The 40,511-nt window shown below is 69.8% G+C and carries 35 protein-coding genes and 2 pseudogenes; 19 read left to right on the forward strand and 18 right to left on the reverse strand.

Annotated elements, in window-relative coordinates:
• Nucleotides 1–257 precede the first annotated feature (257 nt).
• On the forward strand, nt 258–2,501 hold the full coding sequence (locus ACFU8W_RS45570) for a serine/threonine-protein kinase (RefSeq protein ID WP_384051197.1): 2,244 nt from the start codon (nt 258–260) through the stop codon (nt 2,499–2,501).
• A 262-nt stretch (nt 2,502–2,763) separates the two neighbouring features.
• Here ACFU8W_RS45570 and ACFU8W_RS45575 read toward each other — a convergent pair whose 3' ends face one another.
• On the reverse strand, nt 2,764–2,937 hold the full coding sequence (locus tag ACFU8W_RS45575) for a hypothetical protein (RefSeq protein ID WP_384051200.1): 174 nt from the start codon (nt 2,935–2,937) through the stop codon (nt 2,764–2,766).
• Between the two features lie 4 nt (nt 2,938–2,941).
• Here ACFU8W_RS45575 and ACFU8W_RS45580 point away from each other — a divergent pair, with 4 nt between their 5' ends.
• Nucleotides 2,942–3,280 (forward strand): hypothetical protein, encoded by a 339-nt coding sequence (locus ACFU8W_RS45580; RefSeq protein ID WP_345511618.1) that lies wholly within the window; start codon nt 2,942–2,944, stop codon nt 3,278–3,280.
• A 119-nt stretch (nt 3,281–3,399) separates the two neighbouring features.
• Here ACFU8W_RS45580 and ACFU8W_RS45585 read toward each other — a convergent pair whose 3' ends face one another.
• Together ACFU8W_RS45585 and ACFU8W_RS45590 are read right to left on the reverse strand one after the other, a co-directional pair.
• Nucleotides 3,400–3,831 (reverse strand): hypothetical protein, encoded by a 432-nt coding sequence (locus ACFU8W_RS45585; RefSeq protein WP_384051203.1) that lies wholly within the window; start codon nt 3,829–3,831, stop codon nt 3,400–3,402.
• Nucleotides 3,828–4,657 (reverse strand): annotated as a pseudogene (locus tag ACFU8W_RS45590) (IS5 family transposase). The gene ACFU8W_RS45585 and the pseudogene ACFU8W_RS45590 overlap by 4 nt, the downstream one beginning before the upstream one ends.
• A 695-nt stretch (nt 4,658–5,352) precedes the next feature.
• Between ACFU8W_RS45590 and ACFU8W_RS45595 the strand changes: the two are divergent.
• On the forward strand, nt 5,353–6,375 hold the full coding sequence (locus tag ACFU8W_RS45595; protein WP_384051206.1) for a glycoside hydrolase family 3 N-terminal domain-containing protein: 1,023 nt from the start codon (nt 5,353–5,355) through the stop codon (nt 6,373–6,375).
• 162 nt (nt 6,376–6,537) lie between these two features.
• Here ACFU8W_RS45595 and ACFU8W_RS45600 read toward each other — a convergent pair whose 3' ends face one another.
• Entirely contained in the window at nt 6,538–7,098 is a 561-nt protein-coding gene (locus tag ACFU8W_RS45600) for a nucleoside-triphosphatase (RefSeq protein ID WP_384051209.1), read from the reverse strand.
• 111 nt (nt 7,099–7,209) lie between these two features.
• Here ACFU8W_RS45600 and ACFU8W_RS45605 point away from each other — a divergent pair, with 111 nt between their 5' ends.
• A complete protein-coding gene (locus ACFU8W_RS45605) occupies nt 7,210–7,662 on the forward strand; it encodes a YbhB/YbcL family Raf kinase inhibitor-like protein (protein ID WP_345511615.1) in 453 nt (150 codons plus the stop codon).
• A 459-nt stretch (nt 7,663–8,121) separates the two neighbouring features.
• On the opposite strand, the gene ACFU8W_RS45610 is transcribed toward ACFU8W_RS45605, so the two are convergent.
• On the reverse strand, nt 8,122–9,219 hold the full coding sequence (locus tag ACFU8W_RS45610; RefSeq protein WP_384051213.1) for a hypothetical protein: 1,098 nt from the start codon (nt 9,217–9,219) through the stop codon (nt 8,122–8,124).
• A 90-nt stretch (nt 9,220–9,309) separates the two neighbouring features.
• Here ACFU8W_RS45610 and ACFU8W_RS45615 point away from each other — a divergent pair, with 90 nt between their 5' ends.
• Entirely contained in the window at nt 9,310–9,465 is a 156-nt protein-coding gene (locus tag ACFU8W_RS45615; RefSeq protein WP_384051216.1) for a hypothetical protein, read from the forward strand.
• Between the two features lie 233 nt (nt 9,466–9,698).
• Here ACFU8W_RS45615 and ACFU8W_RS45620 read toward each other — a convergent pair whose 3' ends face one another.
• Nucleotides 9,699–10,682 (reverse strand): LuxR family transcriptional regulator, encoded by a 984-nt coding sequence (locus ACFU8W_RS45620; protein WP_384051219.1) that lies wholly within the window; start codon nt 10,680–10,682, stop codon nt 9,699–9,701.
• Between the two features lie 241 nt (nt 10,683–10,923).
• On the opposite strand from ACFU8W_RS45620, the gene ACFU8W_RS45625 reads away from it, so the two are divergent.
• Nucleotides 10,924–12,336, forward strand: coding sequence for an aminopeptidase P family protein (locus ACFU8W_RS45625; RefSeq protein ID WP_384051289.1), 1,413 nt, complete (start codon nt 10,924–10,926; stop codon nt 12,334–12,336).
• A gap of 345 nt (nt 12,337–12,681) precedes the next feature.
• On the opposite strand, the gene ACFU8W_RS45630 is transcribed toward ACFU8W_RS45625, so the two are convergent.
• Nucleotides 12,682–13,200, reverse strand: coding sequence for a hypothetical protein (locus ACFU8W_RS45630; protein ID WP_384051222.1), 519 nt, complete (start codon nt 13,198–13,200; stop codon nt 12,682–12,684).
• A gap of 15 nt (nt 13,201–13,215) precedes the next feature.
• Nucleotides 13,216–13,701: pseudogene (locus ACFU8W_RS45635) on the reverse strand (transposase); the annotation flags it as partial.
• 151 nt (nt 13,702–13,852) lie between these two features.
• Between ACFU8W_RS45635 and ACFU8W_RS45640 the strand changes: the two are divergent.
• Both ACFU8W_RS45640 and ACFU8W_RS45645 read left to right on the forward strand, forming a co-directional pair.
• Nucleotides 13,853–17,227 (forward strand): pyruvate carboxylase, encoded by a 3,375-nt coding sequence (locus tag ACFU8W_RS45640; protein WP_384051225.1) that lies wholly within the window; start codon nt 13,853–13,855, stop codon nt 17,225–17,227.
• A 173-nt stretch (nt 17,228–17,400) separates the two neighbouring features.
• Complete coding sequence (locus tag ACFU8W_RS45645) at nt 17,401–17,760, forward strand: hypothetical protein (protein ID WP_384051228.1); 360 nt, start codon at nt 17,401–17,403, stop codon at nt 17,758–17,760.
• An 11-nt stretch (nt 17,761–17,771) separates the two neighbouring features.
• Here the strand turns inward: ACFU8W_RS45645 and ACFU8W_RS45650 are convergent, their stop codons facing one another.
• The gene (locus ACFU8W_RS45650; RefSeq protein ID WP_384051231.1) at nt 17,772–18,992 is read right to left on the reverse strand and encodes a saccharopine dehydrogenase family protein; all 1,221 of its coding nucleotides are present in this window, start codon (nt 18,990–18,992) and stop codon (nt 17,772–17,774) included.
• 133 nt (nt 18,993–19,125) lie between these two features.
• Between ACFU8W_RS45650 and ACFU8W_RS45655 the strand changes: the two genes are divergently transcribed.
• Nucleotides 19,126–19,839: a TetR/AcrR family transcriptional regulator gene (locus tag ACFU8W_RS45655; RefSeq protein ID WP_384051234.1), complete on the forward strand. Its 714-nt coding sequence runs from the start codon at nt 19,126–19,128 to the stop codon at nt 19,837–19,839.
• A gap of 174 nt (nt 19,840–20,013) precedes the next feature.
• Here the strand turns inward: ACFU8W_RS45655 and ACFU8W_RS45660 are convergent, their stop codons facing one another.
• On the reverse strand, nt 20,014–20,436 hold the full coding sequence (locus tag ACFU8W_RS45660; protein WP_384051237.1) for an Hsp20/alpha crystallin family protein: 423 nt from the start codon (nt 20,434–20,436) through the stop codon (nt 20,014–20,016).
• Nucleotides 20,437–20,716: 280 nt separating this feature from the next.
• Between ACFU8W_RS45660 and ACFU8W_RS45665 the strand changes: the two genes are divergently transcribed.
• Nucleotides 20,717–21,565: a universal stress protein gene (locus ACFU8W_RS45665; RefSeq protein ID WP_345511602.1), complete on the forward strand. Its 849-nt coding sequence runs from the start codon at nt 20,717–20,719 to the stop codon at nt 21,563–21,565.
• A 193-nt stretch (nt 21,566–21,758) separates the two neighbouring features.
• Here the strand turns inward: ACFU8W_RS45665 and ACFU8W_RS45670 are convergent, their stop codons facing one another.
• Nucleotides 21,759–22,034 (reverse strand): hypothetical protein, encoded by a 276-nt coding sequence (locus tag ACFU8W_RS45670; RefSeq protein ID WP_384051240.1) that lies wholly within the window; start codon nt 22,032–22,034, stop codon nt 21,759–21,761.
• 613 nt (nt 22,035–22,647) lie between these two features.
• Here ACFU8W_RS45670 and ACFU8W_RS45675 point away from each other — a divergent pair.
• Nucleotides 22,648–23,694: a M4 family metallopeptidase gene (locus tag ACFU8W_RS45675; protein WP_384051243.1), complete on the forward strand. Its 1,047-nt coding sequence runs from the start codon at nt 22,648–22,650 to the stop codon at nt 23,692–23,694.
• Nucleotides 23,695–23,848: 154 nt separating this feature from the next.
• On the opposite strand, the gene ACFU8W_RS45680 is transcribed toward ACFU8W_RS45675, so the two are convergent.
• Complete coding sequence (locus ACFU8W_RS45680; RefSeq protein ID WP_384051246.1) at nt 23,849–25,375, reverse strand: hypothetical protein; 1,527 nt, start codon at nt 25,373–25,375, stop codon at nt 23,849–23,851.
• A gap of 605 nt (nt 25,376–25,980) precedes the next feature.
• On the opposite strand from ACFU8W_RS45680, the gene ACFU8W_RS45685 reads away from it, so the two are divergent.
• Nucleotides 25,981–26,475 carry a lamin tail domain-containing protein gene (locus ACFU8W_RS45685; protein ID WP_345511597.1) on the forward strand — a complete coding sequence of 165 codons (495 nt, stop codon included), beginning with the start codon at nt 25,981–25,983 and terminating at the stop codon, nt 26,473–26,475.
• A gap of 206 nt (nt 26,476–26,681) precedes the next feature.
• On the opposite strand, the gene ACFU8W_RS45690 is transcribed toward ACFU8W_RS45685, so the two are convergent.
• The gene (locus ACFU8W_RS45690) at nt 26,682–27,515 is read right to left on the reverse strand and encodes a pentapeptide repeat-containing protein (protein WP_384051249.1); all 834 of its coding nucleotides are present in this window, start codon (nt 27,513–27,515) and stop codon (nt 26,682–26,684) included.
• A 296-nt stretch (nt 27,516–27,811) separates the two neighbouring features.
• Between ACFU8W_RS45690 and ACFU8W_RS45695 the strand changes: the two genes are divergently transcribed.
• The 5 genes from ACFU8W_RS45695 to ACFU8W_RS45715 all read left to right on the forward strand — a co-directional run bounded on the left by ACFU8W_RS45695 (nt 27,812) and on the right by ACFU8W_RS45715 (nt 32,441).
• Nucleotides 27,812–29,068: a sensor histidine kinase gene (locus ACFU8W_RS45695; protein ID WP_384051252.1), complete on the forward strand. Its 1,257-nt coding sequence runs from the start codon at nt 27,812–27,814 to the stop codon at nt 29,066–29,068.
• Nucleotides 29,040–29,735, forward strand: a complete 696-nt coding sequence (locus tag ACFU8W_RS45700) for a response regulator (RefSeq protein WP_384051255.1) — start codon at nt 29,040–29,042, stop codon at nt 29,733–29,735. The genes ACFU8W_RS45695 and ACFU8W_RS45700 overlap by 29 nt, the downstream gene beginning before the upstream one ends.
• A 149-nt stretch (nt 29,736–29,884) precedes the next feature.
• Nucleotides 29,885–30,823 (forward strand): ATP-binding cassette domain-containing protein, encoded by a 939-nt coding sequence (locus ACFU8W_RS45705; protein ID WP_384051258.1) that lies wholly within the window; start codon nt 29,885–29,887, stop codon nt 30,821–30,823.
• Entirely contained in the window at nt 30,820–31,632 is an 813-nt protein-coding gene (locus ACFU8W_RS45710; RefSeq protein WP_384051261.1) for an ABC transporter permease, read from the forward strand. Before ACFU8W_RS45705 ends, ACFU8W_RS45710 begins: the two co-directional genes overlap by 4 nt.
• A 338-nt stretch (nt 31,633–31,970) precedes the next feature.
• Nucleotides 31,971–32,441, forward strand: a complete 471-nt coding sequence (locus ACFU8W_RS45715; protein WP_384051264.1) for a zf-HC2 domain-containing protein — start codon at nt 31,971–31,973, stop codon at nt 32,439–32,441.
• 150 nt (nt 32,442–32,591) lie between these two features.
• Here the strand turns inward: ACFU8W_RS45715 and ACFU8W_RS45720 are convergent, their stop codons facing one another.
• Nucleotides 32,592–33,110, reverse strand: coding sequence for a SixA phosphatase family protein (locus tag ACFU8W_RS45720; RefSeq protein WP_384051267.1), 519 nt, complete (start codon nt 33,108–33,110; stop codon nt 32,592–32,594).
• A gap of 854 nt (nt 33,111–33,964) precedes the next feature.
• Here ACFU8W_RS45720 and ACFU8W_RS45725 point away from each other — a divergent pair.
• The gene (locus ACFU8W_RS45725; protein ID WP_384051270.1) at nt 33,965–35,071 is read left to right on the forward strand and encodes an AI-2E family transporter; all 1,107 of its coding nucleotides are present in this window, start codon (nt 33,965–33,967) and stop codon (nt 35,069–35,071) included.
• A 159-nt stretch (nt 35,072–35,230) separates the two neighbouring features.
• Here ACFU8W_RS45725 and ACFU8W_RS45730 read toward each other — a convergent pair whose 3' ends face one another.
• On the reverse strand, nt 35,231–36,169 hold the full coding sequence (locus tag ACFU8W_RS45730) for an oxidoreductase (protein ID WP_384051274.1): 939 nt from the start codon (nt 36,167–36,169) through the stop codon (nt 35,231–35,233).
• 80 nt (nt 36,170–36,249) lie between these two features.
• On the opposite strand from ACFU8W_RS45730, the gene ACFU8W_RS45735 reads away from it, so the two are divergent.
• A complete protein-coding gene (locus ACFU8W_RS45735; protein WP_384051277.1) occupies nt 36,250–36,894 on the forward strand; it encodes a TetR family transcriptional regulator in 645 nt (214 codons plus the stop codon).
• Between the two features lie 439 nt (nt 36,895–37,333).
• Here ACFU8W_RS45735 and ACFU8W_RS45740 read toward each other — a convergent pair whose 3' ends face one another.
• The 3 genes from ACFU8W_RS45740 to ACFU8W_RS45750 form a co-directional block, all read right to left on the reverse strand.
• Entirely contained in the window at nt 37,334–38,356 is a 1,023-nt protein-coding gene (locus tag ACFU8W_RS45740) for an aldo/keto reductase (protein ID WP_384051280.1), read from the reverse strand.
• Entirely contained in the window at nt 38,356–39,246 is an 891-nt protein-coding gene (locus ACFU8W_RS45745; RefSeq protein WP_384051283.1) for an alpha/beta hydrolase, read from the reverse strand. The genes ACFU8W_RS45740 and ACFU8W_RS45745 overlap by 1 nt, the downstream gene beginning before the upstream one ends.
• Nucleotides 39,247–39,341: 95 nt before the next feature.
• Nucleotides 39,342–40,187, reverse strand: a complete 846-nt coding sequence (locus tag ACFU8W_RS45750) for a helix-turn-helix domain-containing protein (RefSeq protein ID WP_384051286.1) — start codon at nt 40,185–40,187, stop codon at nt 39,342–39,344.
• Nucleotides 40,188–40,511 lie beyond the last annotated feature (324 nt).

A 40,511-nucleotide genomic window follows, 5' to 3' on the forward strand; every position in this document is an offset into this window, starting at 1 on the left:
AACGCTCGGCTGGGAATCCCCAGCCGAGCGCTTCACAGAGCTACTGACGAACGACCCCAACACTCCTCGTGTTGCGACGATTTGTTGAATCCGCCGCTCTTGGCGGGGCTTCGTCCTGTGCGGCACGCGAGCAGCCCTGGGCTCCCTGTTCGTCACCCGCTTTGCTCTGCCGTACTGCCCTGCGGCTAGTTTGTGTGCAGGACAGGTACGCAGGCCCGTGGCGGCAGAGGTGCACGGGGAACGGGAGGTCGGGAAGAGTGTCGCTGCGAGCAGGTGATCCAGCCGAGATCGGCGGCTATCCGCTTGAGGCGCGGCTTGGCTCGGGTGGCATGGGCACGGTCTTTCTGGCCCGTACGAGTTCGGGGCGACCTGTCGCGATCAAACTGATCCACCAGCAGTTCGCGGGGGACGACGAGTTCCGCATCCGTTTCCGGCAGGAGGTGGCGGCGGCGAGGCGGGTGAGCGGCGCGTTCACCGCCGCCGTGGTCGACGCTGCCCCTGAGGCCGAGCAGCCGTGGATGGCGACGACCTATATCGAGGGGCACACGCTCGCCCAGCACATCGCCACGAAGGGCCCGCTGAACGGAGCGGAGCTGAGGAGGCTCGCCATCGGGCTGGCGGAGGCGCTGCGCGACATCCACCGCGTGGGGGTCGTCCACCGTGACCTGAAGCCCTCGAACGTCGTGCTCTCGCCCGAGGGCCCGCGCGTCATCGACTTCGGCATTTCGCGCGCCATGGACCAGCAGACGCTGACGATGACAGGGCGGGTCATCGGTACGCCGCCCTTCATGTCGCCGGAGCAGTTGCAGGCGCCGCGTGGTGTGGGGCCGCGGTCCGATGTCTTCTCGCTGGGGACGCTGCTGGTGTACTCAGCGACGGGCCACGGGCCCTTCGACGCGGACAGCCCATACATGACGGCGTATCAGGTGGTGCACGAGGAGCCGTCGCTGGGTGCCGTGCCGGTGGCTCTGCGCGCGGTCGTCGAGTCGTGCCTGGACAAGGAGCCCAAGGGGCGCCCCTCGGCGGACGAACTCCTCGTGATGCTGCGGGACCTGCCGGCCGACCTCGGTGGGACCGACGCGAACGGGGTTGGCGCGGGCTGCACCCGCGACATGATCACCCAGCATCACTTCGCGACGCGGGACACCCCGGCGCCGACTGCCCCGACCACCGCCCCGGCCGGGCCCGATACAGGGAGCACTGGCACCCCCATCGGCCGCCGTCTGCGTCGCCGATGGCGTCCTGTGCTCGCGGCCGCGGTCGCGGTGGCAGCGATCGGCGGGGGAGCCGCCGCACTGAAGGCGGGCGGCTCTGGGGGGAACAGCGGCGGCGACAAGGGCAACAGCGTTGCGGTGCCGGGTGCCGCACTTCCGGACGGCTTCGAGCCGTGGCGCAAGACTGTGCAGGGCGGTCGCAAGGACATCCCCGACGAGCTGCGTTGCGTCGCGCGCCGCGACGCGCTGTTCTGCGGGGGCGGCGGTGTTGTCGCGACCCGTATCAGGACCCTGGACGGCTCGCGGGTGTGGACGGCGAAGAGCCCGGGCGTCCCCGTCCAGGGCATGCACCTGGTGGGCGCCACCGACGACACGGTGCTCGGTTACCGCTTTGCCGCCCAGGACGCCCCGCAGGACCCTCCCAGCGAGGTGGTGGCCATCGATGCGGACAACGGCCGGGAGCTGTGGTCCGTGCCGTCCGGCGCCCAGTCGACGGCCGTCACGGGTCGGACTCAGGACGCCATTGTGGTCGGCTCCGCCGTCGTGACGGTCGACGCTTCCAACTCCCGCTTCGAGGCCCGGGACGCACACAGCGGTGAGGTCACCTGGACGACGTCGTTCCCCGCGGGTATGCAGTGCGCTCCCGTCCCGGTGGGCCAACAGCTCTTCGCGATGTGCGCGACGGATGTGGAGGTGGATGCCTCAGAGGTGCGCCACCCCACCCTGTACACGGTCGACCGCGCCTCGGGGACACTGGGCAGACCCATCGCGGTTGACGGCCCCGCGGTGCCGATGGGCGTCGCCAACGGCAGGCTCGTACTCCTTCAGGGACACATGGAGGGTACGGCGCTGGCCGGCTACGACGGGGTGGCGCGGGTCGACCCGGTCTCGCGGAAGGTCACTTACTCCCGACTGGCCAAGACATACGCGGGGACGCCCGGCATGGCGGACGGCACCGTCTACGTGAGCGGGCAGACCGGTCTCGTCACAGCGCTCGACCCCGTGACCGGCCGGAAGAAGTGGTCGCGGCAGACAAGCGTGGAGGGTGCGTCGGGTCCCGTTGCGGGAGGCGGCGCGCTGTATTTCAGCTCGGCCACCGGCCGGGTGGTCGCGCTGTCGCCGTACGATGGCAAACCCCTGTGGACAACAGACCCGCAGGCCGATGGTTTGACGGGCGAGCAGGGCGCAAGCCCGCGCGTGACCGTTGCGGGGCGTGCGGTGATCGTGGCCGCGGCCAAGAACACTCTCTTCGCCTTCGACGCGCAGAAGCCGCCGAAGTCGGGCTGACCGGGGCGACACCGGACGCCGGCCGCTTTCCTTGCCGTGCGGACACCTCAGCGGCTCACTCGGTCGCCTGTGCAGCCGGCGACGAGGTGCCCTTTCACCTTCCACAGGCCCACCTGGATGAGGCCGGTGTCGAGTGGAAATCGAGGTCGTCGGCGGCGTGGGTGCCTCCGTCGACGACGTTGAAGTGCGACACCGGCAAGAGGGGTTGTGAGCTGCTGTCGGTTTGCACACAGGTCGCGAGTTGGCAGGGACGGTCTCTTGTCTACGACGATCGCCAGGTGGCGGGGGTGCCCGGGTAGGGCCGGTCGGATTTGCCCGGGGAGTGGTCACCGTCGAGATCGTCGGCCAGGGCGGTGGCGGTCGCGAGGGTGAGAAGGTCATGGTCGAGTTCCGTGTAAAAGATCGTCAATTTGTTCTGACCCTGTGGAACGATCACCGGCATGGAGATCCTTCGGTATGTGTTCCTTGTCTTCCACCTCTTCGGGTTCGCAGCGATCATGGGTGGCCTGTTCTTCCAGTTGCGCGGGAAGGACCCGGTGACCGGCAGTTACATGGTCAGCAGCACGGTCGTCCAACTGGTCACGGGCGCGGGACTCATCTGGACCCGCATATCCCTGGACCTGCCGGTGGACACCGCAAAGATGTGGGTGAAGCTGGGCTTGGACGTCCTGATTGCGGCGACAGCGGTGACGGGCATGCGCAACAAGCAACCGTGGGCCTTCTACGGCGTGGGGACGTTTACGGCCGCCGCAGCCGTAGTGGCCGTCGCCTGGACGTAGTTCCCCAGCGGGCCCGGTTGCGCATTCGGAGCACGAACACGCCCCAGAGGAGGGGTAGGTGACGTACTGCCCGTTTCGGGCCGGCAGCTGGGGCTGCCGGTGGTGGCCTCTCCGGGCGGCTATGGTCGCGGCTGGGTGAACAATCCCTGCTCGGGCTCGAGGGGGATTCCGCGGTCGACCAGTCGCTTGAGCTTCAGCCGGACGTTGTTGACGTTGCTGGGCGTGATCTCCAGGTCCATTGCCTCGCAGACCGCTCGCGCCCGCAGCGGGGTGTGGGTCGCGGCGAACACCGCCATGATCTGCTGGTAGGCCGGGTGGTCCGGCAGCGTCGCGGCCGGCGGCGTCGGTGGAGACTGCGGGGATGGGTCGGGCAGTGCCAGCAGGGTCTTGCGGGTGATGCGGACCTCCTCGGCGACCTGGTCGAACTCCGCCAGCTGTGCGATGAGTTCCGCGATGCGTCCCCGCGTGGCCTCGGCCTGCGCGGCGATCTCGCGTTCTTGTTCCTCCAGGTGCGCCAGCACCGCTCCCAAGGTCAGCTCGCTGCTGCTCATGCGCCGCGCCAGGTGGGGGTGGAGGTCGCGGTCAGCATCCTGCGCATGCGGTCGCTTATGGCCCAGTACACCCGCGACTCGGCGGAGGCGGGCCGGTGCTCGTAGTCCCGTACCAGTCTGCGGTGCAGCATGATGATGCCGTTCACCTGCTCCACCACCCATCTCTTGGACTGCGGGACGAACCCGCTGGTCGCAGGGTTGCGCTCGACGACTTCGACGTCGATGCCGACCTTCTGTCCGTGCTCGACGGCGGCGGTCTTGAAGCCCTGGTCCACCAGGGCCTTTTGGACCGTGTCGGTGTCGGCGGTGACCTTGTTGAGCAGGGCGATGCCGGCGGCGTTGTCGTGCGCGGAGGCGGCCAGCACCACCACCGCGATCGCCAGCCCAAGAACATCAACTGCGAGGCCGCGCTTGCGGCCTGGAACTTTTTTGCCGCGTCCCTTCCGGTGGTGTCGGCGGGCACCCCGGCTGCCGCGTGCAGGCTCTGGGTGTCCAGTACCACCAGGCTCGGGTCGGCCTTGCGTCCCCGGCTCTCGCGGACCTGCCAGCGCAGCAGGTCGTGGATGGTCTGGTCGGTGCCGTCGTCGCGCCACGTGTAGAAGTGGTGCTTCACCGCACCGGCCGGGGGCAGGTCGTGGGGGAGGTAGTCCCACTGGCAGCCGCTACGGGACTGGTAGAGCAGGGCGTTGACGATCTCCCGCATCTCGTAGGCGCCCTGGTGGCCGCTGACGGAGGGATGCTGAGCCTTCCAGGAGGTGATGACGGGCTCGATCAGGGCCCACCGCTCGTCGGACAAGTCGCTCTTGTAGCGCCGGCGGTCGCTCACGAAGCACACTCCAGCATGACGCGGATCCCCGATCAGCCCCGATACGCCTGCGCCACACGTTCCAGCGACAACAAACGCGGCATCACGTCACATACCGCCCTCTCAAGGGCGTGCAGGCGGGCGATGCGCAGCATGCTGTGTACTTCTGGCCGTTCGTTCAGCGGTGGCCTTCGGCAGCGACGGCCTGCGCGGCGACACATAGGCGGCGCGGCCTGATGAGCGGCGTGGAATGCGTCTTCCGCCAGGCTGCCGCGTCGTCACACCGGTCCGCCATAGATCCCTCACACCCACCAAGGGGCGAACAAATGCCCAATAACGTACGGTGTGATGGACGCAGCAAGCCGGGCTCGCCGTGACGGAAGCGGCTGCGCAGCGCGCGGTAGCCCCGGCTCGTCCAGGCCGGGAGAAGAAGCATGACAATACGCGTCCGGCAGCGGCCCAGCCGCCGCTGCACAGCCCTGCGCACCGGGGTCCCGCTGGTCACTCTGGCGCTCGCCGTCACAGGCTGCGGTGCATCGGTCCCGCCCGGGGCAATAGCCGAATCCCCCCGATCCTTCGCTGCCAGCCATGGCACACGAGGCCCGGGTGCCGCCAGTGCACTGCCGAGCCGTACCAGCACTGATGCTGCCCCGGCCACCGCGAGTACCGCCCCGTCGGCACCTGCGGCCACCTGTACCGACCAATACCTGTCCGGCATGACCACTGCTCAACGGGTCGGACAGCTTTTCATGGGGGGAATCTCCGCGGCCCACCCCGATCAAGCTCAGCTGCGCACTCTACGTGACAACCATGTGGGGTCAGTGATGCTGACCGGCCGCAGCACCGCCGGTACGACGGCGACCAGAAAGCTCGTCGACGGTTTCCGAGGCCAAGCGGATCGGATCGCCGGCCGACAGGTCGGCCTCCTCGTCGCGACCGATCAGGAGGGCGGCCGGGTGCAGGTGCTCAACGGCCCCGGCTTCTCGGCCATGCCCAGCGGCCTGACCCAGGGCAGCTGGCCGACCGCGACGCTGCGTACTCAGGCCGCCGGATGGGCCAAGGAGCTCAAGGCTGCCGGGGTCAACCTGAACCTGGCACCGGTCGCCGACGTGGTTCCGGCCGCTCTTGGCACCCGCAACATCCCCATCGGTTCCTTCCAGCGCGAGTACGGCCATACCGCGGACACCGTGACCTCTCACACCGGCGCCTTCGCAGCCGGCTTCGCGCAGTCGGGCGTGATGACCTCGCTCAAGCACTTTCCGGGGCTGGGCCAGGTGATCGGCAACACCGACACCACCGCCAACGTCGTGGACTCGGTGACGACCGTCGGCAGTTCCAGCCTCACGCCGTTCCGGGCCGGGATCCGGGCCGGGTCACCTTTCGTGATGGTCTCGTCGGCCACCTACACCAAGATCGACCCCAAGCACCTGGCAGCCTTCTCACCGACGGTCATCGATCACCTGCTGCGCAGCCAACTCGGCTTCAAGGGAGTGGTCATCTCGGATGACCTCGGAAACGCGGTCGCGGTACGGTCCTTCAGCCCTGCCCAGCGGGCCGTGAACTTCATCGCGGCCGGCGGAGACATGATCCTCACGGTGCGGCCGAGCATCGTACCCGCGATGACACAGGCCATCCAGACCCGGATGCGGCAGGACGCTTCGTTCCGGGCCAAGGTCAACGACAGCGTGCGGCGGATACTCGATGCCAAGCGCAACGCGGGCCTGCTCGACTGCCGTTGAGGCCTTGAAGCAACAGCACGGTGCGAAGCGCTGTGTGCATCGACCCGAGAGCAATGGCCACGCCCACCGTGCGTTCCATGGGGGCGAAGGATTCGGCGCACAGGGTCCCATGCGGCTGTCGCCCCGACTCTGCTTTCGGCAGGTCGGAGGTGGGCCGGACTCTCATCCGTGAGAGGAGGGCCTTCCGTGCGGCCGGTGTTGCTGCAGCCGGGCCGCGAGCTCCCCCGGCAGGACGTCCCGGTTTGCCGGAGTGAGCTGGACGACCTCGATGTCGGCGCGCCGCTTGAGGGCGTCGGTGAACGGATCGCGGTGCGTGTGGACCGTGGCGACGACGTCGACCTCTGCGTCGAACAGCGCGTCGACCGCGTGCCGGAACGCCGTGCACGCCAGTTCCATCCGCCCCAGCTCGTCGATGAGGACCAGCCTCCCTGTAGCTTCCTCGGCTGCTTCCGTCCGAAGCGACGGCAGCGCCAGTCGCTCCATGACGCCCAGGTCGACGCCGTATTTCCCTACCCGTGGCGGACCGGGCAGGTCGACATGGGCGAGTACCTCCCGCCGGCCTGCCAGAGTCTCCAGGGCGAATCCGACGCGGGCGCCGGATTGCCGGATCTCCTCGGTAGTGAAGCCGGTGGCCGCGTGGGCGGGCAGCAGCGCGGCCAGCCGACGGATGGCGGTCGTCTTGCCCGCGCCAGGGCGGCTCTCGAGCAGGATCCTTGTCGGCACACTGCCATCTTCACCCCCGCTTCCGGTGGCGGCCCGGGTGGGCTCGGCCGAACGGGGGATTTGAGGGTGCGGACCGGTGCTGGTGCCTCCGTTGCGGGTATGGCGGCGCGCATGAGCGGAATTGAACTCAGCAGCACCGCGTTCGACGACAAAACGGTGATCCCCCGTCGGTACAGCGGGGAGGGTGAGAACATCTCACCGCCCCTGACCTGGTCGGGGGTGCCCCACGAGGCCACGGAGCTGGTGCTCCTGTGCGAGGACCCGGACGCGCCGGGGACGACCTTCCTGCACTGGCTGGTGACCGGCATCGATCCGGGGACCACCGGGGCGGCGGAGGGCCATAAGCCCCTGGGGGGCCTGCCGTGGCCCAACGGCTTCGGCCGCGTGGGCTGGGGAGGGCCGATGCCTCCACCGGGGCACGGGCCGCACCGCTACTTCTTCCGCCTGTACGCCCTGTCCGAGCCGCTGCCGCTGCACGACCACCCGGGTGCCGAGGACGTGCACCGTGCCCTGAAGGGCAGGGAGCTGGCCTCCGGCACCCTGGTCGGGACCTATCAGCGCTGAGCGCGTCACCGCTGGTCGTAGCCATGGGCGCCGTACAGTCGTACAGCCGGACGAACCGGGCCGCGGTGACCGCCCTGCGTTGCACCAGGCCGCGGGCCGTCGCTCGTACTTCCTCGTTGCGGTGCCGGTGAGCGGGGTCCGGTTCCGGCCAGGCGCAGCCCGGGCAGTCGAAGCCCTTGGTCCGGTTGACGTTGGGCAGCGTCAGCGCCGTACGGCGGACCGTCGTCTGTTCCAGGGAGTACCGCAGCGGGTTGGCCACCGGCGGCATGCCCACCGCCCAGGTCTTGGGCCGGGTGATCGAGACGTCCGTCTCCTCCGCACCGTTCCTGCTCCTGTCCATGTGTTCCATCCGTCGCGCTGCCGCTCCAGCCCGGTGTCGGCACGTTCCGCGCGCGGCGCGATCCGGGGCGGCCGCGCGCAAGGGGTGACCCGTGATCCGGGTCGCGCAGCGCGCCGGCGTCAGGACGGGGTCCCCTGGTCGGTGTACCGCAGCAGGGCGCCCACGCCCTCGTACAGCCTCAGCTCGCTCTCCGGTACGACGACCAGCTCGGCACCGGTGCCGACGAGGGCCCGGACAAGGGCCTCGTCGGCGCGTTCCTCGCGCGGGGCCCGCACGCCGAAGGAGAGCAGCTCCGCCTCGGTCAGGGCGAGCTGAGTGGGCTGGGAGCCGGTCCAGAGCCGCAGCGAAGACCCCGGCGGCCGGTTCAGCAGCAGCGCCGCGACCTGGCCGCGCTGGAGTGCGGCGACGGTGGCGGCCAGCCCCTCCGTCATGGGTCCGTCCAGGGCGCGCCGGCCGATGAAGATGTCCACGAGTTCCCGGTCGTGCGCGGCCATGCGGCCGCGGAAGACGCCATCGAGCTGCGGCTCCAACAGGGCACGTCCGGTGTCGGTGGGGGTCCGTCCGCCCACGCGTACGACCTTGTCCCGCAGGGTGTGCGGCAGGCGGCGAATCAGTACGTTGCACGCCCACTCGTCCCCGCCCACGACGACGGCGTCGGCATGGGCGCGCCGCGCCCGTTCGTCCAGCCGGTGGCCGAGCCGGAGGGAGGCGCGGTGCCAGGTCGCCACCGCGACCCTGTGGTGCAGCCGCTCACCCGGGGTGACGGTGGACGCGGGCCAGATGCCGGTCTCCGCCTCCAGAGTTACCCAGCCGTGGGTCTCGGCGGTCGGAAGGCCGCCGTAGTGGACGACTACGGCCATGTAGGGGATCTCCGGAACGTGCTGGGTGACCAGGGGCATCGCGTCCGGCAGGGTGCTGTAGCGCGCGGAGTCGTGCTCGGGCGGCCTGGGCAGCTCCCCGTCCAGGACGAGCGTGCCGTGGGCGGCGAAGATGGCCTGACCGTGCACCCCCGGCACCTCTGCGTCGGCGCCGACCACCTCCTCCAGTACGTTCAGCAGCGCCCGGTCCGAGCCCTGACGGGAGAGACTCTCGCGCAGCCGCCGCCAGCGCAGCGCGATCGCCCGCTCGGGATGCTCGACGTCTCGGGAGGTGTCCAGGTACACGGAGGCGAACGGGCCCGGCTCCGCGTAGAGAGGATCAAGGAACGACAACCTCATCGCCACTCCTCGTCGATGGTCTCCCCTCCTTTGATGATGCGCGCCCCCGGGGGGCGATGGAGTTCGAGGAGCGCAAAGCAGTACACCCCGGTGGGGGATCGGCTTGCGACGGCGGTGACCGGGGACGTGGCGGCAGCCGTGGACCAGTTGCGCGGGGTCAGGGACGACCGTGCCCGGGTTCTCGGCGAGGAGCACCCCGACACGCTGGCCACGCAGGCGGAACTGGAGGCGCTGCTCGGGGGTTGACCGGACGGATGGCGGGACAACGGAACCGACCGGGTCACCGCTGCCGGCGATGACCCACGTTGAGGTCTGCCGGCGCGCAACGTGCACCGTGATGGCTCCGCCGGCCAGGGTCCCGAGCAATGCGCCCGGACGCCGCGGCGCTCTTCGGCACGATGCCGAACCACCACCGACGAGCAGCGCGACCGATCAGGGGCGACGCGTCGTCCCTGCCGGGGTGGACGGGCATGCTCCGGTCACAGCCATCCGCAACGTTGCGCCTGCAGAGCCATCTGGAACCGGCTCGTGGCACCCAGCCGGGCCATCAGGATCTGTACCCGGCGGAACAGCGTGCGGCGGCTGATTCCGATCTCCCGGGCGATGACCTCGTCGCTCGCACCGCCGGCCAGGAGCCACAGCAGGCGGCGGTCGGCGGGCAGCAGGCCGCCCGGCCGGGCGGTGCGGCCGTGGAAGGGCAGTGCGTTCTGCCATGCCTGCTCGAACAGCGCCACGAGCGCGGAGAGCAGCCCGCACGGCTGCACGACCAGCATGGTGTTGTGCACATCGGCCTCCTTGATCGACAACGACACGAGCGCGTACGCCTCGTCGATGATCACGAGCTTGACCGGCACCGACGGCAATACCCTGGCCTGCTCACCGGCCTCGATGCACGGTTCGATGACTTCCTCCAACTGGCCCGGATGCTCCAACGACTCCCGGGAGTACACGACACGCTGCGTCACACCGCGGGCGAGGGTGGCCAGCGCATCGTCGGTGGCGCCGGCAAGGGGGAAGTACGGCGGTGAGTCGAACTGCCGGATCTGTTCGCGGGCACTGGCCCAGGCTTGGCGCATCCTGGGACCGATGGCTTCCCCGGTGACGACTTCGACGAGATCGTCGTTGTACGCGGCGAGCCGCTGCCGCCGGAACGACTCGAACGCGCCCCCGACGGTGATGCGCGACTCGTCGAGCTCGGCCGCCCGGTGCCGGCCGAGGATCTCCAGCCCTGCGGCGGGCGGAACCGGGGCCACCACATCCCCGCCCTCCACGGCGGCACTGGCCAGGCCTGCGTCGACCAGTTCGCCGTACGCCGCGGCGAGTTCCGCGCCGTCCAAAGCGGCCGCGGCCCCGATCGTGCTCAGCGGAGCGGGCGCCAGGTCCAGCAGAGCCATGTAGACCCGTCCTGCCTCGTGCTCGATCCCCAGAAGCCGAAGAGCCTCGCCGAGTTTTGCATTCGCCATGTGTCGCATTATCGACGGCTCCCGTTGGGTCCGGGCAGGTCGTTCGGATCTCCGATGGCCGATCTGTGCCATTGGCAGTCTTCGGCACCCGGTGGGCGCGGCGCGGGGTACCGTCCGGGAGCCGCCGACGACCGGTGGCAGCGAGGGGGCCTGGGGCCGCACCGGGACGGAGTTCGGCCTGTCCGTACGGGCCTCTCTGCCCCTCGCCCCTGAGGAGCCCGTCCAGAAGAAGGTGTACGAAGTGGCGAAACGTCGAAAGAACGGTCTCTACCAAGGGATCTCCGAGGAGCTTTCCGCCCTGATGCGGACGGGGTGGGCAGACACCGAGCGGCACGGTCTGCAGCTCAGCGAGCAGGCTCCGTACGCGGCCCGCCGTCGCGCCGCGCTCTCCGAGCGCTTTCCCGGCGAACGCCTGGTGATCCCCTCGGGGAACCTCAAGGCCCGCTCGAACGATGACAGCTACCCGTTCCGGCCGTACTCGGGCTATGTGCACATGACCGGGGACCAGGCCCGTGACGGCGCTCTCGTGCTCGAACCCCGCGCGGACGGTGGCCACGACGCGTACTGCTACCAGCTGCCACGGGACAGCAGGGACAACGACGACTTCTGGACAGGCGCGACGGCAGAGCTGTGGATGGGCCGACGTCGTTCCCTCACCGAGTCGGAGCGCGTGCTCGGACTGCCCTGCCGAGACGTCCGCACGGCCGCCCGCGACCTGGCCGCTGCCTCCGGCGCACCGACGCGGATCGTCCGTGGCCACGACCCGTCCCTCGAGGCCGCTGTCACCACTGATGAAGAGCGTGACGCCGCGCTGGAGGAGGCGCTCAGCGATCTCCGCCTCGTGAAGGACGAGTGGGAGACAGCCGAGATCCGCAAGGCTGTGGACTCCACTGTGCGCGGATTCACCGATGTCATCGGGGAGCTTTCCCGGGCGATCGCGTCGTCCGAGCGGTGGATCGAGGGAACCTTCTTCCGTCGGGCACGTCTCGAGGGTAACGCTGTCGGCTACGGCTCGATCTGTGCCGCGGGCGAGCATGCCACGATCATGCACTGGACGGACAACGATGGTCCGGTGCGCCCGGGCGATCTGCTCCTGCTCGACGCGGGCGTGGAGACACACTCCCTCTACACTGCCGACGTCACCCGCACGCTTCCGATCAACGGGACCTTCACGCCACTGCAGCGCGAGATCTACGACGCGGTGTACGAGGCGCAGGAGGCCGGTATGGCGGCGGTCAAGCCGGGTGCCCGGTACCGCGACTTCCACGAGGCGTCGCAACGTTACCTGGCGGCGCGGCTGGTCGAGTGGGGCTTTATCGACGGCCCCGTCGACCGTGCGTACGAACTCGGCCTGCAGCGCCGCTTCACCATGGCCGGAACCGGCCACATGCTCGGTCTGGACGTCCATGACTGCGCGAACGCCCGCAACGAGGAGTACGTCGACGGCGTGTTGGAGCCGGGCATGGTGCTCACCGTCGAGCCGGGCCTGTACTTCCAGGCGGACGATCTGACCGTGCCCGAGGAATGGCGCGGCATCGGCGTCCGGATCGAGGACGACCTGCTCGTCACCGACAGCGGTCACGAGAACCTGTCGGCCGGCCTGCCGCGCGCCGCGGACGAAGTCGAGGTGTGGATGGCCAGGTTCGCGGGCTGAGCGGGTCGTCTGCGTGGCGGTTCGCCCTTCCCGTGACCTGAGCCGCCCAGTCGAGTCCGAGGCCGGTCAGGTGCGGGAGCCTGTGCTCGGTCTCGTGTCGTGGCGCCCTGGTTCCCGGCCGGGGCGACTGACTACGGCTTCGGCGTGGGAGGTCACCGTTGGGTCGCCGAAGCCGTCATCGCCCTGCTGGACGGGTTCCGCTGCTTTGGCTTCGACCGGGAAATCCGGTCGGAGGGCGATCGGGACGTCCGCGTCGTCCTGGATGCCGGATACGACGCTCCGCGCATGACCCGTCCCGTCCCCTTCGAGAGCAAGAGTCAAGATCTGTGGATCAAGCCATGGCCGTCAGTCGCCGGACCTGCCCCAAAAGGCGATCACCGTGTTCGCCCCATCGGCGTCCTTCAACGGCCTGCACCACGCTGACCAACGCGGCATGTCCCACAGCCCCACCGAGGCCGGGTGCCGCGCCTCGTAGCGCTCCTGGGCTCGTTCGAAATCCCCTCTGGTCGGCTCCGCGGTTCCCAAGATCTCGATGGATTCCTCGTCCGACAGCGGACGCACGGTGTGGGAATCGTCGTATGCGTCGGCCTCGATCTCCTCCCACACATCGATGATCGTGTGTGTTCCTTCGCTGCCGAAGGTCTCGTCTTCCCACAGGGCATCGAGGTCGTCAACAGAGGTGAACGACTGGCCTGCGGGCTGGAGCCCGTCCCCGTGCGTTCCGTGGACGAAGAGCCTTTTGAACTCGCGCTGTCGAACGGTGGCCAAGGCCGCCGCGACATCTCCGGCATAAGGCTCGATGTACTGCCACGATGATGCGCCCACCCCAGCTCCTGCCCTTCCGCGACCTTTGACCGTCGGCACGGAACCCTACCTTTCGGCTTCGCAGTAGACGTCGCTCATGGCGATCAGTTCCTTGGTGCCGTCCGCGTGCACGCCCATCAGCACGAGGACGCACGACTTCGCCTCCCGCAGGCGTATGCGCAGGTGGATGCCGTCGCCCCACACGTGGACGTAGTCACTGCTGGACAGGTCGCGCTCGCCGAACACCTGGTGGTCGGCCTGCCACTGCTGGGTGAGCCGGGTGACCGTCGCCGGTGAGAGGCCGCCCGTCGGGCCGAGGAACTGCTCCGGCGCGGGCACCGCCCCGGCCGCAGTCGTGACCTTCCTCGGCTGGTGGTAGCCGTTGCGCACCACGAGCCGGTGGCCCTTCTCGTCGCGCTCGTCCGCCAACTCGGCTGTGCATGTGTTGACTTCGGCCTCCGGTGCGGCGGCCGGCATCCGCCTCGCGCCCTCGCGGACGATCTCATCGATCAGGGAGGAGCCGTTGGCGGTGGTGCCGTTGGCGTTCACCACGCTGAGCACGGGCGTGCTTCCCGGCCCTCGCGAACCTGCAGATGAGCGACCGGCCGATGGCGATTCGACGCGAGCCGCACTTGTACGGGTGTAGACAGGGCATCAGTCACGAGGGCGCCCGTCGGGCGCGCACATCGCGAACGTCAGGAAGGGACTGTGCATGTTCCGGAAGGTACTTGTCGCGAACCGTGGTGAGATCGCCGTCCGCGCGTTCCGTGCCGCCTATGAAATGGGCGCCGCAACGGCGGCGGTTTTTCCGTACGAGGATCGCGGCTCGTTGCATCGTCTCAAGGCCGACGAGGCCTACGAGATCGGCCGGAGAGGGCACCCGGTACGCGCCTACCTGTCGGTCGAGGAGATCGTGGGCGCGGCGCGCAGGGCCGGGGCGGACGCCGTGTACCCCGGGTACGGCTTCCTGTCCGAGAACCCGGATCTGGCCCGGGCCTGCGAGGACGCCGGGATCACGTTCATCGGTCCCGGTGTCGGGGTGCTGGAACTGACCGGCAACAAGGCGCGCGCGGTCGCGGCGGCCCGTGCGGCGGGTGTGCCGGTCCTGGGATCGTCGCAGCCGTCGACCGACGTGGACGAGCTGGCGGCGGCCGCGGAGGAGATCGGCTTCCCGTTGTTCGTCAAGGCGGTTGCCGGAGGCGGCGGCCGCGGAATGCGGCGGGTGGACGACCCCGCGCACCTGCGCGAGGCCATCGAGGCGGCGTCCCGTGAGGCCGAGTCCGCCTTCGGTGACTCCACGGTGTTCCTGGAGAAGGCCGTCGTCGACCCCCGCCACATCGAGGTGCAGATTCTCGCCGACGGACACGGCGACGTCATCCACCTGTTCGAGCGGGACTGCTCGGTACAGCGGCGCCATCAGAAGGTCGTCGAACTGGCCCCGGCGCCCAACCTCGACCCCGCGATCCGGGACCGCATCTGCGCCGACGCGGTCGCCTTCGCGCACAGCATCGGCTACCGCAACGCCGGCACCGTCGAGTTCCTGCTCGACCGGGAAGGCAACCACGTCTTCATCGAGATGAACCCGCGCATCCAGGTCGAGCACACGGTGACCGAGGAGGTCACCGACGTCGACCTGGTCCAGGCGCAACTGCGCATCGCCGCCGGTGAGACCCTGGCCGACCTCGGTCTCACGCAGGACAGGATCTCCCTGCGGGGTGCCGCACTGCAGTGCCGGATCACCAGCGAGGACCCGGCCAACGGGTTCCGGCCGGACACCGGCACCATCAGCGCGTACCGCTCGCCGGGCGGCTCCGGCATCCGGCTGGACGGCGGCACCGCCTTCGTCGGCTCGGAGATCAGCGCCCACTTCGACTCCATGCTGGTGAAACTGACCTGTCGGGGCCGCGACTTCGCCACCGCGGTGCGACGCGCCCGGCGCGCGGTGGCCGAGTTCCGCATCCGCGGTGTGGCCACCAACATTCCGTTCCTGCAGGCGGTCCTCGACGACCCGGACTTCCAGGAGGGCCGGGTCACCACGTCGTTCATCGAGGAGCGCCCGCAGCTGCTGACCGCGCGCCACTCCGCCGACCGCGGCACCCGCCTGCTCACCTACCTCGCCGACGTCACGGTCAACAAGCCGCACGGCGAGCGCCCGCACCTGATCGACCCCACGACCAAGCTGCCGGACATCGCGAACGGCGTACCGCCCGCCGGGTCGAAGCAGCAGTTGACCGAGCTGGGGCCGGAGGGCTTCGCACGGTGGCTGCGGGCATCACCCGCGGTGGCCGTCACCGACACCACCTTCCGGGACGCCCACCAGTCCCTGCTGGCCACCCGGGTGCGGACGAAGGACCTGCTGGCCGTCGCCCCGACCGTGGCCCGGACCCTGCCGCAGCTGTTGTCGCTGGAGTGCTGGGGCGGCGCCACCTACGACGTGGCCCTGCGCTTCCTGGCCGAGGACCCATGGGACCGCCTCGCCCGTCTGCGTGAGGCGGTGCCCAACATCTGCCTGCAGATGCTGCTGCGTGGCCGCAACACGGTCGGCTACACCCCGTACCCCACGGAGGTCACCACCGCCTTCGTCGAGGAGGCCACCCGGACCGGCGTCGACATCTTCCGCATCTTCGACGCGCTCAACGACGTCGGCCGGATGCGGCCGGCCATCGACGCCGTACGCGAGACCGGATCGGCCGTCGCCGAGGTGGCCCTGTGCTACACCTCGGACCTGTCCGACCCGGCCGAGAAGCTCTACACCCTCGACTACTACCTCCGGCTCGCCGAGCAGATCGTCGAGGCCGGCGCGCACGTCCTGGCGATCAAGGACATGGCGGGGCTGCTCCGGGCACCCGCCGCCGCGAAGCTGGTGACCGCGCTGCGCAGGGAGTTCGAACTACCCGTCCACCTCCACACCCACGACACGGCCGGCGGTCAGCTGGCCACCTACCTGGCCGCGATCAACGCGGGCGCCGACGCCGTGGACGGAGCGGTGGCCTCGATGGCGGGCACCACCTCGCAGCCCTCGCTGTCGGCGATCGTCGCGGCCACCGACCACTCCGAGCGGCCGACCGGGCTGAGCCTGCGGGCGGTCGGCGACCTCGAACCGTACTGGGAGATCGTGCGCAGGATCTACGCGCCGTTCGAGGCCGGCCCGGCCTCGCCCACCGGGCGCGTGTACGACCACGGGATCCCCGGCGGTCAGCTGTCCAACCTGCGTGTCCAAGCACGGGAGTTGGGCCTCGGAGACCGGTTCGAGGACATCGAGGCGATGTACGCCGCGGCCGACCGCATGCTCGGTCGCCTGATCAAGGTCACACCGTCGTCCAAAGTGGTCGGCGACCTCGCCCTGCACCTCGTCGGCGCGGGCGTCCCACCCGAGCGGTTCGCCGCCGAACCTGGCGCGTACGACGTTCCGGACTCCGTGATCGGGTTCCTGCGCGGCGAGTTGGGCGACCCGCCCGGCGGCTGGCCGGAGCCGTTCCGCAGCAAGGCCCTCAAGGGCCGCGCCGCACCGAGGCCGGTCGCCGAACTGTCCGCCGATGACCACGACGGACTGGAGAAGGACCGGCGCGCCACCCTCAACCGGCTGCTGTTCCCCGGACCGGCGAAGGAGTTCGAGGCGCATCGCGACGCCTACGGCGACACCGGAGTCCTGCCGAGCAAGGACTTCTTCTACGGCCTGCGGCCGGGGGAGGAGCATGAGGTGGACCTCGAGCCCGGAGTGCGGCTGCTCATCGCACTGGAGGCGATCGGTGAAGCGGATGAGCGCGGCATGCGCACCGTGATGGCCACGCTCAACGGCCAACTCCGGCCGATCCAGGTGCGCGACCGCTCGGTGGCCTCGGAACTGCCGGCCGCGGAGAAGGCCGACAAGTCCGACCCGAAACATGTTGCCGCGCCGTTCGCCGGGGTGGTGACGCTGTCGGTCGTGGCCGGGGACCGCGTCGAGGCGGGGGCGACCATCGCGACGATCGAGGCGATGAAGATGGAGGCCGCCATCACCGCTCCGGTCGCCGGAGCGGTGAACCGACTGGCCATCAACTCCGTTCAGCAGGTCGAAGCGGGCGACCTCTTGATGGTGATCACCTAGTGCCCCTCCCGGCAAGCTTTGCCCTGGGGCAAACATGGCCGGCCACGCCCCAGACCCTCTGGGGATGATCGCCCGGGCCGCCGGGCCGTGCAGTCGCCCGGCGCGGCTCAGGGACTCCACGGCCCGGCGGTCCACCGGCCGGGAGGGTTCACCGTGCATGCGACGATTCCGCGGTGAACCCTCCCGACCGTCTTTCCGGCGCAGAGCGCGCCTTCATGATCAACGCGTTCGAGATCGACATCCTGCCCGGTGTACGAGGTGACCTGGACGAGCCACTGGTTTCCGCACCCGCCGCGGAGCTGGCAGCCGTCCTGCTGCCTCTCGTCGACCGGGGCTGGATCGAGGTCTGCCGTGTCATCCCCTGGACCGCTCCCGACGGGAGGCACGGATTCCAGCCCGGCACGCCCGTAGCACGGGAGGAACTGCCGAGGCTTCTGGCCGACGCCGACAACTGGGCGTACCCCGACAGCGGCGAATGGATCGGCTGTCTGACGCTCACCCTCACCGAGGAGGGACGTCGGATCCCCCGGTGAGCCGGGGACGGTCACTGCTCCCTCATGCCCCACGGAGAGCCGTACGCGCTGAGCAGGTCCAGGAAGGGGCGGGCGGGGAACGCCTCCGGGCCGAGGACTCCCGAACCGGTCCACGCGCCCGTGGCCAGGAGTTCGAGGGCGACGACCGGGTTGACCGCGGTCTGCCACACCACCGCCTGGGAGCCGTACTCGGCCATCGACCACTGGTTGTCGACCACGTGGTAGAGGTAGACCTCGCGCGGCGCGCCGTCCTTGGTACCGCGCACCCAGGTGCCCGCGCAGGTCTTGCCGTGCATGCGCTCGCCCAGCGTCGCCGGGTCGGGCAGACAGGCGGCCACGACGTCGCGGGGCGACACGCCCACCGGGCCGGCGGCGCTCGGCACGGTCACCGGGTCGGTGCGGTCCAGGCCCAGGAGGTGCAGCGTCCTGAGGGTCTGGATGAACTCCTCGCCCAGACCGTACTTGAAGGTCACGCGCCGCGCGTCGATCCAGCGGGGGACGAGCAGCACCTCCTCGTGCTCCACGTTCACGCACTCGACCGGGCCGATGCCCTCGGGGAAGTCGAACACCTCCGGCTCGCTGAAGGGCGCGGTGGTGAACCAGCCACGGTCCGCTTCGTAGACGACCGGCGGATTGAGGCACTCCTCGATGGTGGTCCAGATGCTGAAGGAGGGCGCGAAATCGTAGCCGTCGACGGTGAGGTTCGCGCCGTCGCGGATGCCGATCTCCTCGATCTCGTCGAAGAGTTCGTCGGCCGCGTATCGCGCGAAGACATCGGACAGCCCCGGCTCCACACCCATGCCGACGAGGGCCAGCCCGCCCGCCTTCTCCCAGTCGGCGGCCTGCGCGAACTGCGTGTCGCCGAGCATGACCCCGCACTCCTCGTACGGCCTCGCGGGGTGCGGGCGCGACAGAGACATCGCCATGTCGAGGTAGGTTGCGCCGGCCGCGAGCGCCGCCTGGAAGAGGGGCATCACGAACCGCGGGTCGGTGGCATTGAGCAGCACGTCGCACCCGTGCCGCTTCAGCAGCGCGGTCACCGCCGCCTGATCGGACGCGTCGACGCGCTCGGCGCTGAAGCGGCCCGCGGCGCCCGAGAGGGCAGCGACCGCCGCCTCGGCCCGGCTCAGGTCGTAGTCGGCCACGACCATCTCGTCGAAGAACGAGCGCCGGGCCGCGATCCGGGTGATCGCGGTGCCCACACCGCCGGCTCCCACAAGCAGAACACGCATGACACGGACTTCCTCTCTGTGGAGACGGGGCGTGCCCGCGCGGACCGAAGGCGCGGCGCCCCTGCCGGGAGATCCAACGCCGGGCGCTCGGATAAGGTCAATGGTGTTGGCATAAGGACACGAGGAGGCGGCGATGGCGAAAGCTGTGGTGCCCGAGGAGAAACGGCGGCGGCGCCGTCCCACCAGGAGCGGCACCGTGCTGTCCGAGCAACTGATCGTCGAGACCGCCCTGCGGATGCTGCGTGAGCACGGCAGCGCGGGACTCAGCGCCCGCCGTCTCGGCCTGGCCCTGGACGCCGATCCCAGCGCCCTCTACCGGTACTTCCGCGGCATGGACGATCTGACCCTCGCCATCGGCGACGCCCTCATCGGGCAGGCCCTGCAAGGCTGGCGGCCCACGGGGGAGTGGCGGTCGGATCTGCGCGGCCTCGGGTTGCGCATCCACGCCGTGTATGTCGCGCATCCGCAGGCGGCACTGCTGACCGCGAACCGGGTCACCGGCCGGGCCCACGAGCTGGCGGCCGACGAGGCCATCCTCGACGTACTCCGCACGGCGGGGTTCCCGCTGCCGGACACGGTACGGATCTACCAGGCCTTCATCGACCAGACCCTGGCCTTCGCCGCGCTCGACGCCGCCTCGCTGGCCCTGCCACGCGAAAGTCTCAGCGCCGACGAGGACATGTGGCGCTCGACGTACGCCCGCCTGCCGCGCACCACACACCCCCGGATCGCCGAGGCGGCGCACCTCCTGGCGACCCGCATGGTCGACAGCGCCTATCCGACGGCCCTGGAGATGCTGCTGGACGGTGCCGCTGCGCAGTGGGAGGCACTGTGCTCCCGCGGATAGAGGACTGTCCGGGGTCGTTGCGGGGCGGACCCGTCGGTCGAGGCTGCCCCCAAGGCCTTTCTGGTGCCCCCAGGCCCCCGACCGTGCGGTCGGGGGAGGCCGAGTTGCGGCCGGGCCCGACGTGGGTCGCCCGGACGGCAGCGCATGCCGGCCCGGGCGACCACGCTGTGTGGGTCACATGGGGTGCTTGATTTCGATGTGCTTCGCCTCCGCCTTCTCCACGCCGAGGCCAACGCTGACGGTCAGCATGCCGTCGATGTACTCGGCATGGACGTCGTTCTCGTCCGCGCTCTTGGGCAGGGTGACACTGCGGGTGAGGGATCCGTAGTGGATCTCGCTGCGATTCTTGTCCACCTCGCGCTCGGTGCGCTCTGCCCTGATGGTGAGGTTGCCGTCCTCGACCGTGACGTCCAGATCCTTGACCTCGATGCCCGGGAGTTCCGCTCGAATGACGTACCGGCCGTCCTCGGTGAACTCCTCGATCCTCATCGTGTACAGATCGGCCATCGCCGGCATGGTGAACCGAGTGGGGAAGGCCTCGAACCAGTCCGGCAGGTCCGGGAACGGGAACTTCTGCTTGCGTGCGAGTACAGCCATGCCCAGACCTCCTCGGTCCTGCGGTTACGACGTGTCCAGTCCATCGCGTCACGTTCCCGGCCGCAGGGGCCGAACAGTCCGCAACGGGGGTCCGAAGGTCCCTGGAGCTCACCCTTTCCCTGGGGGGCAGCCCTCTGAACGGGGGCCGCTCGGTCCTCCGCCTCGCCGTCCATGTGCGTACCGTGCAGGTATGAGCTGCGGCCGCAGCCCACGGCTGCTGCCGCGCGCACGCAGACAGGTGGAGGAAGCCATGACAGCTGCCAGTGAACCACTTCCGATCATGCTCGGCATCGACGCCATGGAGCCGGCCGATGCGGCCCTGGCCTGGGCCGCCGACGAAGCCGCCCGCCGTGGGGTGCGCCTCCATCTGGTGCACGCCGTGTTGCCCGTGACCCATCACGTACGCGGCGTCGAGGAGACGGCACACCACAAGGCCTTGCGCCAGCTGGGCGACGAGGCACTCGACAAGGCGGCGGCTCGTTCCCATGAGCGGCAGCCGGGTGTTGAGGTGACGACCTTCATCACGGATGGCAATCCGGCCCAGGTTCTGGTTCGGAGGTCCGCTCACGCGCGGCTGGTGGTCCTCGGCTCGCGTCGGCTGGGCCGGCTGGGGGAGATGCTCAGTGCTGCCTCGACGACGGTTCCGGTCAGTGCGCACGCTGCCTGCCCGGTTGCCGTGGTGCCGGAAGCCGGGCGCACTGAGGAGGAGCCGCCGTACCTGGTGGTCGGGGTGGACGCGAGCCGGTCGGCCGATGCCGCGCTGGATCACGCCTTGGAGGCCGCTGCCTCGCAAGGCGCCTCCGTGCGTGCGGTGTGGGTGTGGCAGCGGCGGCTGCCAGGGTTTTTCGATGAGGACGCTGCGATCGAGGCCTGCCACAGGCAGCTGCATGAAGCAACCGCGGCGCGGTCCAGTGCCTACCGAGATGTTCCCCTGAGTCACGCGGTGCTGCGGGGACATCCTGTCGAGGCGTTGGCGGAGGCTTCGGAGCATGCGCTCGCTGTGGTCGTCGGCCGCCGTGGCCGGGAGGGCTTCACCGGCATGCGGCTGGGCTCCGTCCCGCACGGACTGCTGCACAGGGCAGCCTGCCCCGTGATCACTGTGCCCCCGCCGACCGACGAAGGGATCTGAGACCGGGAGACCGGGCCGACTCGCATACCGCACCGGCCGATTGCGCGAGCCTTTCGCCCAGCGACTGCGCACCGGGTCTCCGTGCTCCGGCCCCTCCGGATTTCATCGCCCGAATCCATCGTTCTTCGCCCGGTCGGAAGGGCGCGCGGCGACCTGCTGCCCGGTCGCCGCACGCATGCCTGCACGAGCCCGGTCATCGCCCGACCGGACCCGATGGACGGGCCCGCCCCGGACAAGCTCCGAAGCCGGTCGACACACCGATCGTGGAGGACAGCGCCGACCGTGGGCCGGAGGCCCGCCCTGAGCCCTTCGCCGGGTGTGCCGGTGCACCTCGCCCGACGACGCCGATCTCGCGGCGCTGAGCGAGGCGGGCGTGGTGGACCTCGGTGGCCAGGTGGTGGAGGCCGACGTCCCGCGGCTCCTTGCGCAGATCAAGGGCATCGGCGACATGACCGAATTGATCGATCACGTGAGTCGTGTGTGGGGCAGCGCGCTCCGGAAGCAGTGCTCACCCAGCCAGGCATGGGTGAAGGGTCTGGTTGTGTGGCGTGCCGGGCACCGGCTGACCGGCTGCCGAGGCCGAGGTCCTGATCATCGCGCACGTCGAGGCCGACCGTGTCGGCATCGCGGCGGACGGCAGACGCAGCGGTCCTCGCGATCCGGTGGTACGTGCCGGGCAGTTGGAGGAGCTCAGGCGGCGGCCCGAGCGTGACGCGCGGGACCGTCGCCGGTACGCGGCCGGTGCCGGCGCCCGTGCTCGGTGACGGCCGCCGGCGATCCGTGGAGCCACCGACACACCGCCGGGAAGGCCCTGCCCTTCAGTGATGCGGATCCTCGTGCTCGTGGAGCTGAGCCGCGATGACCGCCGCTTGTACGCGGCGTTCCCGACGGCGACGTGACGCCCACCGTCCCGGCACACGAACAGAGCGTCACCGCACGGTGGGGCCCTCGCCGCTGCGAGTCGCAAACGCGTTCAAGGCCTGGCCAAAGAAGGGCCCCGTGCGCAAGGATCACGCTCGCACCACGCCATCCCCCGCAATTCGACACACCGCCGCACCACATCTCAGCACGGGAGGATGTACATGACTCGCCGCACACCCCGCGGCCTGATCGCCGCGGCCACCGCCACCGTGGCTCTGCTCGCTCCGGCCGGAGCGGCCTCGGCCTCGGGCGCCGTACCTGCCCCGGCCGAACCACAGGCCCGGGTATTCATGGTCAACCCCGTCCAGTCCTCGGGCGACCAGTCGCTCTCCGACGCCAAGGACTCGGCCGACGCCGTCCCCGCGTCGAGCTATGCCTCCGCCGCGTTGCGCAATCTCGACGGCAGTGGCGGACTCTCCGGACGGTGGGCCTACATCAGGTCGGAGACCGGCGCCCCCGCAAAGACCGCCGACGTCGGCAAATACACCCGCCACGACGACCAGTTCGAGCAGGTCATGGCCTATTTCTGGGTCAATGAGGCCCAGGAGTACCTGCAGGGCCTCGGCTTTGGCAGCGAACTGCCCGGCGCCAACAACCGTGCGCAGCCCGTTCGTATCAACCAGTGGGGCGCGGACAACTCCTTCTTCACCGACAAAAAGGCCGAGATCCGCTTCGGCAAGGGCGGCGTGGACGATGCCGAGGACGCCGAGGTGATCGTGCACGAGTACGGGCACGCGGTGCACAACGCCCAGGTGCCCGGCTTCGGCACCTCCCCGGAGGCCGGGGCGATCGGTGAGGCCTTCGGCGACTACCTGGCAGTCGAGGTCGGTGCCCACGCGGACGCCCGGTACGGCTGGCCCCTGAAGGCCGACCTGGCGTGCGTCGCCGACTGGGACTCGGTCGCCTACAGCGCTGCCCCGCACTGCCTGCGCCGGATCGACGGGAACAAGGTGTACGGGGACCGGGTGGGCGAGGTGCACGCGGACGGTGAGATCTGGTCCCGCGCACTCCTGGACATCCGGGGGGCGCTCGGCGCCAGGGTCGCCGACCGCATCATCGTCAACGCTCAGTTCGGCTTCGCACTCGACACCAGCTTCGAGAACGCCGCGTTGACGACGATCGCGACAGCGCAACGCATGTACGGCAAGAGCGCGGCGGACGCGGTCCGCGCCGCGTTCAAGGCCCGCGAGATCCCTGGCATCCAGTAGGCGGAGTCACGGCGGTCTCCCCCTTCCCAGGGTGGCCCTCAGCGTGGTCTCGCGTCGGCCTTGAGTCCGTTGCGAGGCCACGCGCCGGCCGGATCGATCACCGAGCGCTGCTACGGCAGATGAGGCAAGTGCAGGCCGGCGCCCGGGGATCGCATCATGGGGACAGCCTTTCTGACGGGGCGCCGTCCCTTGGTTCGGAGGGCGCCACGTAGACGGAGAGGCCTGTGCTCCCGCGCAGCGGTGGCAGGGATTCGGGCCGCCAGGCACGGGCGTAGGCGGGTGGCCTGTGCCCGGGAGCCACGATCACCGCGACAGGTGTGCGACGCGCTGCCGCGCGCAGACCGTCGGCTGTGATACTCCCGTCGTGGCCGCCGATCTGTCGCGACGCGCAGCGGGCGTAATAGCCGATCGGTACCGCGTCGAAACCGGTGACCGTGCACGGTGGGCGTACTCCCAGAAGGTGCAGCTGGTCGGCGATCGCCGTGTACTCCTGCCGCGCCACGCGGCTGCGGGCGACGGCATGGCCGAGTACCCAGTACTGGACGGCGAAGTGACCGGCCAGGGCGAGCGTGAGCAACACGCCGACCGTCGGCTGCCATCCGGGGCGGGTGGAGGTGAACAGAGCGCGCAGGCACTCGGCGACAGGCAGCGCCAGCAGAGCGTAGGCAGGAAGCAGGAAACGGGGGGCAGCGTAGTCGATCATGAACAGGTAGGGCGTCGCCATGGACGCCGCGACGAGGGTCACGAGGACGGCGGCAGGGCGGCGCGCGCGGGCGGCGATGATGCCGCCCGCCGTGAGCACTGGCAGTGCGAACCACCACGCCGCGGTGACCGGGTCCTTCCAGGGCACCTCGCACGGACGGCACAGAGTCCGCCCGTCGAGGGCTCGAACCTGATCGTCGACGGCGAGATGTCCGCCCAGGCCGCCCTGAATCTCGCTGGCGCGGTGCAACCGGGCGACAACGCCGCCGTAGTGCAGATGGGCTTCGACGATCCACGGTGCGCAGCCGAGGAGAAGGGCGGCCACGATGACGGCCGGCACTGCCGGGTGTCGCCGGCCCGAGGCCACCAGGGCTGCCACGGCCAGAGGCAGGACCAGGTAGCAGGCGTCCGGGGGCCGCATGAGGGCGACCAGGGCCACAGCGGCGCCGAGGCCGGCGAGCGCCTTGCCGTCGGCCGTTTCCCTGACGGCTCGTAGAAAGCAGCCCACGGCGGCCAACGCCCCCAAAGCGCACCACAGGTTGGGCATCGCCTGCGGGCCGTAGTACAGGGTGATCCACAGCCCGGCGAACATCGCTCCCGCCCCGGCGAGAACCGCGGGCGGCAGGAGACGACGCCAGACCCACAGGGCGAGGAAGAGCCCGCATCCGGAGCACAGTGCCAGATACACGTGCAGCGCAGCCATCGAGGACGTCAGCGCGGCCACGGGCGCGACCAGATACGAAATCCCCCGAGCTCGGGGCGCACTGAAGAACGCGGCCGGGACGTCCCGGCCGACCTGGCTGACGTAGACGGTCTCGTCCCAGCCGAGTCCCGAGCCGGGCACCACCAGCACCAACTGCACGAGAACAAAAGCAGCGGCGACGGCCGCGAGCCAGGGAAACGGGCGGCCGTACGCGTGGTCGACACCGGCGAGCCGCATCTGCACCACTCGTGGGCCGACGGCCAGTCGGTCAGGCATGAATCAGTCCTCCACGGCACCGGGCAGCGGGCCGGGCTCTGGGCGCAACTCTGCGAGTGCCGGGCGCAACTGACCAACTTCGATCGGCCATGTGGAGCACACGTCCGGCGGAACATCACCCTCGCCATGCCCGCCCACGCCTTCCTCGCCGTCCGGGCCACCGGCACCGACAAGGAGGCCGTGGACATGCTTCCGCCGGCCTCATCCCGGGCCCGTGGCGGAAAAAGGCGCCTTCTGGCAGCTCTCCGGCCCCCCGCCGGGGCCGCCTCGCGCCCCTCACCCACGCACCGACCCGGTCCGCCCGGAGGTGACGCCACCAAGCCACCGCACGCCGCAGCCACTACCGAAGACGCGGGTCAGGAGACGAAACACTGCTGCAGATTGTCGTCGCGCCCTGGTGCGAGGTGGAGGTCCGCATGTCCATCGGCCACCCGCCGTCGACCTGTGTGCGTCGCCGTCAATTCATCGGCTGGGCTTCGCACTTGAGTCGTTCCGGGTGCGGGACGCATGACTGCCTTCACATATGCATCACCTTTTCTGCATCTCTCCACCATGACTTGTGTATGCTCCAGGCGCTCCATCCGCACGACTGGGGGGAATTCCTCATGCGCATACGCCATGCCATAGCCACCATCGCCGCTGCCGGAACCATCGCGGTTGTTGCCGTCGCCCCGGCACAGGCAGCCGAGTACTCGTCGGCGCTGAAGATCAAGGGTGTCCAGTACGACGCGCCGGGCGCGGACTCCAACAGGTGCTCCACCGGGAACACCAAGGACGAGTACCTGACGATCAAGAACTACTCGTCGAAGGCGACCGTCAATCTCAGGGGCTACGTAGTCAAGGACGCCGCCGGCAACCGCTTCACCTTCTCGGCGAGCCACTACCTCGAGCCCGGCGACTACGTGAAGCTGCGGGGAGGCCACGGCACCGACTCCGACGCCAAGAACGTCGTCTACCGCCAGAACTGCAACTTCATCTGGAACAACGACAAGGACACCATCTACCTGTACAAGCCGTCGGGCAGCCGGGCCGACGTCCACGCCTACACCAAGACCGGCTCCGACCCGGACCGCAACGGCTACATCAACTACCACGGCTGACGCACCATCACTGCGTACCGAAGGGAACGGCGGCAGAGGACGAGTGCTCTGCCGCCGGTTCGCCCGGGGGCCCTCCGCTGTCATCAGGCGCTCCTGTCAGCGGCCGGCGGCGCTCTCCTCGTGACCGGGGTCCGGAGCGTGGCAGCCCCTGGCCGGGGACGGCGCAGGCATCGTGGCGACCGCGGTCGTGATGACCCCGCCGCGGGCTACCAGTGCGCGGGACGGGTGAGGGCGGCAGGCAGCTCGGTGGCCGAGTCGCCCTTGGCCGCGTTGAGCTGGGCCTGGGTGAGGAAGATGCTCCCGGTGAGGTCGGCTCCGCTCAGGTCGGCGCCGCGCAGGTCCGCCCCGATCAGGTCGGCCATGCGCAGGTCGGCCTTCTTGAGGTCGGCCCCGATGAGGCAGGCCCCGCGGAAACTGGCCCCCCGCAGCCGGGCGCCGCTCAGCCTGGCCCCGATCAGCTGGGCACCCCGGTGGTTCTTCTTGCGGCCGGGCACCTCGGCCCGCACCAGGTCACTGGTCCGCAGCAGCAGAGCGTTCACATCGTCGCGCAGCGCCGCCACGTCGAGGTCCATGAGCGATGCAGCGTCCCCCCGGGTGAGGCCGTCGACGCGCTTCAGCGCACGGCGCAGATCGGGGTGGACGGGGCGGGCCGGCGCGAGATCGAGGGCCTCGGTGACGTACCAGAGCAGTTCGTGGAGCTGCCGCATCACCGGCAGGACCTCGAACATCGGGCGGGCGCTCTCCGGCGCCTGCCGCCAGTCCGTTCCACCGAAGGTGACCTGTGAGACCTTCTGGCCCGCACCGAAGCAGTCGAACACGGTGCAGCCCTGGTAGCCCTTCTCCCGCAGGCGTGTGTGGATGCCGCAACGGAAGTCCAGCTGAAGGTTCGCGCATGGCTTGCCGGCGTCTTTGTCCGCCGCGAAGTCTGCGGAACGGGCGAAGGGCAGCGCGACACAGCACAACCCGAAGCAGTTCGCGCAGTCGGCCTGCAGATCGTTGCGGCCGCTGCCGTCGGACGGGGCCGCGTGCTTCTGGGGCAACTGCGTGCTCTCCTGTGACGAGACGAGCACGGCGGTCCGCCGCGCTCCGAGATGAGCGTCCATTGTTGCAGACGGCGCGTGCCTGCCGTCCGCGGGAGCACGGCCCGGGGTGGCGATGGGGTCAGTCCGCGTGGATCGGTGGGCGGCGCTCCGTCCAGGGACGCCAGGAGCGGACGGTGTGGCCGGAGCTGTGGCCTTCACGCCGTCACGCAACCCGGTCAACAGCCCCGTGCCCGGGGACTGCCCTGCCGAACCGACACGATGCCGGGCCCGGTCAACGCACTTACGGTGGAGGGATGGCAGTGATCAACGGTTGGAGGCGGGAAGCACGAGCCCGGCCCGGCGTGGTGGACGCGCTGATGTCGGCCGTGCTGTTCGCGCTGTCGGTCGTGGCTTCTGCTGTTGTGCCGGACGAGCACCGGATCGAGTACCGGTGGCAGGGCGTGGTGCTGGCGGCGGTCGGCTGCTCGGCGTTGATGTGGCGGCGCCGTCACCCATTCGGCGTACTGGCTATCGCGGTCGGCTGCGGGGTGCTTTTTCAGGTGCTCGGATTCCGGGAGAGCCCGGTGGTGGCAAGCCCGGTCGATGTGTCCATCTACACCGTGGCCGTGCAGACCGACCGGCGCACCACCTGGACCACCACGTCGATCACGGCCGCCGCCCTGGTGGGGGCGGCCGTGGTGTTCGCCCCGGGATCGTGGCTGGAGCCGGAGAAGGCGGTGATGCTGGCGTGGACGGCTCTGTCGGCCGCCATCGGGGACGCGGTGCGGTCACGTCGTGCCTATGTGGCAGCCGTGGAGGAACGGGCGGAGAACGCGGAGCGGACCCGTGAGCAGGAGGCACAGCAGCGGGTGGCGGCCGAGCGGGTCCGGATCGCGCGCGAGCTGCACGACGTCGTCGCGCACCACATCGCCCTGATCAACGCTCAGGCAGGCGTCGCCGTCCATCTCGCGGAGCGGCAGCCGGAGCAGACACTCGCCGCTCTGGAGAACATCCGGGACACCAGCCGGTCGGCGCTGGATGAACTGCGCGTGACCGTCGGCCTGCTACGGCAGTCGGGTGATCCGGCGGCGCCGCGCGATCCGATGCCGGGTCTGACGCAGCTACCGGCCCTGCTGGCGTCGTTCGAAGGTGCCGGCCTGGCGGTCAGGCACAGTCAGCGCGGTATCAGTGAACCGCTGGCGCCGGCGGTCGACCTGGCCGCGTACCGCATCGTGCAGGAGGCCCTGACCAATGTGCACAAGCATGCCGGCGCGGACCACGCCCGATTGTTCCTGCATTACCGCCCCGAATGGCTGACGATCACCATCGAGGACGACGGACGCGTCGGACCGCACCACCAGCCGACCCAGGGGACGGGGCACGGGCTGATCGGGATGCGCGAGCGGGCCGCCATCGTCGGGGGCAGGCTGTATGCGGGAGCCCGCCCGCAGGGCGGCTTCGCTGTGACTGCCGATCTGCCCCTGCGAGCCGCAACGGCCACGGGCGGTCCGGCAACGAACGGACCGCCGAGGAGAGATGGGTATGACGATCCGCGTACTGCTCGCCGATGACCAGGCCCTGCTGAGGGGCACCTTCAGGATGCTGTTCGATGCTGCGGACGACATGGAGACCGTGGGCGAGGCATCCAACGGCCGCGAGGCAGTGGAGCTGGCCCATGCGCAGCACCCGGATGTGCTCCTGATGGACATCCGCATGCCCGAGATGGACGGCCTCGCCGCGACGCGGCTGATCGGCGAGTCGGAGGACCTCGCAGGGGTGAAGGTCCTCATCCTGACCACCTTCGAGGAGGACGAGTACGTCGCCGAGGCGCTGCGCGCGGGTGCGAGCGGCTTTCTCGGCAAGGGCGCGCGGCCCGAGGAGCTTCTCGAGGCCGTCCGCACGGTCGCCGCCGGGGAAGCGCTGCTGTGCCCGTCTGCCGCCCGAGCGCTGATCACGCGATTCCTGACGCAGCCGGAAGCCAGCCCGGCAGCCATGCACGAGCGGCTGAAGTGCCTGACACCACGGGAACGCGATGTCCTGGGGCTCGTCGCGCTGGGCCTGTCGAACGAAGAGATCGCCGATCGCCTGTTCATCAGCCCGCTGACGGCCAAAACCCACGTCAACCGGGCCATGACCAAGCTGGCGGCCCGTGACCGGGCCCAGCTCGTCGTCATCGCCTACCAGAGCGGCCTGGTCAGCCCGGCGATGGAGCCGAGCCGCTCAGCAACATCCGCGTGATCGTCGGCACAGGTACGTGTCGCGTTCCGTCGCCGCGGTAGGCCGGCGGACCCCGTACCGCGGACGTGGTACCCGGGAATCGCTGCACGGGGACGATGTGCGAGGGGCCGGTCACGGGCGAGAGTGAGGTGGTGAACGGAGGTTTCGCAATGATCGAAGCCCACTGCCTTACCAAGAGGTACGGCAGCAAGACGGCCGTCGAGGATCTGTCCTTCACGGTCCGCCCCGGCATCGTGACGGGGTTCCTCGGTCCCAACGGGGCCGGTAAATCCACCACCATGCGGCTGATCCTCGGGCTGGACGCCCCAACCGCAGGGCACGTCACCGTCAACGGCCGCCCTTACGCAATGCACGAAGCGCCCCTGCGCGAGGTCGGGGCGATGCTGGAGGCCCGCGCCATCCACACCGGCCGCACCGCCTACCACCACCTGCTGGCCCTGGCCGCCACCACCGGCATCTCCCGCCGGCGCGTGAACGAGGTCATCGACCTCGTCGGCCTGCGCGAGGCGGCCAACAAGCGGGCCGGCGGGTTTTCCCTGGGTATGGGCCAGCGCCTCGGCATCGCCAGCGCCCTTCTCGGCGACCCCGCCACTGTCATCCTCGACGAGCCGGTCAACGGCCTCGACCCGGAGGGCATCCGGTGGATCCGGAATCTTCTCAAGCGCCTGGCGGGGGAGGGGCGAACGGTGTTCGTCTCGTCGCATCTGATGAGCGAGATGGCGCTCACCGCCGAACATCTCGTCGTCATCGGTCGCGGACGGCTCATCGCCGACACCTCGGTCGAGGAATTCACCCGCGGCGCGGCCCGCACAGTGGTGCGCGTGCGCTGCCCGGACATCGACCGCTTGAAAGGTCTGCTGGCGGGTCCGGACGTCACCCTCACCACCTGCGCGCCCCACACCTTGGAAGTGGTCGGCCTGACGACTGACCAGATCGGCTACACCGCCGCCGACCACGGGCTCACCCTGCTCGAACTCTCTCCCCAGCGGATCTCCCTGGAAGAGGCGTTCATGGAACTGACCCGGGACGCGGTCGAGTACCGCGCCAACAGCACCGACGAGCCGGTCGGAGTAAGGAGCGCGTCATGACCACGGTCCTCACGCGCCCGCTCGGCGCGACAGTGCGCCCCGGCAAGGTGACCCTGCTCCGGGCCCTCAGGTCCGAATGGATCAAGCTGCGCACCGTGCGCTCCACGTCGATCACCTTGCTGACCGCCGTGGCCGCGATGGTCGGGTTGGGCATGCTGGTCACGCATCTGCGGGCAGGCGACCTCAGCGCCCGGGAATTGGCGCACTTCAACGGAGCCGAGCTCAGCCTGAGCATGTTCCGGCCCGCGCAGTTGGCCGTCGGTGTCCTCGGCGTCCTGATGTTCACGGGCGAGTACACCACCGGAATGATCCATGCCACGCTCACGGCCGTCCCCAGGCGACTGCCCGTGCTGGTGGCCAAGGCCGTCGTCTTCACCGGCGTCGTCCTCGTCCTGATGACCGCGGCCGCTTTCGCCGCCTTCTTCGGTGGCCAGGCCGTCCTGTCCTCCGCTCACCTGGATACACATCTGTCCGACCCCGGCGTCACCCGTGTGGTTTTCGGTACCGCCCTTTACCTCACCGTTGTAGGACTGTTCGGCGTAGCCCTGGGCGCCATCATTCGCAGCTCTGCGGGAGCCATCGCCACGCTGGTGGGCATCCTGCTCGTCCTGCCCGGACTGGGCGCCCTGCTTCCGGCCGACTGGGCTCAGCACATCGACCCCTACCTGCCCAGCAACGCCGGACAAGCCGTGCTCTCCGTCGTCCCCGATCCCGCGATGGCCCCCTGGACAGGTCTCTCACTCTTCGCCGGATACGCAGCCGCCCTGCTCGGTCTCGCCGCCTGGCTCCTCAAGCGACGCGACGCCTGACCGGCGCAGCACGAAGCCGCACCGCCGGCAACGCTCCTTCGGGCCGCGGCCCTGGCCCCGGGCACACCCGGACGCGCCGCCCACCGCATCCCCGATCCACGGCTGAGCCTCCTGGATCTTCCCGCTCCTGTTCGCACCTCTCGTCCTCCTCGCCCGGCGCCGGGCCGGCCCGCAGAGCGGCGGCCCCGCCGATCGAAGGCGAACCACACCAGTCAGGACAGCACCGCCGAACAGACCACATCCACCATGGACGTCACCGAGCAGGACCCGGATGACGCCCGCGCCTGAACCCCATGGCCGCGCCGACCGCGCGCCCCCCGCACCGAGAGGACACCGCCATGTTCACCACACCCCAGGAATGCAGCACGATCCGTGAACTGCTGGCCGGATACGCGCTCAATGCCCTCGCCTCCGAGGAAACCACCCAGGTCCGCGCCCACCTGACAACCTGCCCCGCCTGCCGGGACGAACACGACTGCCTCGCGGCGGTGAGCGCGCACCTGCCCCTGCTCCGCGACGCACTCGCCCGCGACACCGGCCGACGGCCGCACATATACGTGCCCGCTCCGGCGGAAGGCTGCCCCACGCCCCGTCACCAGCCCCGTCGCCGTCGGCCGGCCCGGGGGGGAACGGCCAGGCAGCTCACGCTCACCCAGTTGGTGAGCAGGACGCGTGCGTCAGGCGAACTCGGCGAGCGCGCAGGAAGGAAGGCCCAGAGCCCCCGGGCAATGGCGGACGGCGCGGAGGGGCGGGCCACGCCTCAGCCGCTCCGCCGGGTGGCCACACCCCGACCGGCCGCGTCAGGCTGAGGCGGGCCGGTCCTCATGGTCGCAAAACGCCCCCATCGCCTGGCCGTTGAGGTTCGTTGCCCAGCGCTCCTTCCATGCCTTCGTCATCGCCCGGATCGTCGTCGGAGCGCTGGTGTCCGGCCTGCTGGGGGCGGGGGTGGTCAACTCCGGTCAGCCGCGGGGAACTGCGAAGGCGGTGAGTGCCGCGGTGCCGGGTCCGAGCCGGGACCACGGGCCCGGGAACAGGAGCACGGCGATGCCCGAGGTCGGGAACTTGCCTTGGACCCGTGCGAGTGCCTCGTCGCCGCCTTCTCCGGCCAGGGACAGGACAAGGTCCTGCACGCCAGGCTGATGGCCGATCAGCAGCACCGTCCGCCGCCGCTCCGGGACCGCACGCACCACATCGAGCAGGGCGGAGGCGGTTGCCTCGTGGACCCGCTGCTCGAAGACCACCTTCGGCGCCGCACCGAGTTCCGCCGCGACAAGCTCCCACGTCTCACGGGTACGCCTGGAGGTAGAGCAGATGACCAGGTCGGGCACACACCGAGCATCGCGCAGCCACCGCCCGGCCGCCGGGGCGTCCCGGCGGCCCCGCCCGGCGAGTGGACGCTCATGGTCGGGTACTCCCTCCGGCCAGGCCGACTTGGCGTGCCGCAGCACGATCAACCGGGTGTGCGCGGACCTGGGCACGGTCTCATCTCGCTTCCGCCGGCTGCACGCGACCGACTCCGCGCCCGGCGTCCGCCGTTGCCCGCCGGGATGCCGACAGCGCGCGGGGAGCTCTCCGCGGTACGAGCGTGCAGCTCGCGAGGACGAGGAACAGCCGCTTGCCCTGACCGGCTCGCAGAATCGTGAGGCCCACGGGCGCTCCCTCGAACTCGATGGGTCGGTTCCCCCGAGGCAGGCCGGAAACCGGCCGGCCCTGACGCGACCAGTCTTGGTCGGCATGCGGCACCAAGCCAGTCCATTGCTCCACCCGGCGGACCGTGCTTCTTCGACTGCCTGCCGGCTGCCCGCATCGACGGAACCGCGGTCGACATCGGCCGACTCGGCCAGGCCGCTTCCACCATCGACCTGGACGCCCTGTCCCACCGGCCATCCGCGAACGCCGGGCCGCCTGGATGCTCGCAGGCCACGACGCACGGCTGTGCGCGCAAGTCGCCCGCGCTCCGACCGAATGCGTGGGTGGCGCGGGCCTCGCACTCTGCTTGCGGACCTCGCCGCCCCGGAGTTGCGCCCGCGCCGATGCCCGCGGCACTGCGACGATGGAGATCTCTGCGGGAAACCGGTGACTGCGCCTGTTGGGTGACTTCGCGAGTGTGCAGCCGAGGGAGCCGGGAGGATACGGCGCCGTCTGGTACCAGCAAGGAATGCCCAGGCGATCGCATCTCCCGTCCGACAACCCGGACCCCGGCTCCCGGCCTGGAAGGCGGAGGTACCCGAGCCGTGCGGTGTCGCGCCAGGCGATGCGTGGCACCAGGGGCTCCGCGCCCCGGGGCCCGGGTTCGCGGCGAGCACCGGCCGACCCGACGCAGGAACTGCACGTGCCCCTCGCGCTGCGGACGGCCGCTGCCTACGCCTGGCGGACGCTCGTCGTGGGAGCTGTCGTCTACGCCGCCTTTTCCGTGCTGGGACGGTTCCACGAGGTTGCGGTAGCAGTCTTCCTCGGCCTGGTCGTCACCGCGTTGTTGCGCCCGGCGGCCGACCTCCTGGCTCGTGTGATGCCTCGGCCACTCGCCGTGGCGGTGACGCTCCTCGGCAGTATCGTCCTGGTCCTCGGCGTGCTGTACCTGGTCGGCGAGGCGGTTGCCGGAGAACGTGCCGGGCTGGAGCGGCAGTTCAGCGAGGGCCTCGCCAGGATCGAGCGCTGGCTGGAGAAGCCACCCTTCCGGTTGAACCCCGGGGCGCTGAGCGACTTGCAGGTCCGGATCGGACAGTACCTGTCCAGCCATCGGTCCACCCTGGTCAGTACGGCGCTCAGTGGCGTGGGCCGACTGGTGGAGGTGATGACCGTGTTCGCTCTCGCGCTGTTCTGCTCGGTCTTCTTCATCCACTCGGGCGACCGGCAGTGGGACTGGTTCTGCGAACAGCTTCCGGCGACGGCGCGGGAGCGAACGAAGATCGCGGGCCGAGCGGCGTGGCGGACGTTCACCGGGTACACCCACGGAATCGTCGTGGTGGCCACCACCAACTCCGTACTCGTGGGACTTGCCCTCTTCGTACTCGGAGTGCCGCTGGCGTTTCCGCTGGCGCTGCTGGAGTTCATCGCCGCCTTCGTCCCACTGATCGGCTCACCCATCGCCCTCGGAGTGGCTGCCGTCGTGGCTCTGGCGTCAAAGGGGCCGATCGTAGCGGTCGTTGTCATCGCGCTGATCGTCGTCATCGGCCAGATCGAGGGGCACCTGCTGCACCCGATCGTGATGAGCCGGGCAGTCCGTCTGCATCCGGTCGTGGTCGCGCTCTCGGTGATCGGTGGCGCGATCGCGGCGGGGGTGCTGGGAGCGATGGTGATTGTTCCGCTGGTGTCCGTCGTCTGGTCGGTCCATCAGGCTCTCCAGCGGGCACGGAGGTCCACGCAGGCGAAGGACTCCCCTACGCGGTCGGCGACCGGCATGCTCGGAGGACGAGGGCCGGACCGTCCCGGCGTGTAGCGACCCGGGACCGGATTTTCGACATCCCCTCCAGCGAAAATCTTCATGAGCCCAACGTCCTCGTACGCGCACACGACGGCGCGAGCCCGGCACCGTCACCGCTGAGCTGTACCCCGGCCCGTCGCTCCTCGTGCGGGCCGGGGTGAGCGCACCGACTGATCAGCCAGGAGTCGGAAACACGAACCGCACGTCGGTCAGGTGTTCCGACAGCTCCCACAGACGGCGGCCTGTCCCGGCGTCCGCGGCCGCGGGGGACAACTGCACCCGCGTCGGTCCGCCGCGCAGCTCGGCCAGGCCGTCCGGTCCGATGAATTGACCGCTCTCCGCATTCGGGTCGGTCGCCGCGTACAGCTGGGGCAACGCGCCGTCGTCCGCGGTCTGGGCGAACAGCGGGTTGCCCATGCGCCCCAGGACCACCCGCCACAGGCCGACCGGCGCACTCGTCTGCAGGTTGGTGGCGGTATAGCCGGGATGGGCGAGCAAGCTGCGCACCGGACTGCCGACCGCGATCAGCCGCCGGTGGAGTTCCCGTCCGAAGACGGAATTGGCGAACTTCGACTGGTTGTAGAAGGCCATGGGTGAGTAGCTGCGCTCACCGGCGACGTCATCGAAGTGGATGCGCCCCTGTCGGTGGTTGATCGAACTCACCGTGACCACGCGGGGGTCACGCCCGACGGTCAGCAGATCGAGCAGCAACCCGGTGAGCGCGAAGTGGCCGAGGTGGTTGCAGGCGAACTGCAACTCGTGGCCCTGCGCGCTCAGCGATCGCGGCGGCGCCATCACACCGGCGTTGTTGACGAGCACATCCAGCCGCGCATGGTCGGTATGCAACTGGTCGGCGAAGGCGCGGACCGAGTCGAGATCGGCGAGGTCGAGGTGGCGCACTTCGAGGCAGGCGGCCGGCTGCTCGGCGGTGATCTCCGCGACCGCCCGGTGGCCTTTTCCCTCGTCGCGCACCGCAAGGATCACGTGCGCGCCCTGGCGGGCGAGCGCCCGGGTCGTCGCCAGACCGAGGCCGCTGTTGGCCCCGGTGACGACGATCACCCGCTCGGTCTGGTCCGGGATCTGATCGACAGTCCAGCGCTGCTCCTGTGTCATATGGCATACGCTGCCGTCCATGGCACTTGGTGTCAAGATGATACTCAGTGTCATGCACGGCATGGCGCTACGATTACCACGTGAGTGCCCACCCCGAAATCAGCCTGGCCCAGCGCAAACGTCAGCTGGTCGCCAACGAGCTGACCGAAGCGGCGCTGCAGCTGCTGGCGTTGAAGGGGTTCGACGCGGTCACCATCGACGAGATCGTGGCCACGGCCGGAGTGTCCAAGCGCACCTTCTTCCGGTACTTCGCGTCCAAGGAGGACGTGGTCGTCCAGTTTCTGGCCGACATGGGCATCGGCATGCACGCAGAGTTGGCGGCCCGCCCCATCGAGGAGCGGCCCTCCGTGGCGCTGCAGCACGCCGTCTGGGTCTCCATGGCTGCCTGCGGCGACCCCTCCGACCGGGCACTGCGAGTGGTGCAGCTGATTCTGCGTACCCCCGCTCTGCACGCACGCTTTCTGGAGCGCCAGGCGCAGTGGCGCGACGACCTGACGGCGGAGTTGGCGCGTCGCCTGGAGATCGACCCCGACACCGATCTGTACCCGCAGCTGGCCGCCGGGATGGCGCTGACCGCCTTCGGCGCCGTGCTGCAACGGTGGAGCGGCAGCGAGGGTGCCGAGGACCCCGCCGAGCTGACCGACCGGGCCTTCGAGGTGATCGCCCCGGCGTTGGACGCCGTCGAACGGCGGGCCTCTCCCGGGCACATGCCCCACGGTGTCTGAGCCGGCTGCTCCGGCGGTCGCCGTGGGTCTGCCGATGCACCGGCCGAGACAACGGCTGCACAACACCGCACCTCACCCGCAGGGCCGGAAACCGGCATGGCGCTGACCTCGGCACCCTGGCCGACGTCCGGCCGCGGGCGCACATGCCCGGAAGCGCTGCAGCTCCGCACGTCCCCGACGGTCGCCACCCTGGAGGCGGATCTCTGCGCAGAGGACTTCAGGTAGACGTCGACGTGCTCGGCGACGCACGGATGAACGGGTTGCGTCGCCGATGTGGTGATGCCTGACCGGACGAGTCCATAGCCCTGGGTATGTCGTCGACGGGCTCGTGTCGGTCCGCGAGCTCGCACAGTTCGCCGATGAACCGGCGGGCCGGCGAGGCTGGTCCGGAGATGGAAGAACTCACTCCCGGTCCCGGCCCGGCAGCTACGGGACACCCTCAGGAAAGGCGGCCGTGCACCTGCCTTCCACTGGGCCCGTACACGAAGTCGGCGGTGGTATCCAGGATGAACTCCAGTGGGAAGCCCAATTCGATCGCGCTGGCCTTGTTCAACTGGCTGACCGCGTCCTCGGGCAACTCCAGGTCGATCGCGGCGAGGTTGTCCGTCAACTGGGCCAGGTTGCGGGCGCCGAGGATCGGATGGATCCAGGGCCGGTGCGTCCTGGTCCATGCGATGGCGACCTGGGACGAGGGCACACCGAGTTCGTCGGCCACGGCGTCCACCGTACGGGCGATGGCCAGGTCGCGTTCGGAGACCGAGGTGCGGTCGACCCGGGAGGGGCCGTCGGCGCCGGAGCGGGTGAACTTGCCGGACAGGACGCCACCGGCCAGGGGCGACCACGCGGCGACGGACAGTTCCAACGCCTCGGCCATGGGCAGGAGTTCCCGCTCGATGTCGCGCTGGACCAGGCTGTAGGGCAGCTGGAGGCCGGCGAACGGCGTCCACCCGCGGAACTCGGCGATCGTGTTGGCGCGAGAGACCAGCCAGGCGGGCGCGTCGGAGATACCGACGTACAGCACCTTCCCCGCTCGCACGAGATCGTCGAGGGCCCGCATGGTTTCCTCGATCGGCGTGTTGGGGTCCCAGATGTGCACCCACAGCAGGTCGATGTAGTCGGTGCCCAGCCGCCGCAGGCTGGCCTCCACCGAACGGGCCAGGTTCTTGCGGTGGTTGCCGCTGGCGTTCGGGTCGGTTCCGTCCATGGTCAGTGTGTACTTCGTGGACAGCACGAACCGATCGCGGTCGGAGCCGAGCAGTTCCCCGACGATCCGCTCACTGCTGCCCTCGGTGTACCGGTTGGCGGTGTCGATCACGTTCCCGCCCGCCTCCGCGTAGGCGGTGAACATCGCGCGGCATTCCTCCACCGACGCGCCCCACCCCCAGTCCTCTCCGAAGGTCATCGTTCCCAGAAACGCTTCGGAGACCCGCAGCCCGGTTCGGCCCAGCAGCCGATACCTCATCACATGTTCCTGTCGAAGAAGGACACGGTCCGATCGATGGCCGGCAGCACGTAGCTGTCGTCGTCGTACAACTCGATGTGGTTGCTCGTGTCCAGCAGCAGAAGTTCCTTGGGCTCGGGCGCCGCCGCGAAGGCGGCCTCCGCGTCGGCCACGGGAATGGCCTGGTCGCCGCTGCCGTGCACGATCAGCAGGGGAGCGGTGACCAGCGGCAGGAAGGCATCCACATCCAGCGTCAGCTCCTGCAGCACGGACAGCGCGGTGCAGCGGTTCTCCCACCCGGAGCCGGCGCCCCGCTCGGTCCCGTAGTACTCGAACGGTTCCGGGCCGGGGTTCCCCGCGGGCATGCCTTCGGGATTGACCGCGGGCCAGTACTCGATCTCGCCGGTGTCGGACTGCCGTTGCGCGATCTGCGCGAACTGGCCCATCAGCGCCGCGAAGTTCTCCGCGCCGAACCGGTCACGGATCAGCCCCGGATTGTTGTAGGCGGCCGCGACGAGTGCCACAGCCTTGACCCGGGGGTCGAACGCGGCGAGCTGCACCGAGTAGATCCCACCCAGGCACACCCCGCAGACCGCGATCTTCTCCGGGTCGACCTCCGGCCGGGCGGCCAGGAAGCTGACCGCGTTGCGCAGGTCGGACACCTTCGCGGAGGCGTCCTCGTGCTGACGCGGTTCTCCTTCGCTGTCGCCCCAGTTCCGGTGGTCGAAGGCCAGAGCCAGGTAGCCGCGCTGTGCGAACCGCTTCGCGTAATAACCGGTGACCTGCTCCTTCACACCGGAGAACGGGCCGGTCAGCACCACTGCGCCCCGCTCGGTCCCGGGCTCGGGCAGATGGAGGTCACCGACCAACCGGTACCCGTCGCTACTGAACTCGACCTTCTCCACAGTCATCACGAATCCCCTTACACCCATGCCGAGTTGGCGTCGAGGAGAAACCTACGCGCGGCGGCTCCCCGGCGTATTGCACGTTCTTGCCGCCACCCGGATCAGCGCGGGGCCAAGTCCGTCCACGCCGTACCCCGATAGGTCGACTGGTACACGGCGGGGGTCACCCCGTATGCCTTGGCGAACACACGGGTCAGATGGGGCTGATCGTGGAAGCCCGTCTCGTGTGAGACGTCGGCGATCCCTGTGCCGTGCCGGAGCAGCACCCTGGCCCGATCGAGCCGGAGACGCAGGTGCAGCTGGTGCGGCGACAGGCCGAACCACGCCGTACACACGCGTACGAGCCGGTACTTGCTCAACCCCGTTACGACGCTGAGCTCGTCCAGCGTCACATTGCGGGCCAGGTTCTCCCGCAGATACTCACGCGCGATCTCGGGGACGCGCCGCCCCGTGCCCGTCCCGTCTCCGTCGGCCCCGGCACGGTACGAGTGCCGCGCCAGCGCCGAGACGAACTCCAGCACCTCGGTCTCCCGCCTCAGCGCGGAACCGGGATCCTCCGAAGGCCGGTGGAGGGAGCTGTGTACGGACCGGAAGCGGCCGGCCAGCCCGCTGTGCGAGATCACCGGATCCCTGAACCGCACGGCCTCGGACGCGGTGACCTCGGTGATCAATGACGGTGACACACACATGATGAGCCAGCGTGCCCGGCCGAGGTCGTCCGGCGTCCCGGAATGCGCGTCGTCCGGATGAAGGGCGATCAACTGGCCGGGGGCAGCCCGGAAGGTCGTGCCACGCCTGCGCACGGTGAACCCGGAGTTGATCACGAGAACCAGTTTGAGCTCTTCATGAAGATTGCCGCTGTAGGACTGCGCCTGCCCGTCCACCACGACGACGTCCGCCACGTCGTCCGACACTCGTGGAACCCCTGCCTGATCCGCTCCGGACATGGCCGCCACACTAGCGCTTCGCCCCTGTGCTGCTGGTGGGTTCGTCGACACGGCTGAGAGGTGACTGGATGGGAGTGTGCAGGTGGCACGGCCGAACGTGTTTTAGGTAGTGCCGCGTTGAACGGGCTCGCCCTGGACGGTGAGAGCGCAGCCGGCACGACCGCCCTTGTCGCCGAGGACGATGTTGACGGACGGGTCCTGGCCGAGAGGTACCTTCACGGTCTTTTTCCGGCTCTCCTGTCGCTTCCATGGGTCGCTGACCAGGGCTGATACGCAGAACACGCCGTACCCCGGCTACGTTTCGACTTGCGAAGGTACGAAACG

This window comes from Streptomyces sp. NPDC057565 (genome assembly GCF_042801455.1).
GTDB classification, from domain to species: Bacteria; Actinomycetota; Actinomycetes; order Streptomycetales; family Streptomycetaceae; genus Streptomyces; species Streptomyces yanii.

Coding starts and splice junctions, on each gene's coding strand:
- ACFU8W_RS45580 (WP_345511618.1), top strand. CDS start 2,942: ATGGAGATCCTTCGGTATGTGTTCCTTGTCTTCCACCTCTTCGGGTTC.
- ACFU8W_RS45585 (WP_384051203.1), bottom strand. CDS start 3,831: ATGAGCAGCAGCGAGCTGACCTTGGGAGCGGTGCTGGCGCACCTGGAG.
- ACFU8W_RS45595 (WP_384051206.1), top strand. CDS start 5,353: ATGACCACTGCTCAACGGGTCGGACAGCTTTTCATGGGGGGAATCTCC.
- ACFU8W_RS45605 (WP_345511615.1), top strand. CDS start 7,210: ATGAGCGGAATTGAACTCAGCAGCACCGCGTTCGACGACAAAACGGTG.
- ACFU8W_RS45610 (WP_384051213.1), bottom strand. CDS start 9,219: ATGAGGTTGTCGTTCCTTGATCCTCTCTACGCGGAGCCGGGCCCGTTC.
- ACFU8W_RS45620 (WP_384051219.1), bottom strand. CDS start 10,682: ATGGCGAATGCAAAACTCGGCGAGGCTCTTCGGCTTCTGGGGATCGAG.
- ACFU8W_RS45640 (WP_384051225.1), top strand. CDS start 13,853: ATGTTCCGGAAGGTACTTGTCGCGAACCGTGGTGAGATCGCCGTCCGC.
- ACFU8W_RS45650 (WP_384051231.1), bottom strand. CDS start 18,992: ATGCGTGTTCTGCTTGTGGGAGCCGGCGGTGTGGGCACCGCGATCACC.
- ACFU8W_RS45655 (WP_384051234.1), top strand. CDS start 19,126: ATGGCGAAAGCTGTGGTGCCCGAGGAGAAACGGCGGCGGCGCCGTCCC.
- ACFU8W_RS45660 (WP_384051237.1), bottom strand. CDS start 20,436: ATGGCTGTACTCGCACGCAAGCAGAAGTTCCCGTTCCCGGACCTGCCG.
- ACFU8W_RS45665 (WP_345511602.1), top strand. CDS start 20,717: ATGCTCGGCATCGACGCCATGGAGCCGGCCGATGCGGCCCTGGCCTGG.
- ACFU8W_RS45675 (WP_384051243.1), top strand. CDS start 22,648: ATGACTCGCCGCACACCCCGCGGCCTGATCGCCGCGGCCACCGCCACC.
- ACFU8W_RS45680 (WP_384051246.1), bottom strand. CDS start 25,375: ATGCCTGACCGACTGGCCGTCGGCCCACGAGTGGTGCAGATGCGGCTC.
- ACFU8W_RS45685 (WP_345511597.1), top strand. CDS start 25,981: ATGCGCATACGCCATGCCATAGCCACCATCGCCGCTGCCGGAACCATC.
- ACFU8W_RS45695 (WP_384051252.1), top strand. CDS start 27,812: ATGGCAGTGATCAACGGTTGGAGGCGGGAAGCACGAGCCCGGCCCGGC.
- ACFU8W_RS45700 (WP_384051255.1), top strand. CDS start 29,040: ATGACGATCCGCGTACTGCTCGCCGATGACCAGGCCCTGCTGAGGGGC.
- ACFU8W_RS45705 (WP_384051258.1), top strand. CDS start 29,885: ATGATCGAAGCCCACTGCCTTACCAAGAGGTACGGCAGCAAGACGGCC.
- ACFU8W_RS45710 (WP_384051261.1), top strand. CDS start 30,820: ATGACCACGGTCCTCACGCGCCCGCTCGGCGCGACAGTGCGCCCCGGC.
- ACFU8W_RS45715 (WP_384051264.1), top strand. CDS start 31,971: ATGTTCACCACACCCCAGGAATGCAGCACGATCCGTGAACTGCTGGCC.
- ACFU8W_RS45730 (WP_384051274.1), bottom strand. CDS start 36,169: ATGACACAGGAGCAGCGCTGGACTGTCGATCAGATCCCGGACCAGACC.
- ACFU8W_RS45740 (WP_384051280.1), bottom strand. CDS start 38,356: ATGAGGTATCGGCTGCTGGGCCGAACCGGGCTGCGGGTCTCCGAAGCG.
- ACFU8W_RS45745 (WP_384051283.1), bottom strand. CDS start 39,246: ATGACTGTGGAGAAGGTCGAGTTCAGTAGCGACGGGTACCGGTTGGTC.
- ACFU8W_RS45750 (WP_384051286.1), bottom strand. CDS start 40,187: ATGTCCGGAGCGGATCAGGCAGGGGTTCCACGAGTGTCGGACGACGTG.